The sequence below is a fragment of the Novosphingobium sp. FW305-C-111 genome, from assembly GCF_058783565.1.
The window spans coordinates 1-57671 of the sequence record NZ_JBYSYP010000009.1 but is presented as its reverse complement, the minus strand read 5'-3'; the positions used below and the strand labels follow the sequence as shown (position 1 = coordinate 57671).

The following is a 57671-nucleotide window of genomic DNA, read 5'->3' as shown; positions in this document are numbered from 1 at the left end:
CTTCAAGGCAAGCAGCACCGCCGCTGCGGGCGCGGAGAAGGCCGCGCCGCCCTCGCCCCTGCGGGCGAGTTCACCCTCGACCAGCCGCGTCGCGCTGTCGAGATCGGTCGCGGCCGGGAATCGCGCCTGGGCGGCGGCGAGGGCGGCTTGCTCCTGTGCGGTGGAATCCATGTTCCACTTCACGATCCAGACTGCCATGAACACCAGCGCGAGCAGCGCGGCGGTCGCGGCCATCCGGGCAAGCTGCGCCCAGTCCGGCAGCAGGTAGAACGCCACCCGGCGCGGGGCGTAGGCCCCCTGACGCAGGTTGAGCGGGGGTTCTGTGTGGACCAGCGCCAGCCGATCGAGCAGCGCATCGGCGTCTGCCTCGTCAACGTCCTGCCCCCCGGAAAGCGCCTCCACCAGCGACGGCTCACCAGCGAAGGCGGCTTGAGCGGAGCGGGCGAGATCTTCGCCGGCAAGACTGCCGACCCGCACGCCTTGCGACGCGGCAGGAAGCACCAGCGCCGCGGGCACCAGCGCCGCGGGCTCGAACCCAGCGGCGGCGCACTCGGCCAGCCACAGGTCCATGTCCGAACGGGCCACTGCGGCCGTCAGCATCGAATCGCCCTCGGCGGCGACGGCGACGTGCGCATCGGGCGAAGCCTGTGCCGCGCCCAGCCGCTCCGCCGCCAGCGCCTGCGCGACCGGCATGGCGGGCAGCGGCTTGATCCGCACCGGGGCGAGCGCGGCGGGGACCAGCGCGGTCAAGCGCGTTGCCGGTAGGTCGCCCCACGGCCGATCGTCGCCGGGTGCATATTGGCGTTCGTCTCCCGCGACGCCGCCCACGACCGGCCACCACGCCCACGGCGCACCGGCTGCGGCGGGCAGCAGGACAACGAGCCCGTCATCATTTTCCGGTCGAAGGTCGGCGGCCATAGGGTCGGCTTACTGCTGGTCGGAGTAGATGTCGGCGTTGAGATCGGTCCCGCCCGGCTGGCCGTCCGCGCCGAGCGAGAAGACTTCGAACGGCCGCCCGTTCCGGCCGGGCACCTGATACTGGTAGGGCCTGCCCCACGGGTCGTTCGGGATGTCTTTCACATAACCCCCGGCACGGTATCCGGCCGGGTTGGTGAGGCCCGCCGGGGCTGTCCTGAGCGCGGCCAGCCCTTCGCCCTGGCCAGGGTAAGCCGACTGGTCGAGCCGGTACATCTCCATCGCCTGGCTGAGCGTGGCGATGTCCGCCTTCGCTTTCACCACGCGCCCCTTGTCGCCCGCCGGGATCACGTTGATCGCGACCACGGCTGCCAGCAGGCCGATGATGAACAGGACCACCATCAGCTCGACCAGGCTGAAGCCGTTGCGGCGCTTGCCTTTGATCCGCTCGTCCTGAGCTTGTCGAAGGGCTGCACTTTCTTCGGACGATGCCAAGAAGGACGGTCCTTCGACAGGCTCAGGACGGACGGGATAAAACTGCTCGGTCATTTCAAAGTCCCGTTAGGTTCTGGAGCTGCAGGATCGGCAGCAGGATCGCAAGGATGATGGTCGCCACCATTCCGCCCATGACGATGATGATCGCCGGCTCGAGCAGCGCCATGGCGGCGGCGGTGAAGCTTTCGAACTCGCGTTCGAGATAGTCGGCGGCGCGTTCCAGCATGGTGCCGAGTTGCCCCGCAGCTTCGCCGCTGGCGGCCAGGTAGACCAGCAGAGGCGGGAACGTCCCCGCATCGCGCAGCGCCGATGACAGCGAGCCGCCGGCGCGGACCTTCTCGACGATCTCCTCGAGCGCGCGGCGCTGGACGGTGTTGGAAATCGTGCGGGTGGCCAGTCGCAGCCCGTCCACGAGCGGCAGCCGGCCTTCGATCATCGTCGCCAGCGTCCGGGCAAGGCCTGCCGCGTGGACGTCGCGCACCAGTCGGCCGATGAACGGCAGGCGCAGGATCGCGCTGTCCACCCGGTACCGGAAGGAAGGCTGCGACAGGCCGCGCACGAACAGCGCGATGCCGAGCGCCATGGCGGCAAGCACCGCCCACCACCACGCCGCGAGGAACTGCGACACGCCGATCACGATCCGGGTCAGCAGCGGCAGCTGCGCAGCGGCATTGTCGAACTGTTCGACCACGCGCGGCACGACCGAGACCATCAGCCCCGTCACCACCGCGATCGCCACGAACGACAACACCACCGGATAGGCGAGCGCGGCGAGGATCTTGCCGCGGACCTGGCCCTGCTTCTCGAGCAGGTCGGCCAGCCGGTTGGCGATCGTCGGCAGGCTGCCGGAATTCTCGCCTGCGGCGATCATCGCCCGGTAGACCGGCGGAAAGCTGGGCTCCTCGCGGCGCATCGCCTCGGCCAGCGGCAGACCTTCGACCAGCCCGGCGTGGACGGTCGAGAGAATCGCCCGGGCGCGCGGCTTCTCGGTCTGGCGGGAGATGGTCCGCAGCGCCTCTTCCAGGGGGCTGACCATCATCAGCGAGGCAAGCTGGCGGGTCAACAGCGCGAGCTGCTTCTTCGAAAGCTTCGGCGCGAACAGGGCAAGGCCGCTGGTGGTCACCGCGGCCCGGCGGGCGCTGGCGGCCGCGTCGGCCGAAAGGGTGAGCACGTGCCAGTCGCGCGCCGCGAGCTTTTCCGCCGCGCCGCGCTCGTCCGCCGCCTCGATCGCGCCGCGACGCTCGTTGCCCCTGGGATCGACCGCGAGATAGGCGAAGCGCGCCATCAGCTGTCCTCGCGCCGCAGGATGCGTGCGGCTTCCTCGGGGCTGGTCACCCCGTCCTTGACCATTCGGCGCACGGATTTTGCGAGGTTGGGCGTCTCGGCAAAGGCGTGGCGGGCGATGCCGGCCTCGTCGGCCGCGTCATGGATCTGCTGGCGGACGGTTTCGTCCACCCGCAGCGCCTCGAACACCCCGACCCGGCCGTCATAGCCGGTCTGGGCGCATTCGCCGCACCCCTTCGGACCCCAGACTTCGCGGCCGGCCTTGATTTTGAGCACCTCGGCCAGCCCGGCATCGAGCGGGCGCGGCGCACGGCAAAGCGGGCACAGCCGCCGCACCAGCCGCTGGGCGATCACCGCGCGCAACGTGGAAGCGAGCAGGAACGGCTCCACCCCCATGTCGCGCATCCGGGTAATCGCGCCGGGGGCGTCGTTGGTGTGGACGGTGGACAGCACGAGGTGTCCGGTGAGCGAGGCCTGCACGGCAATGTCGGCGGTCTCGCGGTCGCGGATTTCGCCGACCATGACCACATCGGGATCCTGTCGCAGGATCGCCCTGAGCCCCGCGGCGAAGGTCAGCCCGACCTTCGAATTGACCTGCGTCTGCCCGACCCCGTCGACCGCGTATTCGACCGGATCCTCGACCGTGAGGATATTGCGCTGCCCGTCATTGAGCCCGCGCAGCGCGGCATAGAGCGTGGTGGTCTTGCCCGAGCCGGTGGGCCCGGTGACGAGCACGATGCCGTTGGGCTCGGCCAGCGCGCGGCGCAGGATCGCCTCGCTGCGCGGATCCATGCCCAGTTGCGCGAGGTCGAGTCCGGCGTTCTCCTTGTCGAGCAGCCGCATCACCACCCGCTCGCCCGCCCGGCTCGGCAGGGTCGAAACGCGCACGTCGACCAGCTTGCCGGCCAGCGACAGGCTGATCCGACCGTCCTGCGGCACGCGGCGTTCGGCGATGTCGAGGCGGGCCATGACCTTGATCCGGCTGACCAGCACCGGAGCGACGTGCGGCGGCATCCGCAGCTTTTCGGCGAGCACGCCGTCCACCCGCATCCGCACGACCAGCGCCTGCTCGTAAGGTTCGACGTGGATGTCGGATACGCCCTGCCGCACCGCTTCGGCGATCAGGCCGTTGATCAGGCGGATCGCCGGAGCGTCGTCGGCGCTGTCGAGCAGGTCCTCAGCGGTGGGCAAGCCGATCGCGAGGGGATCGTCGCCGGCGATCCCCATGTCGCCGGAGATACCTGTCGCGCCATCGACGGCGTAGGCATCGCCCAGCACGCGTTCGAAGGTTGCGGCATCGACCCTTTCCAGCACCAGCGGCCGGCCGAGCATCCGGCGCAGGTCGAGCAGAACCAGCGGGTCCGCGCCTTCGCGCAGCGCGACGTTGAAGCCCGCCTCGGTCTCCGCGCCGACGACCACGCCGTTGTCGCGGGCGAAGGGATAGCCGACCGCCGGGGTGGCAGGCGCAAGCACGACTGACGCGGCATCGACCAGCGCGACGTCGTCGGCCAGCGGGATGTCTTCGCTCTGCGCCGCAGTGCTCATCGGCCTACTTGCCTGCGTCGCTCGGCGGGAGTTCGGCCGAAGGGATCGCCGCGGGAGCCTCGCGCGGGGCGATGATCGTGTCGCCCGGCTGGACCCCGCCCGCGACCGGCGCGACCGGCAGGGGCGCACCGATGTAGTCGAGGATCAGGTCGTCGATCGTCGGCTCGGCCTTGGGATCGAAGCCGACCTGCGCCTCGCGGATGATCCCATAGCGGCGCGCGGTGAGCGCCTGGCGATCGGCCTGGCTGCGCAGGATCGTCGGGCGGATGAAGACCATCAGGTTGGTTTTCACGTGGCTCTTGCCCCGCGACTTGAACAGTTCGCCCAGCACCGGAATGTCGCCGAGCAGCGGGATTTTCTGGATCGTCCGCCGCTCGTTGTCGTCGAGCAGGCCGCCCAGCACCACGATCTCGCCGCTCTTCACGGTCACCGTGGTCTTGATCTCGCGCTTGTTGATGATGAGCTCGGAAAAGTTCTTCGAAACCGGCCCCGCGATCGACGACACTTCCTGCCTGAGATCCAGCCGCACCTCGTCGCCGGCGTTGATCTGCGGCGTGACGTCGAGCTCGATGCCCACGTTCTGGCGCTGGATCGTGCGGAAGGCGTTGTCGAAGTTGCCCGACAGCGCCTCTCCGGTCGAGACCGGGATCTCCTGCCCGAACAGGATCGAGGCGGGGACATTGTTGTTCGTCGTGATGTGCGGGGTCGAAAGGATGTTCGAGTTCGAATCCGCCTGCACCGCGTTGATCAGCACGCCGAGGAAGCGGTTGTTGCCAAGGTCCGCAGCGAACCCGCCGAACCCGCCGCGGCTGGCGAGGATCGCCTGCGCCGCATTTTCGCGCAGGGTGTCTGACACACCGGAGTTGGTCGTGGTCGTGACCGTGCTGCCGTTGATGACGGTCGTCGTCTGGTCGAACTTGTCGGCAAGGATGCCGCCCGCGACGTCAAGGATGTTCGGGCTGATGTTGGAGAAGTTGGTCGCCGCGAACGGGATGTCCTTGCCGCCGAGCAGGAACTGGACGCCCAGCTCCTTGGCGACATTGTCGCTGATCTCGACGATGATCGCCTCGACCAGCACCTGGTCCTGGCGGATATCGAGCTGGCGGACGAGCTCGGTCAGGCGGCGCTGCTCGTCGGCCGGGGCGGCGATGATGATCGCGTTCGCGCCGGGATAGCGGGTGATGGTCGCCTTGCCGCGGCCGCCCGACAGTTCGATCGGGCCGGAGCCCATCCCGCCCTGCGGCGCGCTCGATGAAGCGGCGGCCGCGTTGGCGGCGGCCCCGGTCGTCGCGTTGCCTGAGGTGCCCGAACTGGTCCCGCCGGTTCCGCCCAGCGAGATCGGCGCGGGCGAGCCGGATGCGACCAGAGCCCCGCCCTGCCCGCCGACCAGCCGCTCCAGCACCGGAACGAGCTGTGCCGCGTCGGCATAATCGAGCCAGACGACCTTGATCTCCCCGCCCATCGCCGCGCGGGCATCGAGTTGGCGGGCCATCGCGGCGAGCTTGGCGATGGTCTCGCGGTCGCCGCGCATCAGCACGGCGTTCGAGCTGTCCACGGCGACGACCGAAGCGAGGTTGCGGCCGCCTTCCCCGCCCTGCGGCACGAGCTGCGACAGCGCGGTGGCGATCTCGCGCGCGCCGGCATGTTCGAGCATCACCGTCTGCGTCGAATCGCTCGTGCCGCGGTCGATCTGGACGAGCAGCTGGCGAATCCGCGCCATGTTGTCGGCGTAATCGACCACGACCAGCGAGTTGCCCGCCTTGTTGCCGGTGATCGAGCCTTCGCGGCTGACCAGCGGGCGCAGCGTTTCGACCGCCGAGGCCGCGTCAATGGTCTTGAGGCGGAATACCTCGGTGATCATCTGGTTGCGCGCCGCGCCCTTGCTGCCGATCCTGCTCGGCTGGGTCGCCGCGCCGTCGGCCGGCTGGATGCGGAACGCGCCGTTGCCGGTCGGCACCGCGACGAGGCCGTTGGCGCGCAAGGTCGAGAGAAACACCTCGAAATACTCGCTTCGGCTAAGCGGACGGTCGGAGACGACCGAGATCTTCCCCTGCACCCGGCCATCGACGATGAACGTCCGGCCCGTCACCTGTGCGGCATCGGCGACGAAGGCCCGCACATCGGCCTCGCGCACATTGAGCGTGTACTGCGCCATCGCGATGTCCGGCGCGACCAGCAGGAACGCCGAGAGCGCCAGGGTAAGGGATTTCATGCGGGGAGATTTCATCAGGGCGCCAGCGTAATCGCGAGGGGAAGGGTCTGGTCGCCGCGCTTGACGGTGACCGCGATGGAAGATCCGGGCCGCAGCTGGCTGGCCAGCGCGGCGCCGTCACCCGCTCCGGTCACCGGCTTGCCGCCGACCGTGACGATGACGTCGCCCGCCTGGAAGCCTGCTGCGCGGAAGGAATTGCCGTCGCCGGCCGGCTGGACCTCCAGCCCGCTGACCTTGCCGCCTTCGGCGCGCGGCGCGAACGAGATGCCGCTTCGCACAGCATCGACGGTGAGAGGCCCGGTCGGCGCACTGCCGCCGGCAGCGGGCGGCGCGGCCGCAACCAGGGCGCTCGCGCTCGGCGCAGCCTTGGACTGGTCGATATAGAGAAGCTCGCGCGCGCCGTTGCGCGACAGGGTGACGTGATCGAACGCGACCTCGGCAAGGGTCACGCCGGGCATGACCTCGGCCCCCACGAGCACCACGTTCTGCACGCCGTCCGCGCCCGCAATGATCGCGCTGCCCTGCCCGCCGGGGGTGGAACGCGTTCCGAACAACGTCAACGCGAGCGAAGTCACCGCCGCATTGCCCGAAGCCGCGGCAGGAATGCCGCCGGCCTGGCGGTTGAACGGGTCGAGCGAGGCAAACAAGGCAGCCCGTGCCGGCGCCGGCATCGTCCGCACCGAGGCCGGACGCCAGGCACCAAGCGGCGAGACCGGCGTCACCAAGGCCCAGAGGATTGCGGCGGCCAGACCCGTGATGGTCGCAGCCAGCGCCCACCACAGGACGGCGTGCAGAGACGGCACAGTCAAGCGCCTGTCTGCAAACGCAAAATTGCCTCGCGCGAATCGCACCCGGGCGCGCCCTCCTCCGGTCGAAAGCCATAGCGCGCCAGGCCGGAAACGCCAAAGGCCGCAGGGCTCCCCAAGCAGGGAAATGCTACCGAATTACGACAAGGCCGCGCGAACTATTTCTGGATGGAGGCGACGACCGCCGCCTCAAGCTCCTGGCAGGCGCCCCAGTCCTCGCCGAACTGCTCCTGGAAACCCGGGTTGTTCGCGGGATCGGCGAGCTTGAGGAAGAACCCGGTGGCCATCTCGGTGATGTCCTTGAGCACCGCCTCCTGGCCGCCTTCATGGCCATAGCTGGCCTGATTGAGCCACATGTCGGCGAAGGCGGACAGCGTGTCGGCGCGGTCCTGGTCCTCCTTGGACACGTTGCCCTCGTCAGACGTCAGGGCAATGGCGAGCGCGGTGTCGATCGACGCGCACTTTACCGCGTCGTCGTAAGTCACCTCGACCTTGCCGGCCACCGCGGGATCGGCGGCACCGGCGGTGCCGGGAACCGCCAGCAAGGCAAAGATGCCAGCTACGGACAGGAACGTCTTCATCTTGCTTCTCCCGTCGGCCAGTTCAGGATTCCGCCTGGAACAGGACGGCCTCGTAAGTCAGGCATTCGATCATGTCGGCTCCGATGATGCCCATGATCTCGTCTTCGCCCGAGGCGGAGGCCATCTTCGTCAGCAAGGTCGTGCCGCGCGTGGTGATGTCGTCAGCCACGGCGTTTTCGTCGCCGGGCGCCTGGGCCAGGGCGAGAATCGTCCACTTCTGGGCGTTGTCGTTCATTTCCTTGGCCGATGCCTTGTCTTCTTCCGACGGCGTGCCGTCCTCGAAGATCACCGCCATGACCGTATCGATCGCAGCGCACTTCGCCGACTGGTCATAGGTCGGAACGTCGGCATCGGCGGCCGCAGTCACTTGCGGAATGGCCACAAACGCGGCGGCGGCGGCAAGCAGTGATGCAATCTTCTTCATGGTCAGGTCCCAAACCCCGTCGATGCGGCACCCCTGCCGCGTTAGCCCCTCGAACGCCTTGTCTATGAAATGGAACGGCCTGTCGATGCCATTTGTCACAGTGGCAGTTCAGTCTGTGCGCCGGATTCGGTCATTTCCGGTCCGGGACCGGTGTCATCGAGCGCCGAGAGGGTCAGCCCCATCAAGCGCACCGGCTGCGGCAAGGGCAGCACCGAATCGAGCAAGTCCCTTCCGAGCCGCGCAAAAGTTGCCTTGTCTGCCACCGGCTGCGGCGATGACCGGGCCCGGGTGAGTGTCTGGAAGTCGTGGTAGCGCAGCTTGAGCGTAACGGTCCGCCCCTGCGCGCCCGAACGTTCGATCCGCTCCCAGACGATGTCGATGATCCGCTCGAGCGCATCGCGCAGCGCGGGACCGGTCGAGATATCCCGATCGAAGGTGCGCTCCCCGCCAACCGACTTGCGCGGACGGTCGGCGCGGACGCGGCGCAGGTCGATGCCGCGAGCCGCGCGATACAGGTAGTCGGCCATGCTCCCGAAATGGGCGCGCAGGAACGCGATGTCCTTTGCAGCCAGGTCCGCTCCCGTGTGGATGCCCAGCGCCGCCATCTTCTCCGCACCCCGCGGCCCTACCCCGTGAAAGCGCTTGACCGGCAGCGACTGGACAAACGCGGCGCCCTCCCCCGGCCTGATGAGGCACAGTCCGTCGGGCTTGTTCTGGTCGCTGGCCAGCTTGGCGAGAAGCTTGTTGTACGAAACCCCCGCGCTGGCAGTCAGGCCGGTCTCGGCACGGATCCGGGTGCGGATCAGTTCGGCGATGCGGGTTGCCGAACCGATTCCGCGGATGTCATCGGTCACGTCAAGATAGGCCTCGTCGAGCGACAGCGGCTCGACGTGGGGGGTGTAATCGAGGAAAATCGCGCGGATCTGCTGCGACACCGCCTTGTAGACGTCGAACCGCGGCTTGCGGAAAATGAGGTCGGGGCACAGCCGCACCGCCTTGGCAGACGCCATGGCCGAACGCACCCCGAACCGCCGCGCTTCGTAGCTGGCGGCCGCGACCACGCCACGTTCGGAAGAGCCGCCGACAGCGACCGGCCTTCCGCGGATCGCCGGATCGTCGCGCTGTTCCACGCTGGCGAAGAAGGCGTCCATGTCGACGTGGATGACCTTGCGCAGGCCATCGCCGCTCTCCTCGTCGTCCTGTTCGCCGTGCGGGGTTTCCATCGGGCCAGCAGTGCCTATATAGCTGTTTACCGCAGTGCAGCATGGACCTGCACCGATCCCGCCACCTTCGCGAAACGTTTTCGACAATGACTGCGCCTGCCGCTCCTGCCCAGCCCCATTTCGCCATGAGCCGGTTCGAGTTCGTGGCGATGATGGCGATGCTGATGGCGCTGCAGGCGCTGGCGATCGATTCCATGCTGCCGGCTCTGGGCGAGATTGCGCACGACCTCGGCGTGAGCGATCCGAATCATCGACAGCTTGTCGTCGGTCTTTACCTACTTGCCGCAGGCGTTTTTTCGCTTGTGCCGGGAACGCTCGCAGATCGCTTCGGACGGCGACCGATCGTTCTGGGCGGCCTGGCGATCTACGTGGTGTTTGCGCTCGCCTGCGCTTTCGCGCCGGGCTTCAAGGCGCTTCTGGCGATGCGAGTGCTGCAGGCGGTCGGCTCGTCTGCGCTGGCGGTGGTGCCGAGCGCGATCGTCCGCGACCGCTTCTCCGGCGATGCGATGGCCAAGCTCAACTCGACGGTCGCGATGATGTTCATGGTCGTCCCCGTGCTCGCGCCGACGATGGGCCAAGCGGTGCTCGGCGTGGCCGGCTGGCCGTGGATCTTCGCCGTCCTTGGAATCATGGGGACGCTGATGGCCGGCTGGGTCGGCCTGCGCCTGCCCGAGACCTTGACGCCGGACGCGCCGCGCAGCGCCGGCTTTGGCGAACTAGTCCGCAACATGGGGACTGCGCTGACCAACCGGGAATCGATTGGCTATGTCCTCGGCGGAGCGCTGGTGATGGGCGGTACCTTCAGCTTCATCAACAGCGCCGAGCAGCTGATCTCCGAGCATTTCGGCATGGGCGACGCGTTCCCGCTGGTCTTCGCCGCCTGCGCGGCGACGATGATCATTTCGAACCTCACCAATTCACATATCGTCGAGCGGTTCGGAGCGCGGCGGGTCTCGCACACTGCACTGCTCGCCTACATCGGCGTGGCGGCGCTGCAGGTCGTTTTCGCGCTCGATCCGCACCAGACGATCTGGCAGTTCCTGCCAGTCATGGCCGCGAACATGTGCCTGCTCGGATTCCTTGGCGCGAACTTCGGGTCGATCTCGCTCCAGCCATTCACCCGGATTGCCGGTGCCGCAGCATCGGTCCAGGCATTCCTGAAGATGGTGCTCAGTGCGCTTCTCGGGATGTTGGTGGGCCAGCTTTACGACGGAACGGCCCGTCCGCTGGCCTTTGCGTTGCTCACCTTCGCGGTTCTTTCGCTGGGCTGCGTGCTGTTTTCCGAGCGGGGCCGCCTGTTCCGCCGCGTCTGGCCGCGCGGGGTTCCGCGCCCCGCTCACTAGGGCAAGGTGCGCCAGGCGAGGTCTGCGAATTCGCAGAGCAGCTTGCGGGTGTCGCGCGGATCGATGATGTCCTCGATCCCGAAGCGCTCTGCGGTCCGAAACGGCGAGCGCACGCGGTTCAGCCGCTCGCGAATCCCGGCGAGGTGGGCGTCATAGTCCTCGGCGGCTTCCAGCTCCGACTTGTAGGCGACCTCGATCCCGCCCTCGATCGGCAGGCTGCCCCAGTCGCCCGAGGGCCAGGCGAAGCGGTACTGGAACGCGTCGGCGTTCGACATCGCACTCCCGGCGATGCCATAGGCGCGGCGGATGACGATCGAGGCAAGCGGCACAGTCGCCCGGTAGATCGCGTTCATCGCGTTGACGCCGTACCGGATCGTGCCGGACGCTTCGGCCGCGTGGCCGATCATGAAGCCCGGATTGTCGACGAGGTGGACGATCGGCAGGCGGAACTGGTCAGCGAGCTTGACGAACCGCTCCACCTTCTCGCTGGTCCGCGCCTCCCACGATCCGCCGAGGAAGCTGGGATCGCTGGCGAGCAGTGCCACCGGCCACCCGTCGAGCCGGGCGAACGCGGTGATCGCGGCGCGGCCCCACAGGCGGCCCATCTCGAACACCGAACCCTGATCGAACACGCCGTCGATGACCTTGCGCATCGAATAGACCCGCTTGGGGTCACGAGGGACGATCGAGACGAGGCCGTTTTCGCGCCGCTCCACCGGATCGCCGGCGAGCACCCGCGCTGCCGCTTCTCCGGCATGCGACGGCAAGTAGGACAGGAACCGCCGTGCGCGGGCAAAGGCCTCGAACTCGCTGGCGACCTCGTCGTCGACCACGCCGTTGCGGCAGTGGATCTCGGTTCCGCCGAGCCCTTCCTTGTCACGCTTCTCACCCAGCGCCTCGACGACCGCGGGCCCCGCCGCGAACAGCTGCGAGAGGCCCTTGACCATCACCGAGTAGTGGCTGGCGACGACCCGGGCGGCACCTAACCCGGCCGTAGGACCTAGAGAGAGCGCCACGACCGGGACCGTATCAAGGTTCCTGACGATATCGCCCCAGCCGTGGACCGCGGGAACATAGGTCGCGCCGATATCCTCGAGCGTCTTGACCGAACCGCCGCCGCCAGTGCCGTCGATCATCCGCAGCAGGGGCAGCTTGAAGGTGTGCGCCATCTGTTCGCACTGGACCATCTTGCGCCAGATCGAAGCATCCGCCGCGCCGCCGCGAACGGTGAAGTCGTCGGCGCTGGCAACCACCGGGCGGCCTTCGATGTTGGCGCGGCCGAAGATGAAGTTGGCCGGCGAGGCGTGGACGAGGTTGCCGTCCTCGTCATAGGTCCCCTTGCCCGCGATCTTGCCGATCTCGCGGAACGAGCCGGCATCGACCAGCCCGGCGATCCGGGCGCGGGCGTCCATCTTGCCGCGGCCATGCTGGCGGGCGACCTTCTCGGGCCCGCCCATTCCCTCGGCAAATTCCTGCCGCCGCCGCAGCTCCTCCAGTTCAGGCTCCCAGCTCACGCTTATTCTCCTCGGTATGACGCGAAGAGTGCCATGGTGGCGAAGCGCGGCAAGGAAATTCGTATTCGAGCCGTAACCAAGGAGGCGCAGCTATTGTCGCAGTGCAGCAAAACTGGTTTCGTGACGCTCATGCCTGCACGGAGTCCTGCCGAATGACCCAGTCGCTTCCGCCAGCTCCGAGCCGCGCCAAGATCGTCGATGTCCTGATGCACCGGATCGGCAAGGACGAGCTGACCGCGAAGCCGCACGACTGGTTTTCCGCGACCGCGCTCGCGGTCCGCGACCAGGTGATCGACCTGTGGATCGCCTCGACCCGCGCGACCCATGCGGCGGGCGCCAAGCGGGTCTATTACCTCAGCCTCGAGTTCCTCATCGGCCGCCTCCTGCGCGATGCGATCGCCAACCTCGGCATGGCCGAAGACCTTGGCGCTGCGCTGGCGGATATGGGCGTCGATCTTGCCGCCATCGAGGAAATCGAACCTGACGCCGCGCTGGGCAATGGCGGCCTGGGCCGCCTCGCCGCCTGCTTCATGGAGAGCCTCGCGACGCTCGGCATCCCCGCATACGGCTATGGCATCCGCTATGTGAACGGCATGTTCCGCCAGCGGATCGACGACGGCTGGCAGGTCGAGCTTCCCGAAACCTGGCTGTCCCACGGCAATCCGTGGGAATTCGAACGGCGCGAGAGCGCCTACATGATCGGCTTCGGCGGCGAGGTCGTCGGCGAGGCCGACGGTGCTGTGCGCTGGATCCCCGGCGAGACGGTCGAGGCGATGGCCTATGACACCCCGGTCGTCGGCTGGCGGGGCAAGCGGGTCAACACCCTGCGGCTGTGGACCGCGCGGGCGATCGATCCGATCCGGCTCGACGCGTTCAACGCCGGCGACCACGTCGGCGCGATGACCGACCAGCTTCGCGCCGAGGCGCTGGTCCGGGTGCTTTATCCGGCCGATTCCAATGCCGCCGGGCAGGAACTGCGGCTGCGGCAGGAGTACTTCTTCTCCTCCGCCTCGATCCAGGACATCGTCCGCCGCCATATCCAGTACCACGGTGACCTGCGCACGCTGCCCGAGAAGGTCGCGATCCAGCTCAACGATACCCACCCGGCGGTCTCGGTCGCAGAGCTGATGCGCCTGCTCATCGACCACCACGGCTTCGACTTCGACGAGGCGTGGACGATCACCCAGGGCACGGTCTCCTACACCAACCACACCTTGCTGCCCGAGGCGCTGGAGAGCTGGCCGCTGCCGCTGTTCGAACGGATGCTGCCGCGCCACATGCAGCTGATCTACGCGATCAACGCCCGGGTGCTGCGCGCCGCGCGCAAGGAGAAGGGACTGCCGGAAGAGTCCATCTCCGCGATCTCGCTGATCGACGAGGGCGGCGAGCGGCGGGTGCGGATGGCGAACCTTGCCTTCGCCGGATCGCATTCGGTCAACGGCGTAGCCGCGCTCCACACCGACCTGATGAAGGAAACGGTGTTCCGCGACCTGCACGCGATGTTCCCGGAGCGGATCAACAACAAGACGAACGGGGTGACCCCGCGGCGGTGGCTGCAGCAGTGCAATCCTGGCCTGACCGCTGCGATCCGCGAGGCGATCGGCGACGCCTTCCTCGACGATACCGACCGGCTGGCGGACCTCAACGCCCATGCCGACGACGCCGCGTTCGGAGAGACGATCGCCGGGGTGAAGCGCGCCAATAAGGCGGCGCTCAGCAATCACCTGCGCGACATCGTCGGGATCAAGCTCGATCCCGACGCGCTGTTCGACGTCCAGATCAAGCGCATCCATGAGTACAAGCGCCAGCTGCTCAACCTGGTCGAGACCGTTGCGCTCTATGACCAGATCCGCAGCCATCCGGAGCGTGACTGGGTGCCGCGGGTCAAGATCTTCGGCGGCAAGGCCGCGCCGAGCTATCACAATGCCAAGCTGGTCATCAAACTGGCCAACGACATTGCCCGGCGGATCAATTCCGACCCATCGGTCGGCGGCATGCTCAAGGTCGTGTTCGTACCGAACTACAACGTCAGCTTGGCCGAGCGGATCATTCCGGCGGCGGACCTGTCCGAGCAGATCTCGACGGCCGGCATGGAAGCATCCGGCACCGGCAACATGAAGTTCGCGCTTAACGGCGCGCTCACCATCGGCACGCTTGACGGGGCCAACATCGAAATCCGCGACCGGGTGGGGGCCGATAACTTCGTGATGTTCGGGCTGACCGCGGAAGAGGTCGCCGCGCGCCGCGCCGAAGGCTACGACCCGCGTGCCGTGATCGAGGGCAACCGCGAACTCCAGCAGGCCCTCGCCGCGATAGCCACCGGGGTGTTCTCCCCCGACGATCCGCAGCGTTATGCCGGGCTGATGGGCGGCATCTATGACCACGACTGGTTCATGCTCACCGCCGACTTCGAATCGTATTGCGCCGCCCAGCGCGACGTCGATGCGCGGTGGAGCGACCGCGCGGGGTGGAACGCCGCCGCGATCCGGAACATCGCCAACGTCGGCTGGTTCAGTTCGGACCGAACCATTCGCGAATACGCGCGAGATATCTGGAAGGTCGCGTGAAGCCGCCCGCATCCGCCATCGACGCCTTGCTGGACGGCACCCACGCCGATCCCTTCTCACTGCTCGGGCTACACCAAGGTCCGGGCGGGACCTATGCGCGCGCCATCGTCCACGGGGCGGAGAACGTCACTGTCGAAACGCTGGACGGCAAGCCACTGGGCGACCTTTTGATGGTCGATCCGCGCGGGCTGTTCGAAGGTCCGGTCGAGGGCGAACCGCAGCCGGTGCGCCACGTCGCGCGCGCGGGCAAGCATCAGTGGACCGTGGCCGATCCCTACAGCTTCGGCCCGGTGCTGGGCCCGGTCGATGACCTGCTGATCGCGCAGGGCTCGCACTACCGCCTGTTCGACAAGCTCGGCGCCCACCGCATCGAGCACGAGGGCGCAACGGGCGTCCACTTTGCCGTATGGGCCCCCAATGCGCGGCTGGTCTCGGTGGTCGGCGATTTCAACGACTGGGACGGCGCCCGCCATCCGATGCGCCGCCGCGCCGACATCGGCGTCTGGGAAATCTTCGTTCCGGATATCGGCGCGTGGCGGGCCTACAAGTTCCGCATTGTCGCGCAGGACGGTTCGGTTCTGCCGCTGAAAGCCGATCCATACGCCTTCGCCGCAGAGCTGCGCCCCTCGACCGCCTCGCTCGTCGCCGCACCGGGCAAGCCCGATCCCTGGCACGACGAGGCGCACCGCGAGTTCTGGCGCAAGGCCGACCCCCGCCGCCAGCCGATCTCGATCTACGAGGTACATCCCGGCTCGTGGCAGCGCGATGAAAGCGGCTGGTTTCTCGGCTGGGACGCGCTGGCCGAGCGGCTGATCCCCTACGTCGTCGACATGGGCTTCACCCATCTCGAATTCATGCCGGTTTCCGAGCATCCCTATGACCCGAGCTGGGGCTACCAGACGACGGGCCTGTATGCGCCTTCCTCGCGCTTCGGCGATCCGGCGGCCTTCGCGCGATTCGTGGACGGCGCACACCAGGCGGGAATCGGCGTGCTGATCGACTGGGTCCCCGCCCATTTCCCCACCGACGAGCATGGCCTCGCCCGGTTCGACGGCACCGCGCTGTATGAGCACGAGGATCCCAAGCTGGGCTTCCACCCGGACTGGAACACCGCGATCTACAATTTCGGGCGGCGCGAAGTGTCGAGCTTCCTGATCAACAACGCGCTGTTCTGGGCCGAGCTCTACCATGTCGACGGGCTGCGCGTGGATGCGGTCGCCTCGATGCTCTACCGCGACTATTCGCGCGAGGCGGGCGAGTGGATTCCCAATGCCGACGGCGGGCGCGAGAACTGGGAAGCGGTCGCGTTCCTGCGCGACATGAACCGCGCGCTTTACGGCACCCACCCCGGGATCATGACGATCGCCGAGGAATCGACTGCCTGGCCCGGTGTCTCGCAGCCGGTCCACGAAGGCGGACTAGGCTTCGGGTTCAAGTGGAACATGGGCTTCATGCACGACACGCTGACGTACATGAGCCGCGATGCGATTCACCGCCAGCATCACCACGACGACATCACCTTCGGCCTGACCTACGCCTTCAGCGAGAACTTCGTCCTGCCGCTCAGCCACGACGAGGTGGTCCACGGCAAGGGCTCGCTGATCGAGAAGATGAGCGGCGACGAATGGCAGAAGTTCGCCTCGCTGCGCGCCTACTATGCGATGATGTGGGGTTATCCCGGCAAGAAGCTGCTGTTCATGGGGCAGGAGTTCGGCCAGCGCCGCGAATGGAGCGAGGAGCGCAGCCTCGATTGGGACTGCCTGCTCGACGACCGCCATCGCGGCCTGCGCCACCTCGTGCAGGACCTGAACCGAGCCTACCGCGAACGTCCCGCGCTCCATGCGCGCGACTGCGAGGGCGAGGGCTTTGAATGGCTCGTGGTCGACGACAAGGCGCGCTCGGTGTTCGCCTGGCTGCGCAAGGCGCCGGGCGAGAAGCCGGTGGCCGTGGTCAGCAACATGACGCCCGTGCCGCACGAAACCTATCGCCTGCCGCTGCCCCATGACGGAGCGTGGCAGGAGATCGTCAATACCGACGCCGGCGAATACGGCGGGTCGGGGAAAGGCAACATGGGCGTGGTCGTCGCGGCGGATGGAGGGGCGAATCTGGTCCTGCCGCCACTCGCGACAATCATGCTCGAATACCAAGGGCCGCAATAAGGGGATAAAGGATGCGGGAGAGTTACAGCCAGCCGCTCGCGCGCGATGCGATGGCTTATGTCCTGGCCGGGGGCCGGGGCAGCCGCCTGAAGGAATTGACCGACAACCGCGCCAAGCCCGCGGTCTATTTCGGCGGCAAGGCGCGGATCATCGACTTCGCGCTGTCAAACGCGATCAATTCAGGCATCCGCCGGATCGGCGTCGCGACGCAGTACAAGGCGCACTCGCTGATCCGCCACATGCAGCGGGCGTGGAACTTCATGCGGCCCGAACGCAACGAGAGCTTCGACATCCTACCCGCTTCGCAGCGCGTTTCCGAACTGGCCTGGTATGAAGGCACCGCCGACGCGGTCTACCAGAACATCGACATCATCGAGAGCCATGCGCCGAAGTACATGGTCATCCTCGCAGGCGACCACATCTACAAGATGGACTACGAGCTGATGCTGCGCCAGCACGTCAGCTCTGGCGCGGACGTGACGATCGGCTGCCTCGTCGTGCCCCGCATGGAAGCGACCGGTTTCGGAGTCATGGCGGTCGACGGCACCGACACCATCACCTCGTTCATCGAAAAGCCCAAGGACCCGCCGGGCATCCCCGGCCAGCCCGACATGGCGCTCGCCTCGATGGGCATCTATGTGTTCGAGACGAAGTTCCTGTTCGAGCAGCTCCGCCGCGACGCCGCCGACCCGAACTCCAGCCGTGACTTCGGCGGAGACATCATCCCGTACATCGTCGGGCACGGCAAAGCCGTCGCCCACCGCTTCACCAACAGCTGCATCCGCGCCGCCGAGGAGATCGAGGAATACTGGCGCGACGTCGGCACCGTCGACGCCTATTTCGAGGCGAACCTCGACCTTACCGACGTGGTCCCCAAGCTCAACATGTACGACCGCGACTGGCCGATCTGGTCGGACCAGATCGTCGCCGCGCCCGCGAAGTTCGTGCATGACGAGGAAGGCCGCCGCGGCATGGCGATTTCCTCGCTGATCTCGAACGACTGCATCGTTTCCGGCGCGACCGCGCGGCGCAGCCTGCTGTTCACCGGGGTCAAGATGGGCAGCTTTTCAAGCGTCAACGAGGGCGTGATCCTCCCCTATTGCAACATCGGCCGGGGCGCCCGGCTCAACCGGGTCATCATCGACAGCGGCGTGCGCATCCCCGAAGGTCTCGTCGTCGGCGAGGATCCGGAGCTCGACGCCCGCCGGTTCAGCCGGAGCGAGAACGGGGTGTGCCTGATCACCAAACGGATGATCGAGCAGTTATGAGGGGTTACGCTCCACCCAGATCCTCCCCCATCGGGGGAGTTGCCGGAGCGGAGCGCAGGCGGAGGGGGGCTTTTGCGGCGTTCCCCCTCCGACTGCCCTTCGGGCAGCCACCTTCCCCGGTGGGGGAGGATCGCTCTTGACCATCTCCGTCCTCTCGGTCGCCTCGGAAGCCGTTCCGCTGGTCAAGACCGGCGGTCTCGCCGACGTTGCCGGGGCCCTGCCGGGCGCGGTCGCACCGCACGGGGCGGCGATGACGACGCTGCTGCCCGGCTATCCCGGCGTGCTCGCCGCAGCAGGCAAGCTGCGCAAGGTCCACGCCTGGACGTCACTGCTGGGCGCGCCGGCGCGGCTGCTCGCAGGCAAGATCGACGGCCACGACCTGCTGGTTCTCGACGCCCCGGGCCTCTACACACGCGAGGGTTCGCCCTATGCCGATCCCTCGGGTGCGGACTGGGGCGACAACTGGCGACGTTTCGCTGCGCTTGGCCGGGCGGCGGCGGACATTGCCGGGGGCGCGGTCAAGGGCCGGCGTTTCGACCTGCTCCACGCCCACGACTGGCAAGCCGGGATGGCCCCGGCCTACCTGCGCTTCGCCCCGTTCGCGGGAAGGTCCGTGCCTTCGGTCATGACCATCCACAACATGGCCTTCCAGGGCCAGTTCGCCGCCACCGTGTTCCCCTCGCTCGACCTGCCCCGGGAAGCGTGGTCGATGCACGGTGTCGAATACCACGGCGGCGTCAGCCTGCTGAAAGCGGGGCTCGAGGCGGCGAGCGCGATCACCACGGTCAGCCCCACATACGCCGCCGAGATCCGCTCGCCCGAGTTCGGTATGGGGCTGGAAGGGCTCATCGCCAGCCGGGGAACCCGCGTGTCGGGGATCGTCAACGGGATCGACACGGCGATCTGGAACCCCGCCACCGACCCCGCCCTGCCCGCCCGCTTCACCGCCCGGACCCTGGCCCGGCGAACGGAGAACAAGCGCGCGCTCGAAGCCGAATTCGGCCTCGAAGCCGAAGACGGGCCGCTGTTCATCGTCGTGAGCCGGCTGACCTGGCAGAAGGGCATGGACGTGCTCGCGGACTGCCTCGACCATCTCGTCGGCATCGGCGGGCGCCTCGCGTTGCTCGGCTCAGGCGACGCCGCGCTGGTCGACGGCTTTACTGCCGCAGCCGCCCGCCACCCCGGCCGCATCGGGGTGCGTATCGGCTACGACGAGGCCCTGTCGCACCGGATGCAGGGCGGCGGCGACGCGATCCTGGTCCCGAGCCGGTTCGAACCGTGCGGCCTGACCCAGCTCTATGGCCTCGCCTATGGCTGCGTGCCGGTCGTTGCCCGGACCGGAGGGCTTGCCGATACCGTGATCGACGCCAACCTCGCAGCTCTGGGCGCCGGTTCAGCGACCGGCGTCCAGTTCGTCGGCGTCACGCGCGACGGCCTGTCCCATGCCCTCGACCGCGCCGTCGCGCTCTATCGCCAACCCGCCGTGTGGAGCCAGATCCAGCGGAACGGGATGAAGGCCGACTTCACGTGGGGGCCGAGCGGCAAAGCCTATGCCGACCTATACCGCCGACTGCTGACGGAGACCGCATGATCCGCACTGTTCCGACCATGCCCTACGAGGGCCAGAAGCCGGGCACCTCCGGCCTGCGCAAGAAGGTGCGCGTTTTCCAGCAGCCGAACTATGCCGAGAATTTCGTCCAGTCCGTGTTCGACGTGGTCGAGCGCGCGCCCGGTTCGACGCTGGTGATCGGCGGCGACGGGCGGTATCACAACCGCACCGTCATCCAGCAGGCGATCCGCATGGCCGCGGCCAACGGCTATGGCCGGGTGCTCGTCGGTTGCGGCGGCATCCTCTCGACCCCGGCGGCGAGCAACGTGATCCGCCAATACGGTGCGAGCGGCGGTCTGATCCTTTCGGCCAGCCACAACCCCGGGGGGCCGGACGAGGACTTCGGGATCAAGTACAACATCGCCAACGGCGGCCCCGCGCCCGAAGCGGTGACCGAAGCGATCTACGCGCGGACGCAGACGATCGACAGGTGGCTGGCCGTCGATGCGCCCGATCTGGACCTCGACACTCCGGGGACCGCCGAAATCGGCGACATGACCGTCGAGGTGCTCGACCCGGTGGCCGACTATGCCGCGCTGATGGAGCGCTTGTTCGATTTCGCCGCGATCCGGCAGGCGGTCCAGAACGGACTGACGATGGCGTTCGACGCGATGCACGCCGTCACCGGACCCTATGCGCACGAGATCTTCGAAAGGCGACTGGGCTTCGCCCCGGGCACCGTGCGCAACGGCACCCCGCTCGAGGATTTTGGCGGTCACCACCCCGATCCCAACCTCGTCCATGCCAGGGTCCTGTACGACCTGATGATGGACCCGGAAATGGCGCCTGCGCTGGGTGCCGCATCCGACGGTGACGGCGACCGCAACCTCATAATCGGCAAGGGCCGCTTCATCACCCCCTCCGACAGCCTCGCGATGCTCGCCGCCAACGCCCATCTCGCGCCGGGCTACGCGTCCGGGCTCAAGGGCATTGCGCGCTCGATGCCGACCAGCGCCGCCGCCGACCGGGTGGCCGAGTCGCTCGGCCTGCCCTGCTTCGAAACGCCGACCGGGTGGAAGTTCTTCGGCAACCTGCTCGATGCAGGAATGGCGACGATCTGCGGCGAGGAGAGCGCTGGTACGGGAAGCGACCACGTTCGCGAGAAGGACGGGCTGTGGGCGGTGCTGCTGTGGCTCAACATCCTTGCGGTGCGCGGACAGTCGGTGGCCGAGATTGCCGACGAACACTGGGCGCGGTTCGGGCGGAACTACTATGCACGGCATGACTACGAGGGGATAGCGACGGCCAGCGCCGACGCGTTGATGGCGGAGTTGACGAAAAGGCTCACTGACCTTCCGGGCAAGGTGTTCGGCCCGCTGGTTGTCGAGACGGCGGACAGCTTCTCCTATCTCGATCCGGTCGATGGTTCGACCAGCCGCAACCAGGGCCTGCGCGTGCTGTTCGAAGGCGGGTCGCGGGTGGTGTTCCGCCTCTCCGGCACCGGAACCGAGGGCGCGACTGTGCGGGTCTATCTTGAGCGATACGAGCCTGCAGGCGGCATGCTCGACGCCGAAACGCCGGCAATGCTCGCCGACCTGATCGCTGCCGCAGACGCGATCGCCGGGATTGCGCGGCACACGGGGAGGGCTGACCCGGACGTCGTGACATGAGCTCCTCCCCCATGGGGAGGATCCTTTGATCACCGTCCGCGCTCCGGCGGCGGCGCTGGTCGAGCTTTGCGTTTTCGAGAGAGAGAGCGAAACCCGCCTGCCGATGCAGCGTGATGGCGACGAATGGAACCACCCCGCACTTGCTGCCGGCACCCGCTATGGCCTGCGTGCGCATGGGGAATGGGCTCCCGAGCGCGGTCTGTGGTTCGATTCCGCAAAACTGCTGGTCGATCCCCGCGCCGTCGAACTCGACGGCACCTTCACTCAAGATCCGCGACTGGCGCAGCCGGGCGTCGATACCGCCGCCATGATTCCAAAGGCGGTCGCGGGCGTTCATCCAAAGGTCGCCGCCGAACCGCCCCGCTTCCGTCGCGGCGGCCTGATTTACGAGCTCAACGTGCGCGGTTTCTCAATGCGCCATCCTGAGGTCCCCGACGACCAGCGCGGCACGGTCGCTGCCCTCTCCCATCCCGCAGTCATCGCCCATCTTCGTCGCCTGAACGTGACCGCGGTCGAACTCATGCCCATCGTCGCGTGGATCGACGAGCGCCACCTGCCCCCGCTGGGCCTCACCAATGCGTGGGGCTACAATCCGGTCGTGCCAATGGCGCTCGATCCGCGAGTGTGCCCCGGCGGGGTGGCTGAACTGCGCGACACGGTGGCGGCGCTGCACGAGGCCGGGATCGGCGTGATCCTCGACCTGGTGTTCAATCACACCGGCGAAAGCGACGTTTTCGGCGGGGTGCTCTCGCTGCGCGGGCTCGATGCGCGGGGGTATTACGCGCACGAGCCCGACGGGCGGCTGATCAACGACACCGGCTGCGGCAACACGCTCGACTTCGGGCAGCCGGCCGTGCGCGCACTGGCGCTCGACACGATGCGTCATTTCGTTCGCCATTGCGGAGTGGACGGCTTCCGCTTCGATCTCGCGCCGATCATGGCCCGCAGCCCGGCATTCGATCCCGCCGCGCCGATCTTCGCCGAGATCGCCGCCGATTCGCTGCTGGCCGACCGGGTGCTGATCGCCGAGCCATGGGACATCGGCCCCGGCGGCTACCAGCTGGGAAAATTTCCGGGCAACTGGCTCGAATGGAACGACCGCTTCCGTGACGACGTCCGCCGGTTCTGGCGCGGCGATGCGGGCGTGGGCGTGCTCGCCACCCGCCTCGCCGGCTCGTCCGACCTGTTCCCGGGCGATTGCCGCAGCGTCAACTTCCTGGCCGCGCATGACGGCTTCACCCTCGCCGACCTCGTTGCCTACGAGCACCGCCACAATCACGCCAATGGCGAGGACAATCGCGACGGCCACGGCGAGAATTTCAGCTGGAACAACGGCACCGAAGGGCCGAGTGACGACCCGGCCGTGATCGCTGCCCGCGCTGCCGACCTGCGCGCCCTGCTCGGCACGCTGTTTGCCTCTGCGGGCACGATCATGCTCACCGCCGGGGACGAGTTCGGCCGCTCCCAGCGCGGTAACAACAACGCCTATGCACAGGACAACGAGACGACGTGGATCGACTGGGCGGGCCGCGACCGCAGCCTCGAGCAGTTCGTCGCCGACCTGTCCGCACGCCGCGCAGCGCGTCTGGAGTACTTCGCGCGGTTCCCCGAGCCGGGAGCATGGCAGACCCTGTCAGGCGCAGCGATGACCGTGGCCGACTGGCAAAGTCCTGACACCCGCGGATTCACTTACACTGCAGAAGGCTTCTCGCTGGGCGTCGATCGGGCCGGGCGGAAGGCCTGGTTCGGCCGCTAGGCTGCCCGCGCCATCATTCCGAGCACGTCCTTCGCCGCGGTCGGACGGCAGAAATGGAACCCCTGCATCAGCCGCACGCCCAGCGCCCGCGCGGTTTCGGCCTGGCGTTCGTTCTCGATCCCCTCGGCCGTGCATTCCAGGCCCATCTGCCAGGCCAACCCGACGATGGTGCCGCCGATCGCGCGCGCGCCGGGATCCTCGACCAGCGCGCTCGACAAGGCACGGTCGATCTTGAGGCGGTCGAGCGGCAGGTCGCGCACGTTCGACAGGCTCGACCAGCCTACGCCGAAGTCGTCGAGGGCGATGCGGAAACCTTTCGACCGGAACCGCGCAAGTTGCTCGATCGCCCGGCGCGGATCAGCGTGGACCGCGCGCTCGGTGATTTCGAGCACGATCGATTCGGGCGGAGCGCCGGCGTCGCGGACGATTGCCGCGAACGCTTCGGGCGCGGCCTCGCGCATGACGTCGCGGGGGGAAAGGTTGATTGCCAGATCTCGGCCATGCTCCCATGCGGGGCATTCTGCCAGCGCCCGGGCCAGGACGAGGCGGGTCAGTTCGCCGGTCCGTCCGGTCGCCTGGGCAAGCGACAGGAAACTGCTCGGCGTCAACCACTCCTCGCCGTCCGGCGACCAGCGCGCGAAGGCCTCGAACCCGGTATAGGCGCCGGTATCGACATCGACGACCGGCTGGTAGACGAGCCGCAGGCGCTCTTCGAGCGAGCAATCGTTGAAGCGCCGGGTCGCGGCGCTGCGACGGGTGAGCTCCTGCTCGTCGTCGTCGGTGAAGCGGACGAGCCCGCCCTCGCCCTTTTCCTTGGCCTTGTAGAGCGCGGCGTCGCTGCGCTCGAGGCACTGGCTGACGTCGCCGGCATCGGCGGGGCAATAACCGATCGAGCCCGCGAGGCGCAGGGTGACCCCGTTGTGGTCGATCGGCTGGCGGATGGTTTCGCACAGCGTCTCGAGGACCCGGGCGATGTCCCCTTCTTCCCGCCGGCCGTCGAGGAGGATCGCGAATTCGTCGCCGCCGAGCCGGCCGAACGCGACGAGCTCGTCAAGTTCGGCAATTCGGGCACTGATCGCGCGCAGCACGCTGTCCCCGGCGGCATGCCCGTAGGTGTCGTTGACATGCTTGAACCCGTCGAGATCCAGCAGGGCCAGCCACGGCTGCGGTCCTGATTGCCCGAGTTCCGCTTCGAGCCGCGCCAGGATCGCGCGGCGGTTGAGCGCACCGGTCAGCGGGTCGACGGTCGCGTTGTAGTGATTGCTCTCGGCCAGCTTGGCGGCTTCGCGTTCGCGTCGGGAAATTTGCTGGCGCGACAGCTCAAGTCGAACAAAATCGCGATGATAGCCGTTCGTGACCGCCAGCAGCAGCCCGGTCACGACCGACTGGACGACGACGACCTGGAGGGCATTGGGATGGCTCTGGAGCAGGAAGAACAGCGTCGTCGGCAGCATCGTCGCCAGGCCCACGCTCAGCGCGGTCCGGGGCGAATGGCCAAGGCCGAGGATCGCGGCGTAACAGGAGACCGCGACAATGTACTGAACGAGGCTCTGCTGCTCGCGATCGCCCCACGGATAAAGCGCCAGCGCCCAGGCGACCGTCAACAGCGCAAATAGCCCCCCGAGCCTGCTCATCACGGCCAGGTCCCTGGCAACCCGCCGGCTGGTGCGGCGGGTCGTGAAGAAGGGCAGCCAGTAGATGCCCCGCCACAGGAACAGGCACGACAATGCCAGCGGTATCCAGAGCGTGAGGAGAGTCGGCGCCAGTCCGTCGAACCTGGTTGCGAGAACCGCCTGGTCGATGATGATGACGGAATAGATGAGCGGCAGGCGGTGGGAAAGATTGGCGGCATAGGCATGGACCAGGCCATCGTCGCGGTCCTGCGATCGCAGCGTACCCGGCCCCAGCATACTTCGCAGATCGCCGAGCCAGCGGGCCGCAAAGCCGCTCGCCTTGTTAAGTCCAGCCCTGAACCACCCCGATTGCATGGCCCGGGTCTAGGTGGTCATGTTTAAGCCATGGTTAGCGGCGCGGCAGGAAAAAGCCGCCGTTTTGACCCAAAATGGCGGATATCGGCGGTTCAGCCGGTAAGCTCTGCGACCAGCGCACGCACTTTCTTCTGTCGCCACTGCGGCAGAGGTGCGACCAGCCAATACCCACGGCGGCCCGATTCCGGCGGACCTTTCGCGACGACTGTCCCGGCCGCCAAGGATGCCTGGGCAAGGAGCAGCGGCACCCGCGCCTGCCCGAGACCCGCGGCGACCGCGGCTATCGCGAGCCCGGCGTCGCCGACGCTGAGGGCGGGTTCGGCCCCTTCGCCCTCGGGCTGCGGATCGCCCGGCCAGCCGATCCAGCTCTCCGCCGGATCGTCATGTCCGCAGACCGTGATCATCTGCGCTTCGTCGAGCGACACCCCTTCGAGTTCGCCCGGCCCTTCCGCCCACCGGACGGCTAGGTCCAGATTCGCTTCGGTAAAATCGACATCGCCATCGCCGCCGACAAAGGCGAATCGCAGCTGCGGATTGCCCGCGCGGAACGCGGTGATCCTCGGCCCAAGCCACGCGGCAAAGAAATCCCGCGGGCAGGCAATGGTGTAGACGTGGCTCGATTGTCCGGCCTGGATCGCCTGCACACCTTCTTCGAACCGGAGAAACCCTTCACGGATCGCGTCAAGGCCCGATGCCGCTTCGTCGGTCAGTTCGAGGCCCTTCGACGTCCGCCGGAACAGGACGACACCGAGCAAATCTTCCAGAGCGCGGATCTGCTGGCCCACAGCGGCCGGCGTCACCGCCAGCTCATCGGCCGCGCGCGTGAACGACAAGTGCCGGGCCGCCGCGTCAAGCACGCGCAGGCCGTTGAGCGGCAGATGTGTGCGCTTCATCCCCCCGGTGCTTTCGTCAGTTGGCCGGCGCGGGCGCGGCCAGCGGGAAGAACGGGATGGCCACCTCGAACCGCGAGCCGTCTGCGCGGCGCATGGTGTAGTGACCTTCCATGCTGCCGTGCGGGGTGCCGAGCGGACAGCCGGAGACATAATCGTGGCTCTGCCCGGGTCGAAGCAGCGGCTGTTCGCCGACCACGCCTTCACCGTCGACGAAGTTCACCATTCCGCGCCCGTCGGTGATCCGCCAGTGCCGGGTGACCAGCTGGACCGGCTCGGCAGAGTCGTTCTCGATCCGGATGTGATAGACCCAGAACCACTTGCCCGCCTCGATCCGCGACTGTTCCGGCAGGAAGTTCACCGCCACCCGGACGGTGATCCCATCGGTCATCGCAGCGTGCTGGAACAGTTCCTTCATGGGGAGCAAACTAACGCGAAACGGCCGCGGTTCCAAACATTGATTCGCCGTCCGGCTTGCTCCGGCGCCGGCTTGTCGCCAACACCGCAGACGATGCTGATCCGCGCCCCCGCCATCCTCTGCGCCAGCCGCGCCCATGGCGAACACGGCGCGGTGATCCGCCTGCTGACGGCAGACCACGGCCTCGTCGCCGCGTACCTCCCCGGGGCACGAGGGCGGCAGCTGCGCCCGCTGCTGGTTCCGGGGAACCTGCTGGAAGCCCAGATTCTCGCCCGGAGCGGCAGCCAGCTCCCCTCGGCGCGAGTCGAGCTGGTCGAAAGTCGGGGGCCGTGGCTGACCGAACCGCTTGCCGCCGCGGGCATCGACTGGGTCTGCGCCCTGACCGCCGCGTCGCTGCCCGAAGGCCATCCCTACCCGGCCCTTCACCAGGCTCTCGGCGCCACGCTCGACGCCATCTGCCACGCGCCGTCGGCGCGGGGCTGGGCCCTGGCGCTGGCCGCTTATGAGGCACTCCTCCTGCGCGAGCTGGGTTACGCGTTGTCCGAAGCCGGCAAGCCCGAGGTCATGGAGTGGCCCGCCTTGCTCGACCGCCTGCGCCGGACCGGGGCGGCGATCGAGAGCCGACTCCTTGCCGAACGCCGCCGCGATGTTATGGGGGCGCGCGCGATTCTGCTGGATCGGCTGAAGCGCATTTCGGGGGAAGGGAACCCATGAAGATCGCGGTACTGCCGGGCGACGGCATCGGTCCGGAAGTCACGGCGCAGGCCGTTCGCGTGCTTGAAGCGCTGTCCATCCCGGGCCTCGAACTGGGCGAGGCGCTGGTCGGCGGGGCTGCTTACAAGGCAGGCGGACATCCGCTCCCGGCCGAGACGCTGGCGCTGTGCCGCGAATCCGACGGCATCCTGTTCGGCGCGGTCGGCGATCCCGATTGCGACGCACTCGAACGGCACCTGCGGCCCGAACAGGCGATCCTCGGCCTGCGCAAGGAACTGACCCTGTTCGCCAACCTGCGCCCCGCGACGATGTTCAAGGGCCTGGAGGACATGTCGGGCCTCAAGCCCGAGATCGCCGGCCAGATCGACCTGCTGATCGTGCGCGAGCTCAACGGCGACGTCTATTTCGGCGAGAAGGGCATGCGCACGACTGCCGACGGACGGCGCGAAGGCTATGACATCATGTCCTACGCCGAAGACGAGGTGCGCCGCATCGCCCACGTCGGTTTCCGCGCCGCACAGGGCCGCAAGGGCAAACTGTGCTCGGTCGACAAGGCCAACGTGCTCGAAACCTCGCAGCTCTGGCGCGACGTGGTGATCGAGGTTTCGGCCGAATATCCCGACGTCGCGCTCAGCCACATGTACGTCGACAATGCGGCGATGCAGCTGGTGCGCAATCCCGGCCAGTTCGACGTCGTCGTCACCGGCAACCTGTTCGGCGACATCCTGTCCGACCAGGCGAGCATGTGCGTCGGTTCGATCGGCCTGCTCTCCTCGGCCTCGCTCGGTGAGCGGCAAACGCAGTTCGGCACTTTCGGCCTCTACGAGCCGATCCACGGCAGCGCGCCGGACATCGCCGGCAAGGGCCTTGCCAACCCGATGGCGACAATCCTGTCCGCTGCGATGTTGCTGCGCCACTCGCTCGGGCTTGCCGCAGAAGCCGACCGGATCGAGGCGGCGGTGGCGATGGCGTTGTCGGAAGGCGTGCGCGGGGGCGACCTTGGCGGCAGCGCGGGCACTGCGGAAATTGGTGACGCGGTGCTGGCAAGGCTGTAAAGGCCCCGCCCCATGGCCCAACCCGCCCCTCAGCTCCAGCTCGCGGTCGTGCTGCCGACGTACAACGAGCGCAAGAACATCGCGCCCATGGTGGCGAAACTCGACGCCGCGCTTGCCGGGATCGCCTGGGAGGCGATCTTCGTCGACGACAACAGCCCGGACGGAACCGCCGACGCCGCGCGCGAACTCGCCCGCACCGACCCGCGCGTCCGGGTGATCGAGCGGATCGGCCGCCGCGGCCTCGCCTCGGCCGCGATCGAGGGGATGTGCGCCACGGCCGCGCCTGTTGTCGCGGTGATGGATGCCGACCACCAGCATGACCCTGCCCTCCTCCCGCAGATGTACGCGGCGGTCACCGGCGAGGGCTTCGACATTGCCTATGCCAGCCGCTTCGCCGAAGGCGCGAGCACCGAGGCGTGGGGCCGGCCGGACCGGGTCAAGGCCTCTGGCCTCGCCAACCGCATCGCCAACAAGGTGACCGGGGTCGAGCTGACCGACCCGATGAGCGGCTATTTCATGCTTCGCGCCGAGACGCTGCGCGCCGACGCGCACCGCCTGTCGGGCGTCGGCTTCAAGATCCTCCTCGACATCCTCGCAACGGTCGACCGTCCGCTCAAGGTCAAGGAATTCCCCCTCAACTTCGCCGCGCGTGCCGAAGGCGAGAGCAAGCTGGACCAAACCGTCGTGTTCGAATTCCTCGTCGGTCTTTACGACAAGTGGCTGGGCCGGATCATCCCGACCCGGTTTGCCCTGTTCGGCACCGTCGGCGCACTCGGCGTCCTGGTACAGGTCGTGGCGCTCAAGCTGATCAAGCTGCTGCTGGGCCACGGCACGGCCACGCAGGCGCTGTCCGGCAACGAATACTTCGTGCTTGCGAACACCCTCGCCGCGGTCGTTGCGATGAGCTTCAACTTCGTGCTCAACAACGAGCTGACCTATTCCGACAAGCGCCTGCGCGGGTTCGTCCCGCTGATGCGGGGCTGGGCGCAATTCGCGCTAACCTGCTCGCTCGGCCTGCTTACCAACGTCGGTTCCGCGGCGGTGCTGAAGTCGATCGGCATCCCCGAGCTGATGGCAGTGATCGGCGGGATCTTCCTCGGCTCGGTGTGGAATTTCGCGCTGTCGTCGAAGTTCGTGTGGGGCAAGTATTGAGCGCGCGAGCGCACGCGATACCGCGCCGACAGGCACTCCTTCTCGCGCTGGTAGCGACTTGGGCGCTTGCCAGCCTGATCCATTCGCCGGTCCCGGAGCTAGCGCCGCTGCAGAACCTGCCCACCCTGGCGGTGGCTGCGGGGCTTGCGCTGGCCCTGCGGCGATGGCCGCTTCCGACTTCGGCGGTCGCGTGCCTGTGCGCTTTCCTGACCCTGCATACGTTGGGCGGACGCTATGCCTACTCCTATGTGCCGTATGACGACTGGGCTGCCGCGATCGGCCTGCCCCGTCCGGCCGACCTGTTCGGCTTTCATCGCAATCATTTTGACCGGCTGGTCCACTTCTCCTTCGGCGCCCTGCTGGTCCACCCGCTAAGCGAGGTGCTGAACCGGCACGGCAAGGTCGGTGCACGGCTGTCGCTCTATATCGCGGTCGAGTTCGTGTTCGCCGCCAGTGCGCTTTATGAGATCTTCGAATGTGCCCTGACGATGGTCCTGGCCGGCGCCGACGTCGAAACCTACAACGGCCAGCAGGGAGACGTCTGGGACGCGCAAAAGGACATGGCTCTGGCAGGTCTCGGCGCGATCCTTGCCGCTGCCGTGCTGAAGGTGCGCCGTCAGCGCCAGCTGTAGAGCCAGGTGTAGGTCGTGTAGCTGTCCTTGCGCGGCAGGGCATCAGCCGACAGGATCGGGAAGAACCAGAAGAAGAACAGCAGCGCGACCCCGCCGACGACCAGCGCGGGCCAGCGCACATCGCGGTCCCACCACTCGCCGACGACCAGCGCCAGCGCGCCCATCGCGATCCCCGCGGGCAGGAGGTAGTGGTAATAGAACTGCACCGGCTTGCCGTTGACCGCCCAGAACAGCACGCCGACCAGCCACAGCACCGCCACCGCGAGCTTGACCGAATCCCCCTTCACGCCCTTCCAACCGCACCAGCCGATCGCCGGGAGCGCGGCGAGCATCGTGAAGGGATTGCCCAGAAGCAGGACCCCGCGCTGCGCGCCGTCGACGTTTTCGTAAAGGTACCAGATCGGGCGGATGTTCAGGACCCACTGCCACCAGCGGCTCATGTAGGTGTGCGGCTTGACCACGCTGTCCTGCAGCGTGACCATCTTGTGCTGGAGTGCGAACAGGTCCCACACGGTGTCGAGCCGCCGGACCTCGAAGAAGTAATAGGGGATGAAGGTCGCCAGATAGACCATCGCGGGAACGAGGCCGAGCCACGCCCCCGCCTCGATGAGCGAAATGCCGGGCGCTGGCCCCTCGTCCCGCTCAAGCAGCAGGGACTTGACGCTCCGCCGCCCCTCCAGCGCTTTCCAGCGAAGCCACGCGAATGCCACCCCGGGCAAGACAAGCATCGGCGCGGCCGTCCACTTGGCCGACAGCGACAGCCCCAGGAACACGCCGCACAGCGCCAGGTGCCGCCGCGCCCGCGCCGGGTTCGCCCAGGCCGCCACGGCCTGCCACAGCGCCACTGCGAAACACATCGCCATCGCCATGTCGAGCATCGCGATCCGGCTCTGGATGAACCACGAGAAGTTGGTCGCGAGCAGCAGGCCGAACAGCGTCGTCGCCGCATCCGAACGGCTGGCCAGCCAGATCGTCCGCATCCCGGCGAACAGGCCGATCGTGCCCATGATCGCGCTGGGCAGACGCCAGCCCCACGGGTTGTCACCGAGCGCCCACATGCCCAGCGCGAGGATCTCCTTGCCCAGCATCGGGTGTTCGCGGTTCACCGCAGTGGACAGCGCAAGCAGGTTGCGCGCGGCGGGAAGGTAATGGACCTCGTCGAACATCGGCTTCGACGGGATCGCCAGCCGGATCAGGACGATCCCGAAGAAGCCCAGCGCGAACAGGAGGCTCCACCAGATCGGATCACGGCGGGCGGACGATAGCGGGGAGGCGGCGGTCATTGCCCCTGGCGATACCGCCGCCGTCGTCCCCGCGCAATCGCGACTCTCGCCACAGAGACCTCTCGACAGGCAGGCCAAGCTGGGCCAAGCGAACCGCGCACGGACGGGACCTCGTGCGGGGAGACAGATCGACCATGTTCAGCCTTTTGCTTGCCGCCGCCCTGATGGCCGATGGCGCCCCCGCTGCGGCGCCCGCAGCGACGACCGCGCCCGCTCCGCAGATGAAGATCAACATCCCCGATCTCGCCGGCTGCACCGCGCTCACCAAGGTTCTTGCCGAGGCGGCCGGAGGGCAGACCGAGCAAGCGCAGGTGCTCCAGGCTGTGGCGATCAACTGGGCACTGGCGTTCGATGCCGCCGCCGCCCAGACCAGCGCCGACCTGCGCGGTCCGTACGAAAAGGCGCTGGCGGACTACAAGACCCAGCTGACCAACAGCGCCAGCGACGAGGTGCTTTCGGGCGTTATGCTCGAGCAGATGCAGGTTCGCCTCGGCGAATGCGAGAACCTGCGCGCCGCCAACGCGGCGTTCTTCTCGTTCGTGGTCGACGACTATCTCGAACAGGCCAAGGCCCGCCAGGCCGCAGCGCCGGCACCGCAGCCGGCAAAGCCCTGAAGCCTCTCCCTTGCCCTCGCCGCGGCGGGGGCATAATGGGCAGGCCATGAAGCGTACAGCTGGCCAGGACCGCTCGATCACGTCGCAATGGCGTCCCGCAACCCGCGCGATCCGCGGTGGCACCTGGCGTTCGGAAATGGGCGAGACCAGCGAAGCGCTGTTCCTCACTTCGGGCTTCACTTACGACAACGCCGCCACCGTTGCCGCCCGGTTTGCCGGGGAAGACGACGGGATGACCTATTCCCGCCTCCAGAACCCGACCGTGCAGATGCTGGAGGAACGCATCGCCCTTCTCGAAGGGGCGGAGGCGTGCCGTGCACAGGCTTCGGGCATGGCGGCGATGACGACTGCGCTGCTCTGCCAGCTTTCGGCCGGCGATCACGTGGTCGCGGCGAAGGCGGCGTTCGGTTCGTGCCGCTGGCTGGTCGACAACCTCTTCCCCCGCTTCGGGATCGAGGGCACGACGATCCATGCCGGCGACAACGCCGCGTGGGAGGCGGCGATCCGGCCGAACACCAAGGTGTTCTTCTTCGAGACCCCGGCCAATCCGACAATGGACGTGGTCGACCTCGAATTCGTGTGCAAGCTGGCTCGCGATCGCGGGATCGTGACGGTGGTCGACAACGCGTTCGCCACCAGCGCGCTGCAGCGGCCGATGGAGTTTGGTGCGGACGTCGTCGCCTATTCGGCGACGAAGATGATGGACGGCCAGGGCCGCGTGCTCGCCGGGGCGGTCTGCGGATCGAAGGACTTCATCGACAACGTGCTCCTGCCCTTCCAGCGCAACACCGGTCCGAACTGCGCGCCGTTCAACGCGTGGGTGGTGCTCAAGGGGCTGGAGACGCTCGACCTGCGCATCCGCCGCCAGAGCGAGAACGCGATGAAGGTGGCCCAGTACATCGAAAGCCGCGGTGTGCGGACGCTCTATCCGGGGCTTGCAAGCCACCCCCAGCATGAACTTGCCGCCCGCCAGATGGATGCCTTCGGGCCGATCTTCGCTTTCGAGGTTCCCGGCGAGCGGGCCCGCGCCCATGCCGTGCTCGATGCCCTGCAACTCGTCGATATTTCGAACAACATCGGCGACTCGCGTTCGCTCATGTGCCACCCGGCATCGAGCACTCACCATGGCGTCGGTCCGGAAACGCGCGCCGACATGGGCGTCGGTGAAGGCATGCTGCGCCTGAACGTCGGCCTCGAGGATCCGGACGACGTGATCGACGACATTGGCCAGGCATTGACAAGGGCTGGCCTCTAAGCGGTTGCATTGCGCCACCCGTTGCCTCAAGGACTAACGGGGGTGGTCGCAACAGGAGCAATCTTTTTTGCTGGCCGCAGCGCATCTTACCGCGATCATTCAGTCTTCGGACGACGCCATCGTCAGCAAGGACCTGGCGGGACGGGTGATTTCGTGGAATCCGGCGGCCGAGCGTATCTTCGGTTATGCCGAGGACGAGATGGTCGGCCGTTCGATCCGTGTGCTGATTCCCGATGACCGCCAGGACGAGGAAGACGACATCCTCGGCCGCATCTCGAATGGCGAGCGGGTCCCTTCGTTCGAAACCTGGCGACGCCGCAAGGACGGCAGCCTGATCCGGGTCGCGGTGACCGTCAGCCCGATCCATGACGCTTCGGGCCGGGTCATCGGCGCGAGCAAGATCGCCCGCGATGTATCCGAGCGCCACGCCACCGAGCAGGCACTGCACGACACCGAGGTGCGTTTTCGAATCCTCGCCGACAATATTTCCCAGCTCGCGTGGATTGCCGGGCCCGATGGCGGGCTGACCTGGTACAACCAGCGCTGGTATGATTACACCGGCACCGACTTTGCCGAAATGGCCGGATGGGGCTGGCAGAAGGTCCACCACCCCGACCACGTCCACCGCGTGACCGAGCGTTTTTCCGCCGCGATCGCCTCGGGCAGCGAATGGGAGGACACGTTCCCGCTGCGCCGCGCCGACGGCCAGTACCGCTGGTTCCTCAGCCGGGCCAAGGCCATCCGCAACAGGAACGGTGCCATCGACGCGTGGTTCGGGACAAACACCGACATCACCGAGCTGCTCGAGAAAGAAGAGCAGATCCGCGTCCTGATGATGGAGGTGAACCATCGCTCCAAGAACATGCTGGCGGTGGTCCAGGCGCTCGCTCGGCGCTCGGCCCAGCACGATCCGGAATTCCTTCAGCGCTTCGAGAAGCGCATCGGCAGCCTCGCCGCCAACCAGGACCTGCTGATCCGGCGCGGCTGGCAGGAAATCCCGGTGGAGGAACTGGTCGAGGCCCAGCTGGCGTTCCTTGGCCGCGAGTCGCGCGATCAGGTGAGCCTCACAGGCGTCGATTTCGAGCTCAGCCCGCGCTGCGCCGAGATCATCGGCATGGCGCTTCACGAACTCGCCACCAATGCCCTGAAATACGGCGCACTGTCGGTCCGCGACGGTTCGGTCACGATATCATGGGGCGAGACGACAGCCGGGCGTTTTACGGTCGAATGGAAGGAGCGCAATGGACCCGCAGTGCTTCCGCCCGAACGACCGGGCTTCGGCTCCACCCTCGTCCGCGAGATCCCCTCGCGCAGCCTCAAGGCCGACGTCGCCCTCGAATTCGCCGATGCCGGTGTGCGCTGGCGGCTGGAATGCGACAGCGAAACGGCGCGGTCGCTGGTTTAGGACCGGGGACTCCTATCCTAGCGCGGAAGCGGGCATCGGCTCTTCGGCCGCATGGCCCTTGGCCTCTGCGATAAGCCGGTTTTCGGCGCGGCCCATCGTCCAGTTCTTGCCGAGCCGGACCTTGTTGTTGGGCGCGCACCAGATCTCGCCGGTTTCGTCGATGGCCGTAACCCAGATGAGGTTATGCTCCTGGCCATAGTCGATCATGCCGATCGCATAGCCATCGCCCTTGCCGAGGACGTGGAGGGGAATTGTCGGGTTGAGCTGCGTAAACATAGCCGGGATAACGGGCGACGCCGCATCCCGGTTCCTTGCCTTTCAGTCGGTTGCCTTGCCCGCACCGCCTTCGAGCGCGGCAATCCGCGCCTTGAGCGCCTCGACTTCCTCGCGTGCGGTCGCGGCCATCTGCTTGACCGCGTCGAATTCCTCGCGGCTGACGAAGTCCATCCCGCCGAACACTTCCTTCGCCTTCTCGCGAGCCTGATCGGCGGCTTCGCGGCCCATGCCGGCGACAGTCCCGGCCGCGCTGTTGAGCAGCTTGACGAAGTCGGCAATCATCGGGTTTTCGCTCTGCATGGCGGACAGTCCTGCGTTGGGGTTCGTGGCCGCTTAAATGGTCACGGGGCGGCGATCGCGCAAGACGCTAGAGACGGATATGCACCTCCGCGCCGCCGGCGTTCAGGCTCTCCGCATTGGGATTGAGGCGGTCGAATTCCCAGTTGAGCACTGCGGCAAAGCAGCACCAGGCCAGATAGGGGATCAGCAGGGCTCCGGCGAGTGGCCGGACACGCCAGAACAGCACGGCGGTAATCGCTACGGCCACGATCAGCACGATGATCAAGTAGAGTGCGCTGGTGATCTGGTGCGCGGCGAAGAACAGCGGGCTCCACGCGAGATTGAGGATGAGCTGCACCACGAACACCGCAATCGCCACCCCGCGCCCGGGCGCACCGCGTGCGGCGATGACCATGGCCAGCGCCACCCCCATCATGACATAGAGTATCGACCAGACGATCCCGAATGCGGCCGGCGGCGGGAAGATGTCCGGCTTGATCAGGGCATCGAACCACGGATTGCCCGGGCCGCTGCCTCCGGCACGTCCCGAGAGGAATCCCAGCGCGAGCACCGCCGGCACCGTGAACAGGCACCAGCGCAGGAAGCTGGCGCGCAATTGGGCGGGAGAGGCGAGATAGCGCATCGAAATCCTTCGTGGCTTTTACCGGGAAACCGATTCCCGCAGCGGATATTGGCCGCGACTTGTTCCCGGCGCAATTGCGCATCCCCAGAGGTTGTTCCGGGATGGAGCAACACGTCGGTCCATCCCGGATCAGTCTCTGGTCGCCGCGATCAGAAATTCGATGTTGCCCTCGGGCCCGGTGATCGGGCTTTCGACGATGCCATCGACGACCCAGTACTCGCTCTCGAGCCACGCGCGGACTTCTTCGCAGACCCGCGCATGGAGCGCCGGATCGCGCACGACCCCTCCTTTCCCCACCTCGGCACGGCCGACTTCGAACTGGGGCTTGATCAGCGCGACGAGCCGAGTGGGACGGCCTGCGAGGCTCAAGGGGACCTCCAGCACCTTGCGCAGACTGATGAAGCTCGCATCGCACACGACCCACGTCGCCGGCCTGTCGATGTGCGCCGGGGTGAGGATTCGTGCACTGGTCTGCTCGAGCACGGTCACCCGCGAATCCTGCCGCAGCTTCCACGCGAGCTGGTTGGTGCCGGAATCCACCGCAAACACGTGCGTTGCGCCGTTCTGCAGCAACACGTCGGTGAAGCCTCCGGTCGAGCTGCCAATGTCCATGGCGGTCACCCCGGCCGGATCGAGCCCGAAGTGCGCGATCGCGTGCGCAAGCTTGATCCCGCCGCGCGAGACCCAGGGGTGGTCGCGGCCCCGCACATCCAGCTTCGCATCGGCGCGAACCTGTTGGCCCGCCTTGAGAATCTTTTCTTCACCAACGAATACCAGCCCGGCGAGGATGAGCGCCTGCGCGCGCGAGCGGCTTTCGGCCAGTCCGCGGTCGACGAGCAGTTGATCGACGCGGGTTTTACCGACGGAAGGACTCTTGCGGGAGACGGGCGGGGTTGAGGTCACGCGCGCTTCCTTTCATACCTTGCCGATGAAGATCAACCGTCCGGTCGTGTGCGCCTCGCTGCTTGTCCTGCTTTCGGCGTGTAGCGCGGAACGCACGATGCCGCCGCGGCCGGCGCCTACCCAGTCCGCTCCCGCTCCTTCGCCCCGGCCCTCGCCTGCACCTGCGCCAATCCAGGCACCCGCAGACTGGCGGGATGCGCCGCTCACGCCCGGGACATGGCGTTACGCCGCCGAAGGCTCGGCCACGGCCGCCAGGTTCATCTCGCCGGAAGGCGCAACGCTGTTTGCGCTCGCCTGTCACCGCGAGCGAGGGTCGGTCCTTTTGACACGGGCCGGAAAGGCCCCTGGGCCCGTCCCGGCAAGTCTCGTCACCACTTATGGCGCGCGCCCGTTCAGCATGAGCCCGGTCTCGCCGACCGATCCGACGCTCGACCTGTCGCTGCCGGCGCGCGATCCCGCTCTCGACGAAATGGCGTTCAGTCGCGGACGGATCGCGATCGAAGTGAACGGATTGCCGACGCTGTACCTGCCTGCGTGGGCGGAAATCGGCCGGGTGATCGAGGATTGTCGCTGAACCGCTGAGTCCTCCCAAATCACCGGGATCGCGGCGCGAAGCATCGAGTTTGACAGCAATAATTCCAATTACAAGACTTGTTGTTACGCAGGAGATGAATCATCTTCCATTCCAAGGCCGGCGAAGGGTCTTCGCCTCACCGGTCCAGCCGTTGAAAGTACGGCACTTTGGCTCAACAGCGCGAAAGGAGGTGATCCGATGTCTCATGGTTCAGCAGAGAGGTCGGTACAGTTCCGCGCGAGGCATTATCGCTGACTTTCCAGCCAAGCGATAAAGGCTTCGTGGGCGGCACTTCCTGGCCGCTGACCATGCGAAGGGCCGCACCCGGCAAGCCCCGGTGCGGCCCTTCACATTTTTGCGCTCTTCACACTTTTGTTTCACGACGCTTGCAATTGACGCAATAATCGTTCACGGGGCGCGTTCACTCATCCCCGGAAGGATTCGCACGATGGCGCTCGCCGACACCACGCCCAGCATCACCCGCCTGCCGCACCCGGCACCGGTGGCTGTGGCGGAGCGCGGTGCGTTGCTCGCCGACCCGGGCTTCGGCAAGGTCTTCACCGATCACATGGTCTCGATCGAGTGGGACGAGGGCCGTGGCTGGCACGATGCCACGATCGGTCCACGCGGCCCGATCGCCCTCGATCCCGCCGCTGCCGTGCTGCACTATGCGCAGGAAATCTTCGAAGGCCTGAAGGCCTATCGCCTTCCCGACGGGTCGATGGCGATGTTCCGGCCTGAAGCGAACGCTGCCCGCTTCAATGCCTCGGCCCGCCGCCTCGCCATGCCCGAGCTGCCGGAAGAGCTGTTCGTCGAATCCTGCGCCGAACTCGTTCGCACCGATGCCGACTGGTTTCCGACGGTCGAAGGTGGCTCGCTCTACCTGCGCCCGTTCATGTTCGCGAGCGAGGCTTTCCTGGGTGTCCGTCCCGCCAAGCAGTATCGCTATCTCGTGATTGCCAGCCCGGCCGGCAATTACTTCAAGTCGGGCGCGCCAGCAGTTTCGATCTGGGTCTCGGACTACACCCGCGCCGCACCGGGCGGGACCGGAGCGGCCAAGTGCGGCGGCAACTATGCCGCGAGCCTCGTCCCCACCGCCGAGGCGTTCGAGCGCGGTCATGACCAGGTCCTGTTCCTCGACGCCGCCGAGCACAAGTGGATCGAGGAACTGGGGGGCATGAACCTCTATTTCGTGTTCGACGACGGCACGCTGGTCACGCCGCCGCTGACCGGCACGATCCTGCCCGGCATCACCCGCGAAAGCCTGTTCCAACTCGCCCGCGACGAGGGGCTGACGGTCCGCGAGGAACGCTACAGCCTCGACCAGTGGCGCGCGGATGCGCAGTCCGGCCGTCTTGTCGAGGCTTTTGCTTGCGGCACCGCGGCGGTTGTCACCCCGGTGGGCAAGGTCGCCGGCCGTGACGGTGAGTTCATGATCGGCTCCGGCGGACCGGGTCAGCTCACCCAAAAGCTGCGCAGCAAGCTCGTCGCCATCCAGCGCGGCGAGGCGTCCGATCCGCACGGCTGGGTCAAGCGGATCTGACCAGGGCGGTAGGATCAGACTACCCCGCCTTTAGCAGTTCCGCCGCGCCCGGCCCTTCTTCCAGCAGGCCGATCACGCCCCGCTCGTACCGCGTCAGCCAGCGCGTCTGGCGCGGAAGGCGCAGGCCCTTGCGCCACTTCTCCTGGCTATCGACCAGCGCGAGGACGCCAGGGTGGACATAGCTCTTGCGGGCGATCGCAGGGGTGTTGCCGAGCCGGTCCGACACTTCGGCCAGAAGCTCCTTCAGCTTCAATTGTCCCTCTGCGCAGGCGACGAGCTCGAACGCGAGCGCGCTACCGTGCCAGGTGCGAAAGTGCTTTGCAGTGAAGTCTTCGCCCATCGTTTCGCGCAGGTAATCGTTGACGTCCGTCGAGGTCACCGGACAGGCCTCGCCACTGTCATCGAGGTACTGAAACAGGTGTTGCCCGGGCAGGTCCTGCATCTTCTTGACGAAGCGGGCGAGGCTGCGGTCGGTGATCTTCATCTCGCGCAGCTTGCCGGACTTGGCCTTGAACCGCAGGTGGAGCGCCTTGCCCTTCACTTCAGCGTGCTTCATCCGCAGCGTGGTCGCGCCGAAGCTCTGGTTGGCCTTCGCATATGCCTCGTTCCCCACCCGGATGCCGCCACTGTCGAGCAAGCGGACAACCGAAGCGATGGCGCGTTCGCTGGACAACTTCGGACTGGCGAGATCATCTTCCACCCGCCGCCGCACCAGTGGCAGCAGCCGCCCGAACCTCGTCGTGCAATCAAACTTCTCGCTTTCGCGCCACGTGCGAAAATCGGGGTGATAGCGGTATTGTTTGCGCCCCTTGGCATCGACCCCGGTCGCGAGGATGTGGCCATCAGGTGAGGGACAGAACCACGCGTCTTCGTAGGCCGGAGGCAGGCCGATGGCATTGAGCCGGTCGATCTCCTCCCGGTCGGTTACCCGGTTTCCTGCATGATCCCAGTATCCCCAGCCCTTCCCGGCACGACGACGGGTCAGGCCGGGCAGCGAATCGTCGATGAAGGCGAGGCGCTTTTTGCCGGCGCGGATCACTGTCTTGCTGTCCATGGGAGGCGAACCAGCAAACGGGCCTTGCGGTTCCGCCGGTTGAGTCACATCTCTCGCATCGAACGGCGCAACGGAGAACGGTGATGAGCGAATACCAGCCCCCGAAGGTCTGGACCTGGGACAAGGCCAACGGCGGGCAGTTCGCCAGCATCAACCGGCCTATCGCCGGCCCGACGCATGACAAGGAGCTCGCGGTCGGCAAGCACCCGCTGCAGCTCTACTCGCTCGCCACGCCCAACGGCCAGAAGGCGGCGATCCTGCTTGAGGAGCTGCTCGCCGCCGGGCACGCCGGAGCCGAATATGACGCTTGGCTGATCAACATTCGCGAGGGCGACCAGTTCTCCAGCGGGTTCGTCGCCGCTAACCCCAATTCCAAGATCCCGGCGCTGGTCGACCGCAGCGGCCCCGAGCCGATCCGGGTGTTCGAAAGCGGTGCGATCCTGCTCTACCTTGCCGAGAAGTTCGGCGCATTCATCCCCGCCGACACCAAGGGCCGCGCCGAGACGCTGAACTGGCTGATGTGGCAGATGGGCAGCGCGCCGTTCATCGGCGGCGGGTTCGGCCACTTCTATGCCTACGCGCCGGTCAAGATCGAGTACGCGATCGACCGATACGCGATGGAAACCAAGCGCCTGTTCGACGTCGCCGACCGGCGGCTGGACGAGACGCGCTTTCTTGCGGGCGACCAATACACCATCGCCGACATGGCCGTATTCCCGTGGTTCGCGGCGCTTTATCAGGGCAAGGCATACAACGACGCGGCGACGTTTCTCGACATGCCGGGCTACACCAATGTGGGTCGCTGGGTCGAAGAGATTGCCGCGCGCCCGGCGGTGGTACGCGGCTGCATGGTCAACCGCGTGACTGGCCCGCTGGAAGGACAACTGCGCGAGCGGCACGACGCCAGCGACTTTGACCTGCGCACGCAGGACAAGCTGGAGGCTGCCGGGGGGTGAGAAGCCTGGCGCGATTTCCGTTTGAAATCGCACTAGGCAACAGCGAAACCCCGGCTATAAGCCGCCCCGCTGCTGGGGCGTCGCCAAGTGGTAAGGCACCGGTTTTTGGTACCGGCATTCGCAGGTTCGAATCCTGCCGCCCCAGCCAGTTTCCCTACATCCGCGAATTTTGCGAAGTTTGTTCGTGTTGCGCACGAATGGTTTGCGTGCGCACTCGCGCGGGCGGCAGAGGGGAATCGACGATTCGAAGGAGCGGCCGGGCGAAGATGACAGCGCGGGCCGGTGTAGGACAGCGGTTTCCCCGGTCCTCGTCTTTTCCAAGCCGGGACAACCGCTTGCGTACCAGGACGCGCTGCGCCTAAGCTGTGCGGCGAGGATTGCCCGGGGGTGACTGCCATGCGCCGCATCGGTTTTTCGCTGGCGCTTGGAACCGCCCTGTTCGCGGCGACGCCGGCGTCCGCGCAATTCGGCCTGCCGCCCGAACCGCCCGCCATCGCCGAGGCCCGGGCCAAGGTCGATGCCGCTCCCTATTCGCAGCGCGCCGCGGCAGAGGCGAAAGTGCTCGCGCTGGTCGGCAAGACCTACGGCGAGAGCAGCCCGGAATATGCCCGCGAGCTTGAGAGTTACGCAAACGCCCTGACCATCAGTGATCGCCACGCCGAGGCCCTGAAAGCCATGGGCGATGCGATTAACGTTTGGGTCAAGGTCGACCCAGATCCTAAGTCCCTGACCGTGGGGTATGCTCGAAAATCCTACTCTGGCTACCTTCTGGGGGGTGGACAAAGGGAGAGGGCGGCCGAACAGCTTGGCCTGTTCATCGATGCGCTGACCGAAGAGGTCTGGCGCTGCGGCATGCGGGAGACACTGCCGCGGACACCCGACCTGTCGCCAACCACGATCGTCCTCGGATGCAGCGAAAATGACCAGGCGCTGTCTGAATACCTCGCCAGTTATGTCAGACTGATGCGCGATGTCGGCAAAGGGGGCGAGGGCTTCGCCAGGTTCACCGCCGTCCGAAATCGCTTCGAGGAACGCTGGCAAGGCTGCGAGGGCGACAAATGGGCGACCCGCTGCGACAAGGCCGCTGAAAATCGCCGCAAATTCCTCTACAACTACGCATCCGTGCTGGCCGACGAAGGTCACAAGGATGAGGCTTGGGCGATCTACCGCGACAATATCGTCCCTCGCCTCGAGCAACGCGAGAAGGCCGGCGCGGCTGGGGACAAGACGGGGGATAGCGACGATTATTTCCTGTTCGGCGAATTCGAGAAACTTGACGATGCCGCTGGCACCCTCCGTCCTTCCCAAAGGGTCGAATTGCGCATGCGGTGGCTCCCGATGTTTGCGGAATTGCCGGGTTTCGAAAGAGGCAAGCAGCCGCAGGCCGACTATTGGGACAAATCACTTCGTGACAGTATCGAGGGATTTTTCGCCGCCGTCGCGAAGGAAGCTGCGACTTCCGAACAGCGTGATGACGCTCTCAAGCTCCTCGCAGCGGTCAAGAGAAGCGACCTGGTATCCGCCGCAGACGACGCCGCCGCTCGAAAGGCACGCTGGGATGCGCTAGACAAGGAATTGGAGGCCGCGCCCTACTGGGACCATGCTGTCCGCGCCGGGATTATGCGATCAAAGGCAGAAATTGTAGCGGCCGAGAGCGGTACTGGCTCAAGCGAGCACAACAGCGCCCTTCTCGATGTGGCGAACGAACTCGCGGAAGGCAATGACGATGAGGCCGCCGAGGCGGCTTACCGACACGCAGCCGACGTTGCGAAGCAGGCGAATGGGCGAAGCAGTTTCATCACGCTGCACTCGGTCTCGTACCTGACAAGGTGGCTGCGCGAAAAAGGTAAAGAAGACGCGGCCGTTTCTATTTTGCAGGACACGCTCTCCGATGCTGGCAACGATCGAATGGCAGTCTACACCGACCCTGAAAGGGCTCGCTATCTCGCGAACGGGTTTATCGGAATAATCGACAGCGACGGCACGCTGAATCGCTTGCACGCAGACCTTGCCGACCTGATGCTGGACAGGGGTAATGCTGCTGCCGCACTCCCACACGCGCGCCACGCCGCAATCGGCAAGCGCGCATGGTTCGCCTCGTTCGGGTTCAGCCACAGGGCAGAGGACGACCTCGCTTTTGTTACGAATGATACCTTGCTCGGTGACACAAAGGACTTGAAGCGCTTCTCGCTGCTTTCGGCAGATGCGCTGTGGGAATCTGGAAAACGTGGTGATGCGGCGGCCGCGGAAGCCTTCACCGCCCTCCAAACCGCCCAGATGGGCTCGACCAGCAACGCGGTTGCCCGCGCCGCGGCGGCCCGCTTCGCCGAGCAAAAAGGTGCGACCACGCTTCTAGCCGAGCGGGCGAAAATCGATGAGGAATCAAGGACAATTTCAGATGCAGCGTTGACGGCCGACGATGTTGCCAAAACGCGACTTTACGACAGCCTCCGCCGCCTCGAACTGCGCCACGAGGAAATCGACGCCGAACTGCGCCGACTGACCCCCGGCTATTTCGAACTGGTCCGCCCCCAGCCGCTGACCGTCGAGCAGGCCCGTGCGCTGATGGCCCCGGACGAGGCGGTGCTGCTGGTCGTCCCGACCGCGCGGGGGACCCATGTCGTACTGGTGACCCGCGACGCGGTGACCTGGCAGCGCTCCGAGCTGACCGAGGCGCAGGTCACCCGCCACGCCCGCCGCCTGCTGTGGGACGCGGGCGCCAATGTCAGCGTCACCGAAGAAGAAAAGGCGCAGTGGTCGGCGGAAGGACAAGGCCTGTTCCCGTTCGACCGGACGACCGCCTTCACGCTGTACCAGGCGCTGGTCGCGCCGTTCGAGGCCCAGCTGAAAGGGCGCAAGTTCCTGTTCGTCGCCGCCGACGGGGCGCTGTCGTCGCTGCCGTTCGACCTGCTGGTCGCGGCGAAGCCCGAAGGCGCGGACGGCGACGCCGAGGCGCTGCGCAAGACGCAGTGGCTGGCAGACCGGCATGTCATGCTGCAGCTGCCCTCGCTCCAGTCGCTGCAACTGCTGCGCGCGGTGCCGGCTCCCAAGGCAGCGGGCACGCGGCCGCTGAGCCTGCTCGGCTTTGGTGATCCGGTGCTAGACGGCGACGTGGTCCAGCGCGGGGTTCGCGGGCGGACGCGCGGCGCGGGCGGCAACGAACCGCCCCCGGCGCTGCTGTTCTCGTCGGCGGGCGACACGCGCCTCGCCGACCCGGCAGAGCTGCGCAAGCTCGGCAAGCTGCCCGGCACCCAGCGCGAGCTGACCGCGATGCAGGAGGTTGTCGGCAAGGGCAATGCGCGGCTGTTCCTGGGACCGAAAGCGACCGAGCGGAACTTCAAGGCCGCGGACCTCACCAATGCCTCGGTCGTGTTCCTCGCCACCCACGGCCTGCTCGCGGGCGAAATCGAGAGCGTGGGCGAGCCGGGCCTCGTCCTCACCCCACCCGACAAGGCCACGCCCCAGGACGACGGGCTCCTGTCGGCGTCCGAGGTCGTGCGGCTGAAGCTGCAGGCCGACTGGGTGATCCTTTCGGCCTGCAACACCGCCGGCGGTGACGGCAGCGAGGGCGCGCCGGGGCTGTCCGGTCTTGCCCGCGCGTTCTTCTTCGCCGGGGCGCGCAGCCTGCTGGCCTCGCACTGGCCGGTGCGCGACGATGTCGCCGAAGTGCTGACGGTGCGGATCTTCGCGCTCCAGCGCGAGCATCCCGAATGGTCGCGCGCCGAGGCGCTGCAGGCGGCGGTGCGCGAGGTGCGGTTGGACCCGCGCGCCGACGAAGACATCGCGACCTGGGCCCACCCCAGCGCCTGGGCGCCGTTCAGCCTGATCGGCGACGTCGACCGGCGTTAGGGCAAATTCACATACGTTGGGTCGTCATTGCGAGGGGCGAAGCCTCGCGGCAATCCAATCTCCCGCATGGATGGCCTGGATTGCTTCTCTTCGCTCGCAATGACGCAGTGGTTTCATGTAACGTCATCAGAGTTCGGGGCACGATCTAGGCCAGGAACGCCTCGAGCGAGCGGACCGTCTGGTCTTTGTGGCTGAGCATGAACAGGTGGCCGCCGCCCTTGAACACCTCGAGCCGGCTGTTCGGGATGAGCGCCTTGAGGAACTTGCCGTTGGCGAGCGGCACGATGCTGTCCTCGTCGCCCATCATGATCAGCGTGTCTTTTTTCATAAAGGGGAGCGCGGGCGCGCTGGTCCAGCCGAGCATCGCGCCGAGCTGGTAGAGGTAACCGCGCGGGCTCGGCGGCTTGAGGCGGGAAATGTGATCGCTCTTCTCGCCGACCATGCCGCCGTAGAGCGTGCGGAAGTGCTTCGCCATGAAGTCCGCATCGACATAGCGGCGCGGGTTGGCCATCTTGCTGAGCGCGCCGAGCTTGCCCGGGACCATCAGCATCCCCGCGCTGGTCGCGACCAGCACCAGCTTGCGGACGTGCTTGCCGTGCTGGAGCGCGAAGTGCTGGGCCATCGCCCCGCCCCACGATACGCCCATGACGTCCACGGTCTCCGCGCCGAAGCGCAGGATCAGCTCGCGCGCGGTCCACGCCATCAGCGCCGGATTGTAGGGCACGACCGGATCGGGGCTTTCGCCCACCCCCGGCATGTCGAAGGTGATGAAGCGGCGGCCCTCGAGCGCCTCGGCCAGCGGCGAGACCGCCTCGATGTTCGCGCCGATGCCGTTGAAGAACAGGATTGGCGGGTGCTCGGATGGTTCGTCCCAGCGCCAGCGCGCGACCCGCAGGCTGCGGCCGAAGACGGTCTCCATCGAGAAGTCGGGGTGGTTATCGCTCACGAAAATCCTTTCACGCGTCCGGCAGGACATAAAGGCCGGGCGCGGCTTCCATCGGCGGGTGCGCCTTGCTGCCAAGCGCCTTGGGCGCGGCCTTTTTCGGCCCGGAGCGGCTTTGCAGCCATTCGAGCCAGAACGGCCACCAACTGCCGGCGACCTCCTCGGTTCCCTTGAGCCAGTCGTCCACCTCGGCCGGAGGCAGACCCGCAGCCTTCTGCCTGTAGAACTTTGCCTTGGGATTGCCCGGCGGGTTGAGGATCGCCTGCATGTGGCCCGACTGGCTGAGCACGAAGGTCACGTCCTTCGACCCGAACAGCTGGGTCGAGCGGTAGCACGCCCGCCACGGGGTGATGTGATCGGTCACCCCGCCGAGGATGAACAGGTCGCTGGTCACCTTCGAGAGGTCGATGCCGTGGCCGGCCATTTCGACCTCGCCCCGCTTCGTGAAGGCTAGCGTTTCGAAAATGGTCAGGAAGTCGCCCATCAGCGAGGCGGAAAGGTTGGTCGCGTCGGCATTCCAGAACAGGACGTCGAACGCCGGCGGGTCGTCGCCGAGCAGGTAGTTGTTGATGACGTAGTTCCAGATGAGGTCGTTGGGCCGCAGCCACGCGAACCCGCGGGCGAGCGAGTGGCCCTCGATCACCCCCTTCTTCGCCGCGCGCTGCTTGGCGAGCCTGAGCCCGTTCTCGGTCATCAGCGAGCCGGCCTCGATGTCGTTCTGCTTGGGATGGAGGACGCAGACCATCAGGGTGAGCGCGTTGATGCGGTCATCGTTCTCCGCCGCGAGCTTGCTGGCGAACACGCTGGCGGTCTGCCCGCCCGAGCAGGCGGCGACGACGTTGACCTTCTTCGACTTCGTGATCTCGCACACCGCGTCGAGCGCGCGGCTGCAGGCGGCGACATAGTCGGCCATGCCCCAGTGGCCGTGGTCCTTCGTCGGGTTGCGCCAGCTCATCACGAACGTCTGGATGCCGCCGTCGACGAGGTACTTGACCACCGACTTCTCGGGCGAGAGGTCGTTGATGTACATCTTGTTGATCTGCGGCGGGATCGTCAGCTGCGGGATCGCATGGACCTCGGCCGTCGTGGGGCCATACTGGACCAGCTCCATGATCTCGTCGCGGTAAACCACCCGGCCGGGCGTGGTGGCGATGTTCTCGCCCAGCCTGAACGGCTTCTTGTCCACCTGGCTGACCATGCCCTTGTTGTGGACCATGTCGTTGTAGGCGTTCTTGAGCCCCTTGATCAGCGACAGCCCGCCGCTGTCGATCAGCCGCTTCTGCGCGGTGGGGTTGCCGGCGAGGCTGTTGGTCGGCGAAAGGCTGTCGATGATGATCTGCGAGATGAAGTTCGCCCGGTCGCGCTCCAGCTCGTCGAGTTCCAGCTCCTCCAGCCACCCGCGCATGCCCTTCTGGATGGCGAGGTAGTACTGCGCGCCCGCCCGGAAGAACGGGTTGTAGCGCCACGCCGGGTCCATGAAGCGCTTGTCCTTGGGGTCGGGCGAAAGCTCCGACTTGCCGGTGAGGATCTTGACCACGTCCTCGCCGAAGCCCCTGGCGTGGCGCATCGTGCGCTTCGGGTCGCTGGCGGTCTCGCGCAGCAGGAGGGCGATCGCCCCGGTGAAATCCTCGCGCGCGAGACCGACGAGCGGCCCCAGCGCGGTGGTGAACTGGGCGGCCTCGTTCTCCAGGCCCGGTTGCTTCTTGCTCACGGCGCTCTCCCCCTCGGCCGCGCAGGGTGCGGTTCGCCCGTCATCTGGCTCCGCGCGCCGGAGCCCGGAAGGTTGCATATCGTTTCAACGGCGACAACCTGCCGGAGACGGAAGCGGTTGACCTAGCGGAAGGTGGTGCCAACGGTGCCGGTGGTGCCGTCGGTCGCGCTTCCGCTCATCAGCGGGGACGGGCCGGTGTACGGTGCAATGTTTCCCGTGAACGCGGGGTCGGAAAGCTTCGCAAAAGCGTCGAGCGCAAAGGCGACCGCGGCGTCGTCGAAATTCGCCGGATCGATGACCTCGCCCCCGAAATAGAAAAGCATGTCCTTGTAGTGGATCGTCTGGAGCCCCGAGTTGTAGGCGTTGTATTCGATCTTTACCGGCTCGAGCGTCGGGGTCGCAGCGAACAGGGCCGCGACGTTGTAACCGCCGACCTGCGGGATGTAGGCCTTCGGGTTGGCCTGAAACTTCTTGCGGTTGGCATCGTCGGCGAAAAGCCAGGTCGTCTTTCCGGTTTCCGCCGCCTCGGCCGAAAGGCCCTCGCGCCCGATCAGGGTCTTGCCGCCCCCGATGCGCGCGACCTCTGCCACCACCTCGCCCCCGGCAGCCGCTCCGGCCAGGTTGACGCTCTCGCTGAGCCTGTCGGTCCCGTCCATCTCCAGTTCGCGGGCGAGTTCGACGGGGTCGAGCCCGGACAGGGCCACGCCGTGGTCGTCCACCTGCCCCTTCCAACCAGGGCTCCCGGCGGTTCGCGCCGAGACGAGCTGCGCGGAAAGACCCGCGTACGCCGCCTCCAACCCGTCGCATTCTCCGCCGGGTCCGATCAACTGGCAGACCTGGTCCGCCATCCGCCTCAGCCCGGCGCGGTTGCTGTTATAGAACAGGATCCCCGGCGCGACCCCGGCCACTTGCAGGAGTCGCTCCGCGTCGGCGGCGATTTTCGCGGTATCGCGCCCCTCCCCGGGAGGGGAAGCCGCGGCATACTGGGCCCGCCATGTGATCGACTGGGCCGCGACCTCGACCAGGTTGGCCAAGGCGGCGTCAAGCTCGGTCGATCGCTTCTGCAAGCCCCCAATATCCCGGGCCGGCCGCTGGTTCTGTCCGAGCTCGAACTTGCGTCGGACGGGTTGCGGGGTCGGCTTTTCCGCCGGGCCGCGGTCGTCGAGAACCGACTCGAGCGACGCGAGGTAGGCATCGGTCGCCGACGCAAGCTCGGTCGCGGTGAGCACGCGCACGTAGGGCAAGGTGCTCTGGGCCGCATCGCTCGAGCGCAGCGCCTCTTCCGCGCCGCGCAGCCAATCGACATGGAACCATGTCAGCTCGTCCGTTCCTGTGTTGGGCAGTTCGAGATCGACAACGTGCTCCCGGAATTCGGCCGGGGTATAGAGCAGCGTCGCCGCATGCAGCCCTTGCAGCGCGGCGGACGAGGAATACTTGCCCGGGCAGTCGCAGGACCGTTCGAGTGACGCGGGTAGCCCGAGCAGGCCAAGCGGAAGCTCGGACGTGATTGGATTGACGAATTCCGACGCGGTCAGCCCGGCCGCCATGATCGTGGAAACAGGTCCGCGCCCGCGACGCTTCTGGTTGGCCAGCAACGCCGCTCTTGCGGCCTGTGCCTCGTCCCGGCTCGAACCGGTTTCAGTGAACTTGTCTGCCACCTCGCGCCACGAGAAATCCCGTGCCGCCTCTGCCGACCTGCCCGCGAGCGAGGCATAAGTGTTGCACACGACGGCCGTCATGGCCCGGTCGTCATTCTTCACCGGATACGGGGCGAAAGCGAGGCGGCGCAGTTGCTCGTCGGTCATCTGATCCGACTTCGGATCGTCGATGACCGGGACGGCCGGGAAATCGGGGCAGACGAAGTTGTCTGGCAGTGCCCGCTTGCGCATCACGTCAAGGTCTGGCGGACGGCGGAAGGGCTCGCCCGAGGCCTTCCAGCTTCCGGCATCGACCGCAGCGGTGAGGATGTCCTCCCAATCGCGCCCGAGGCGAAGGCGCGCGCGCTGCCCGGCGATTTCAACATCCGTATCCCTGGGGACCCGCCCTTCTGCCTGCGGGATCTCGGAGGCGGCCTCGGCCAGATACGAATCTGCTGCCGCGAAGTCGCCGGACAGTGCGGCGGCCCGGCCACGCGCAAGTGCGGCGCTGAGCCGGGCAGCCGCGCCCCAGTCGGTCTGCCCCTCGTCCTTCGCAACGGAATCGAAGGACTGCGCGATCGACCTCAGTCCGTTAATGTCCAAATCGAGGTAGGCATTGCGCGCCCGCAGAACCTCGCGCTGGTACCGGATCCGTCGGTGAGCGACGGGATCGATCTCCGCCAGCGAAGGGATCATGCGATCAGCGAAATCCATGCCCTTTTCGCTGGAAGCAGGGGCCATTCGCCCCGCATCGTCAATCATGTTGCGAGACACGCCAAGGACGACGTTTGCCGATCGGGTCGCGGCCTCGGCGAGGCGCACACGCTGCTGCTCCGCGCTGCGGACCGCGGCTTCGGCAAGGGCCTTTTCGCGCCGGGCCTGTTCGGACGCCCGCTTGGCCACCAGAATTTCCTGTTGCGCCTGTGCCGCCTTGCGCTCTGCATCGGCCTTCTGCCGCTTGGCTGCATCGACGTCCCGGCGCGCCGCGCCGAGGCGCGCGCTGGCCTCCGCCTCCTTCTGATCGGACTGCAGCTTGACCTTTTCCGCTTCTGCACGAGCTGCGAGCGCCTGGTTCTGGGCCGATACCAGGAACAGCCCCGAGGCCACCGCCAGCGCAAATATCGCCGCCGTCCCGCCGAGCAGCATCGCCCTGCGCCGCTTCGCCCGCCGCTCGCTTCGCGCCAGGAAGGCCGCCGCGTCGTCGAAGCCGCCGCCGTACCGCTCGGCCCAGCCGGCCTGCGGGGCGTGGCGTTTCCACCAGGCTTGGCGGTCGAGCAGGTCGACGCCCTGAAGCACGCCGCGGCGCCCTTCCTCGGTCCGGCTGCGCAGCAGTTCCTGCCAGCCGCGTCCCGCGTCGGCCTCGTCGCGGATCCAGCCGCGCAGGAGGTCCCACTGGCGGATGATGCTTTCGTGGCTGATGTCGATTTCGGTCTGCGGGCCCAGCTCCTCTCCCGGATCCGGGGTGAGCATGGAGACGCCGTCCACGCGGAATCGGTCGATCACCGGCACGAGTGCGGCGACGTCCGTGCCAGCTTCGCGGGCGATTTCCTCCAGACGGCGCGGCCGGCGCACGGCTGAGGTCTCGGCAGAACCGCGGGCTACGCTGGGCTGGTCGGTGATCGCGCGGAACAGCCGTTCCGCGAGCAGCGCGTCATCGGGATCGTCGCCGAGCACTTCGTTGGCATGCTGCGTCAGCGCTCCGCGCAGGCCCCCGACCGCATGATAATCCTCAAGGGTCAGGATGACCGGCCCGCTTCCGCCAGCGTCTGCGCGGCGAACAACGGCCCGCGCCCACAGCCAGTTGAGCACATGCTGCATCAACGGCAGCTGGTCGGCGCGGCGGGCGATCAGGTCCGCCTGCCGCATGTCGGAGTCGGCCTGGGTCTCGGGGCCAGATGTCTCGTCTGCCGCGTTGTCGAATGCGGCCATCGAGTTCATGTCGTTGAGCAGGCTGTTGACCAGTCGCGGATCAAGCTCGAGTCCGGGCCGCCCGAACGCCGGGCCGGTGATCGCGATCTCGCATTCGGCCCGGGTCATCCGCGGGGTCAGGCTCAGCGAGCGGTTGATCGTTTCGGCGAACCCGTCGAACAGCGAGCAGCCGCCGAGGAATTCCGATCGCATGGTCAGGACCACGTAGATCGGTGCTTCGACGTTCGTGGCCGTCACCAGCAAGAGGTCGACGAAGGTCTCGACCTCGTCCCGCTCGCGCGGCGAGGAGTAGCCGAACAGCTCTTCGAACTGGTCGACCAGCAGAAGGAGGTTGTCGTCCGGGTGGCGCGGGCGCTCCTTCCACCACCGGGCGAGGCTCATCGGATCGCGGCGCAGTTCAGCCTCGCGTGCGGAGACCTGCTCGTCCGAGAACTCGATCAGCGTGTCCGAAGCATCCTCGTACCCGTCGAGGGCATGGCCGCTGCGCAGCGCTTCCTCCGCCAGCGTCGCCTTGGCGAGCGCGCGGTAGGGCCTGCACCGGGGGTGCTGGATGTCGATGAAGGTCCAGCGTGAGCCGGCCCTGCGGGCAAGCCCCGCCTCGAGATGCGGGAACAGGCCGGAGCGGACGAGCGACGACTTGCCGCTTCCGGAGGGGCCGAGAACGGCCAGGAACCGCTGGTTCTGAAGGGTTTCGGCCATGCCGTCGAGGCAGCGGTCGCGGCCGAAGAACAGCAGGGATTCATGCTTCTTGAACGGACGCAGCCCGGGATAGGGCGCGATCCCGTCGTCATCGTGCGGGAGGGTGAAGGCGGGGCCGGCCATCCCCTAACCCCCGCCGCGACAGACTACGGAACCGACCCACCGGGCGAAGGCTTCGGGGTCCCACTGCTGGCTGAGATCCAGCTCGGTCATGTTGGCACCGCCGACGAAACCGAGCCGCTTGGGCGGCGGCGGGGCATAGACCGCAACCTGGCCCATCAGCGGCTTGCCGTTGTTCGACGCGGCGCGCTCGCGGTGCGCCGCGCCGACCCGCGCCGTCAGCCAGCGTGGGCTGACCTGCCCCTGCACAAAGGCGATCGCGTCGGCATCCGCCCAGTTGGCGCGGGACTGCTCGTTGACCTCGCTGTCGTCCAGGATCGCCATGCAATCCAGCTCGTTGCAGGCGCGGACGAGGTCGGCGGCGAGTTCGAAATCTTCCGGATCGGCGTTGATCACGACCATCCCGCCGGCGCCGGCAGACTGTCGCGCGCTAGGGGTCGCCGGCGGCTTGACCTTGTCGATGATCGCCTTGGCCAGTTCGGGAACGGCACTGCCGTTGCGCGCCTGGAGCAGCATGTCGCGGTACGCCCCGTCCCCGATCCGCTGCGGGTCGAGCCAGTCGGGCAGCCACAGCAGCATCGGCTTGCCACTTTGCGAGGCGATCCGGAACTGGATGTCGGTCGGGCTCGCATCGAGGCTGCCGGGCTGGCACTTGCGGGGGCCGAGCAGGTGGACATAGACTTGCGCGGCGTCGAGCATCCGCGAAAACTCGGCAGCGAAGCCTTCCGTGTTGCTGGCCCGTATCGACGAGGCTGCGGCCACCGGCACGCCCTGGCTGCGCAAGTACGCCGCCACGGCATCGTGCTCTTCCGACACGTCGGGGTGGGACATGGCCATGACCACGCCGGCGGCGAGCGCGGAGCCTTCGGCAGCGGCTCCCGCCGGAGCCAACCGGTCGATTGCGGCACTTCGCAGCTGGATCAGCCTGTCGCGGATATCCTTGGCGAAGGACTTGAGCGTCAGGCGGAAGGCGGTCGAATTCTGCTCGAGCACCAGAGGCACTTCCTTGGGCCCATGAGTCTCGAAAAATTTCACCCGCAGGTTATCGGGGAGCGCGCGCGGAAAGCTGACCTCCCCGTCCGGCGGCTCGATTTCGGCGACGATGATCCGGGTCGGGTCGGTAAACCGCTTGAGGAATTCCTCCAGCTCGCGGTTGCACCACTCGCTCTTGGCCCAGTTGGGGGAAAGGACAATCACCAGGATGGCGCTGTCGCGGACTTCCTGGAGAATGCATTCGATCGTGTTGAAGGCCTTCTGTTCGACCTGGTCGAAGAACACATGCAGCTTGCCGAGGATGCCGCTTTCGACTTCGTGAACGAGCTTCTGCTTGAACTGGTTGATCCAGCCGTCGTCGAGGTATTTCGCGTCGTGATGCGAATAGCTGACGAACAGGTCCCACTTGTAGCCGGGCAAATACCCCATTGCCGTTCCCCAGGGGGATCGGATCGTTCCGTCGCCCAGCCCCCCGGTGTGGATTAGCGATCAGCCGAGCCGCCGTGTCAACACCTTATGGCGGCCGCTTGCTGCGGTTTCCGTAGCGGAATCGAAAGACCCGCCGCGCGAGGGGATCGCGCGGCGGGTCAGGCTTTCCTCCCCAGGAAAGTCGGTTCGACCGTCAGCGCCCCATGGCGCTGCCGAGCCGGTGATAGAGGTTCGAGAACTTCACCGATTCCGGCGAATCCTCGTGGGCCTTGAGGTAATAGACCACGGCCTCGCGGATCAGCTTGAAGTCCTCGTTGGAGAGGACTGCGCGGGCGCGGGCCGGTTCGGCTCCCTTGGCTTCAGTCATGGTAGTCTCCTTTCCTCGGTCTTCGGGGCGTGATGCCGCGAAACTGGGTGCTGCCGCCGCCGTCAGGCCGCGAACTGGTTCATCGTGTTGTGCGCGCCGCCCGCCTTGAGCGCGGCCTCGCCGGCGAAGTATTCCTTGTGATCGTCGCCGATGTCGGAGCCGGCCATGTTCTGGTGCTTCACGCAGGCGATGCCCTGGCGGATCTCCTCGCGCTGGACTTGCTTGACGTAGCCGAGCATCCCCTCTTCGCCGAAGTAGCGCTTGGCGAGGTTGTCGGTCGAAAGCGCCGCGGTGTGGTAGGTCGGCAGCGTGATGAGGTGGTGGAAGATCCCCGCCTCGCGCGCCGCATCGCGCTGGAACGTGCGGATGCGCTCGTCGGCCTCCACGCCCAGCTCGGTGCCGTCGTAGTCAACGCTCATCAGCTTCGCGCGGTCATAGGCCGAAAGGTCGCGCCCTTCCGCTTCCCAGGCGTCGTAAACCTGCTGGCGGAAGTTCAGCGTCCAGTTGAAGCTGGGCGAGTTGTTGTAGACGAGCTTGGCGTTCGGGATGACCTCGCGGATGCGGCTGACCATGCCGCCGATCTGGCCGATGTGCGGCTTTTCGGTTTCGATCCACAGCAAGTCCGCGCCGTTCTGGAGCGCATGGATGCAATCGAGCACGCAGCGGTCCTCGCCGGTTCCGGGGCGGAACTGGTAGAGGTTGCTGGGCAGGCGCTTCGGGCGCAGCAGCTTGCCGTCGCGGCTGATCAGGACTTCGCCGTGGCCGACTTCGGTCACTTCCTCGCAGTCGAGGAAGCTGTTGTACTGGTCGCCGATGTCGCCCGCCTCGCGGGTATAGGCGATCTGCTTGGTCAGCCCCGCGCCCAGCGAGTCGGTGCGGGCGACGATCACGCCGTCGTCGACGCCGAGCTCCATGAAGGCATAGCGGACCGCGCGGATCTTCGCGATGAAGTCCTCGTGCGGCACGGTGACCTTGCCGTCCTGGTGGCCGCACTGCTTTTCGTCGGAGACCTGGTTCTCGATCTGGATGCAGCACGCGCCCGCCTCGATGAACTTCTTGGCGAGGAGGTAGGTCGCCTCGGCATTGCCGAAGCCGGCGTCGATGTCGGCGACGATCGGCACGACGTGAGTCTGGAACTCGTCGATCTGGTGGAGCAGGCGGTGGGTGTTGACCGCGTCCCCGGCCGCCTTCGCCGCGTCGAGCTCGCGGAACAGCCCGCCGAGTTCACGCGCATCGGCCTGGCGCAGGAAGGTGTAGAGCTCCTCGATCAGCGCCGGGACGCTGGTCTTCTCGTGCATCGACTGGTCGGGCAGCGGGCCGAACTCGCTGCGCAGCGCCGCGACCATCCAGCCGGAGAGGTAAAGGTAGCGGCCCTTGGTCGAGCCGAAGTGCTTCTTGATCGAGATCATCTTCTGCTGGCCGATGAAGCCGTGCCAGCAGCCGAGCGACTGGGTGTAGTTCGCCGGGTCGAGGTCGTACGCGGCCATGTCGGCGCGCATGATCTTCGCGGTGTACTTGGCGATGTCGAGCCCGGTCTTGAAGCGGTTCTGCAGGCGCATGCGGGCGACCGACTCGGCGTCGATCCCGTCCCAGTTCCGCTCCTGGGCGATCGTGCCCTGCGCTTCGGTGATGGTCTGCGAGTAGGTCATTGCCTGAGTCCCTGAAAGGTTGTTTCGTGGAACCGCAAATGCCCCCGTTGGTGCCCGCCGGAAACCGCCCGCGAGGTCGTGCTGTAAAACTTTACAGAAAATGCTTGTAAAGTTGTACAGGTGTGACAGGACACGGCCATGAAGGCCCCCCGCCCCCTCTACCTCGGCCCGCGCCTGCGCCGGCTGCGCCGCGAACTGGGGCTGACCCAGCAGGCGATGGCGGCCGACCTTGCGGTCTCGCCCAGCTATGTCGCGCTGCTCGAACGCAACCAGCGCCCGCTCACCGCCGACCTGCTGCTGCGCCTCGCGCGGACTTACAAGCTCGACATCGCCGACCTCGCGGCGGACGATTCCGAAAGCTACGCCAAGCGGCTCGGCGACGTGCTGCGCGATCCGATCTTCGCCGATATCGACCTCCCCGCGCTCGAGGTGTCGGACCTCGCCACCAGCTTTCCGGGGGTAAGCGAGGCGCTGCTCCGCCTCCACGGCGCCTATGTGCGCGAGCAGCAGGCGCTCGCCGAGCGCAGCGAGGGCGGCGACGAGGGGCCGAGCGATCCCGTCGCCGAGGCCCGCCGCTTCGTCGCCCGCGCCCGCAACCACTTCCCCGAACTGGAGGCCGCGGCCGAGCGGATCGGCGCGGAGATCGCCGAGCGGGGGAGCCCGGTCCAGTGGCTGAACGCGCGCGGCACCAAGGTCCGCTTCATGCCGGCGGACGTGCTGATGGGCTCGATGCGGCGGTACGACCGGCACAACGAGCAGGTGCTGATCGACGACACGCTGAACGCCGAAAGCCGCGCCTACCAGGTCGCGCTGCAGATCGCCTACATCGCCTTCCGCAGCCAGATCTCCTCGCTGATCCGCGGTGCCGGGCTATCGAGCCAGACCGCGGTCGAGCTCGTCCGCCGCGCCCTCGCCGCCTATGGCGCGGCGGCGCTGCTGATGCCCTACGACCGCTTCGCCCGCGCGGTGGAGAGCCGGCACTACGACATCGAGGCGCTTGGCCGCCTGTTCGGCACCAGCTTCGAGCAGACCGCCCACCGCCTGACCACGCTCGGCCGCCCGGGGCAGGAGCGCATTCCGTTCTTCTTCATCCGCGTCGACCAGGCCGGCAACGTCTCCAAGCGGCTCGACGGCGCGGGCTTCCCCTTCGCCGCGCACGGCGGTGGCTGCCCGCTGTGGAGCGTCCACACCGTGTTTCGCAATCCGCGGCAGGTGACGACGCAGTGGCTGGAGCTACCCGACGGCCAGCGCTTCTTCTCGATCGCCCGCACGGTGAGCGCGGGCGGCGGCGGCTGGGGCCGGCCCAAGGTCCTGCGCGCCGTGGCGCTCGCCTGCGCCGCCGAGCACGCGCCCAACACGATCTACGCCCGCGGGATCGACCCGGCCACCGTCGAGGCCACCCCCATCGGCGTCACCTGCCGCCTCTGCCACCGCGCCCAATGCACCGCCCGCGCCGTGCCGCCGATCGGGCGCGAGATTCTGCCGGATGATTACAGGCGGAGCGCGGAGCCGTTTGCGTTTGATGAGGGGTGAGTGACCCTAAACCGCTCGTGCTGAGCAAACGCTGCTTCGCGGAAAACTAATCTGATATTAGCAAGCACATTTCGGACCCATAGCCTCCATTCGAGCTGGCAAAGATGGACAGGAAGAGAACTTTCGTCATTTCGGCTGTTATGGCGCTTTCCTTGGTGAGCTGCGGCGTAGATAGCCGCGAACATCAAGCATCCCCGTCGCAGGATGCAGCGCTTGTTGAAAAGATCGAGCAGCAAGTGTTTACCCGCAAGGCTGATCTCGATTTGCGGCGCTATGTCCGCCTTTACAGTCATGATGGCCCTGACAACGTCAATGGGACCTATTTTTACGAAGGGATCGGCGGATTGCCGTCGAAGTGGAGAAGTGGGAAGCGCTACTGGGTTGAGCCGAACGCAATCCCGATAGTGTCTGATGGCGGCTGCGCAGTGATTAACGTGCTATATAATATCCCGAGCGAAACGCTTGTATTCGTATCTTGCAATGGTGATGCATAGTCGTTGCGGTCGCTCCAGAAATACTCCCGGATCACCACCCCCTCGCTGGTCCTCCGAACAGGAGCGGACTCACGCCCAAACCGCCCGTGCTGAGCCTGTCGAAGCACAGTCTTTTTCGCGGGCGCGGCGGAAGGGGAAGTACGGTCCTTCGACAGGCTCAGGACGAACGGGGTTGGGTTGGCCTTTTTTTAAGTGCCGCTCGCCGGAATGGCTCCTTCGAGCCGGATTTGGCCGACACCGGTCTTTCCGGATACGCCAACATTGCGGACATTAGGAACGCCGCTACCGTACAGCACTGTCAATCGGCGTGCAAACGGGACCCCCTATCGGCGCGCAAAAGGGACCCCCTTTCACGATGGCGCAAGGTTGATCG

Annotated in this window: 45 protein-coding genes and 1 tRNA gene (1 of these 46 running past the window's edge); 21 read left to right on the top strand and 25 right to left on the bottom strand. The window is 66.9% G+C overall.

From position 1 onward, the window contains the following. From gspL to dinB, 9 genes are all read right to left on the bottom strand, one after another. Positions 1–918: the 5' portion of a type II secretion system protein GspL gene (gene gspL, locus AC3WLD_RS11725; RefSeq protein WP_492557145.1), read on the bottom strand. It extends 204 nt beyond the left edge of the window; the window shows 918 of its 1122 coding nt (coding positions 1–918); the start codon lies at positions 916–918; the stop codon falls past the left edge of the window. Positions 919–927: 9 nt separating this feature from the next. Then, complete coding sequence (gene gspG / locus AC3WLD_RS11720) at positions 928–1410, bottom strand: type II secretion system major pseudopilin GspG (protein ID WP_492557144.1); 483 nt, start codon at positions 1408–1410, stop codon at positions 928–930. Between the two features lie 55 nt (positions 1411–1465). Next, a complete protein-coding gene (gene gspF, locus AC3WLD_RS11715) occupies positions 1466–2695 on the bottom strand; it encodes a type II secretion system inner membrane protein GspF (RefSeq protein WP_492557143.1) in 1230 nt (409 codons plus the stop codon). After that, positions 2695–4239: a GspE/PulE family protein gene (locus tag AC3WLD_RS11710; protein ID WP_492557142.1), complete on the bottom strand. Its 1545-nt coding sequence runs from the start codon at positions 4237–4239 to the stop codon at positions 2695–2697. Before AC3WLD_RS11710 ends, gspF begins: the two co-directional genes overlap by 1 nt. 4 nt (positions 4240–4243) lie before the next feature. After that, entirely contained in the window at positions 4244–6451 is a 2208-nt protein-coding gene (gene gspD / locus AC3WLD_RS11705) for a type II secretion system secretin GspD (protein WP_492557141.1), read from the bottom strand. Between the two features lie 14 nt (positions 6452–6465). Continuing rightward, positions 6466–7254: a type II secretion system protein N gene (locus AC3WLD_RS11700; RefSeq protein ID WP_492557140.1), complete on the bottom strand. Its 789-nt coding sequence runs from the start codon at positions 7252–7254 to the stop codon at positions 6466–6468. A gap of 161 nt (positions 7255–7415) precedes the next feature. Then, complete coding sequence (locus AC3WLD_RS11695) at positions 7416–7838, bottom strand: hypothetical protein (RefSeq protein ID WP_492557139.1); 423 nt, start codon at positions 7836–7838, stop codon at positions 7416–7418. Positions 7839–7860: 22 nt separating this feature from the next. Beyond that, a complete protein-coding gene (locus AC3WLD_RS11690) occupies positions 7861–8262 on the bottom strand; it encodes a hypothetical protein (RefSeq protein ID WP_492557138.1) in 402 nt (133 codons plus the stop codon). 95 nt (positions 8263–8357) lie between these two features. Next, complete coding sequence (gene dinB / locus AC3WLD_RS11685) at positions 8358–9485, bottom strand: DNA polymerase IV (RefSeq protein ID WP_492557137.1); 1128 nt, start codon at positions 9483–9485, stop codon at positions 8358–8360. Positions 9486–9571: 86 nt separating this feature from the next. On the opposite strand from dinB, the gene AC3WLD_RS11680 reads away from it, so the two are divergent. Beyond that, entirely contained in the window at positions 9572–10828 is a 1257-nt protein-coding gene (locus tag AC3WLD_RS11680; RefSeq protein WP_492557136.1) for a multidrug effflux MFS transporter, read from the top strand. Here AC3WLD_RS11680 and AC3WLD_RS11675 read toward each other — a convergent pair. Then, positions 10825–12342 (bottom strand): acyl-CoA carboxylase subunit beta, encoded by a 1518-nt coding sequence (locus AC3WLD_RS11675; RefSeq protein ID WP_492557135.1) that lies wholly within the window; start codon positions 12340–12342, stop codon positions 10825–10827. The two genes, AC3WLD_RS11680 and AC3WLD_RS11675, sit on opposite strands and share 4 nt — an antisense overlap. A 152-nt stretch (positions 12343–12494) precedes the next feature. Here AC3WLD_RS11675 and AC3WLD_RS11670 point away from each other — a divergent pair, with 152 nt between their 5' ends. From AC3WLD_RS11670 to glgX, 6 genes are all read left to right on the top strand, one after another. Continuing rightward, positions 12495–14909, top strand: coding sequence for a glycogen/starch/alpha-glucan phosphorylase (locus AC3WLD_RS11670; RefSeq protein WP_492557134.1), 2415 nt, complete (start codon positions 12495–12497; stop codon positions 14907–14909). Then, positions 14906–17068, top strand: a complete 2163-nt coding sequence (glgB, locus tag AC3WLD_RS11665; RefSeq protein ID WP_492557133.1) for a 1,4-alpha-glucan branching protein GlgB — start codon at positions 14906–14908, stop codon at positions 17066–17068. Before AC3WLD_RS11670 ends, glgB begins: the two co-directional genes overlap by 4 nt. A gap of 11 nt (positions 17069–17079) precedes the next feature. Further along, positions 17080–18336, top strand: a complete 1257-nt coding sequence (glgC, locus tag AC3WLD_RS11660; protein ID WP_492557132.1) for a glucose-1-phosphate adenylyltransferase — start codon at positions 17080–17082, stop codon at positions 18334–18336. 136 nt (positions 18337–18472) lie between these two features. Further along, the gene (gene glgA / locus AC3WLD_RS11655; RefSeq protein WP_492557131.1) at positions 18473–19927 is read left to right on the top strand and encodes a glycogen synthase GlgA; all 1455 of its coding nucleotides are present in this window, start codon (positions 18473–18475) and stop codon (positions 19925–19927) included. Further along, positions 19924–21555 carry an alpha-D-glucose phosphate-specific phosphoglucomutase gene (locus AC3WLD_RS11650; protein ID WP_492557130.1) on the top strand — a complete coding sequence of 544 codons (1632 nt, stop codon included), beginning with the start codon at positions 19924–19926 and terminating at the stop codon, positions 21553–21555. Before glgA ends, AC3WLD_RS11650 begins: the two co-directional genes overlap by 4 nt. A gap of 25 nt (positions 21556–21580) precedes the next feature. Continuing rightward, the gene (glgX, locus tag AC3WLD_RS11645) at positions 21581–23311 is read left to right on the top strand and encodes a glycogen debranching protein GlgX (protein WP_492557129.1); all 1731 of its coding nucleotides are present in this window, start codon (positions 21581–21583) and stop codon (positions 23309–23311) included. On the opposite strand, the gene AC3WLD_RS11640 is transcribed toward glgX, so the two are convergent. The 3 genes from AC3WLD_RS11640 to apaG all read right to left on the bottom strand — a co-directional run bounded on the left by AC3WLD_RS11640 (position 23308) and on the right by apaG (position 26607). Beyond that, on the bottom strand, positions 23308–25221 hold the full coding sequence (locus AC3WLD_RS11640; RefSeq protein ID WP_492557128.1) for a putative bifunctional diguanylate cyclase/phosphodiesterase: 1914 nt from the start codon (positions 25219–25221) through the stop codon (positions 23308–23310). The genes glgX and AC3WLD_RS11640 overlap by 4 nt on opposite strands. A 170-nt stretch (positions 25222–25391) precedes the next feature. Beyond that, positions 25392–26192 carry a LysR family transcriptional regulator gene (locus AC3WLD_RS11635; protein WP_492557127.1) on the bottom strand — a complete coding sequence of 267 codons (801 nt, stop codon included), beginning with the start codon at positions 26190–26192 and terminating at the stop codon, positions 25392–25394. Positions 26193–26208: 16 nt separating this feature from the next. After that, the gene (gene apaG / locus AC3WLD_RS11630; protein WP_492557126.1) at positions 26209–26607 is read right to left on the bottom strand and encodes a Co2+/Mg2+ efflux protein ApaG; all 399 of its coding nucleotides are present in this window, start codon (positions 26605–26607) and stop codon (positions 26209–26211) included. A 93-nt stretch (positions 26608–26700) separates the two neighbouring features. On the opposite strand from apaG, the gene recO reads away from it, so the two are divergent. The 4 genes from recO to AC3WLD_RS11610 are packed head-to-tail and all read left to right on the top strand — an operon-like array spanning position 26701 to position 30160. After that, complete coding sequence (gene recO, locus AC3WLD_RS11625; RefSeq protein WP_492557125.1) at positions 26701–27321, top strand: DNA repair protein RecO; 621 nt, start codon at positions 26701–26703, stop codon at positions 27319–27321. After that, positions 27318–28376, top strand: a complete 1059-nt coding sequence (gene leuB, locus AC3WLD_RS11620) for a 3-isopropylmalate dehydrogenase (protein WP_492557124.1) — start codon at positions 27318–27320, stop codon at positions 28374–28376. The genes recO and leuB overlap by 4 nt, the downstream gene beginning before the upstream one ends. Before the next feature lie 12 nt (positions 28377–28388). Next, positions 28389–29528 carry a glycosyltransferase gene (locus AC3WLD_RS11615; protein ID WP_492557123.1) on the top strand — a complete coding sequence of 380 codons (1140 nt, stop codon included), beginning with the start codon at positions 28389–28391 and terminating at the stop codon, positions 29526–29528. After that, a complete protein-coding gene (locus tag AC3WLD_RS11610) occupies positions 29525–30160 on the top strand; it encodes a DUF2238 domain-containing protein (protein WP_492557122.1) in 636 nt (211 codons plus the stop codon). The genes AC3WLD_RS11615 and AC3WLD_RS11610 overlap by 4 nt, the downstream gene beginning before the upstream one ends. On the opposite strand, the gene AC3WLD_RS11605 is transcribed toward AC3WLD_RS11610, so the two are convergent. After that, positions 30145–31443: a phospholipid carrier-dependent glycosyltransferase gene (locus AC3WLD_RS11605; protein ID WP_492557121.1), complete on the bottom strand. Its 1299-nt coding sequence runs from the start codon at positions 31441–31443 to the stop codon at positions 30145–30147. The two genes, AC3WLD_RS11610 and AC3WLD_RS11605, sit on opposite strands and share 16 nt — an antisense overlap. Positions 31444–31577: 134 nt before the next feature. On the opposite strand from AC3WLD_RS11605, the gene AC3WLD_RS11600 reads away from it, so the two are divergent. The 3 genes from AC3WLD_RS11600 (at position 31578) to AC3WLD_RS11590 (ending at position 34717) form a co-directional block, all read left to right on the top strand. Beyond that, a complete protein-coding gene (locus AC3WLD_RS11600; protein ID WP_492557120.1) occupies positions 31578–32057 on the top strand; it encodes a hypothetical protein in 480 nt (159 codons plus the stop codon). Between the two features lie 46 nt (positions 32058–32103). Continuing rightward, positions 32104–33312: a trans-sulfuration enzyme family protein gene (locus tag AC3WLD_RS11595; RefSeq protein ID WP_492557119.1), complete on the top strand. Its 1209-nt coding sequence runs from the start codon at positions 32104–32106 to the stop codon at positions 33310–33312. Between the two features lie 67 nt (positions 33313–33379). Next, positions 33380–34717 (top strand): PAS domain S-box protein, encoded by a 1338-nt coding sequence (locus tag AC3WLD_RS11590; RefSeq protein ID WP_492557118.1) that lies wholly within the window; start codon positions 33380–33382, stop codon positions 34715–34717. A 12-nt stretch (positions 34718–34729) separates the two neighbouring features. Here AC3WLD_RS11590 and AC3WLD_RS11585 read toward each other — a convergent pair whose 3' ends face one another. From AC3WLD_RS11585 to AC3WLD_RS11570, 4 genes are all read right to left on the bottom strand, one after another. Further along, positions 34730–34993 carry a hypothetical protein gene (locus tag AC3WLD_RS11585; RefSeq protein ID WP_492557117.1) on the bottom strand — a complete coding sequence of 88 codons (264 nt, stop codon included), beginning with the start codon at positions 34991–34993 and terminating at the stop codon, positions 34730–34732. A gap of 42 nt (positions 34994–35035) precedes the next feature. Beyond that, positions 35036–35293, bottom strand: coding sequence for an accessory factor UbiK family protein (locus tag AC3WLD_RS11580; RefSeq protein ID WP_492557116.1), 258 nt, complete (start codon positions 35291–35293; stop codon positions 35036–35038). A 67-nt stretch (positions 35294–35360) separates the two neighbouring features. Beyond that, positions 35361–35915 carry a TspO/MBR family protein gene (locus AC3WLD_RS11575; protein ID WP_492557115.1) on the bottom strand — a complete coding sequence of 185 codons (555 nt, stop codon included), beginning with the start codon at positions 35913–35915 and terminating at the stop codon, positions 35361–35363. A 129-nt stretch (positions 35916–36044) separates the two neighbouring features. Beyond that, positions 36045–36818 carry a TlyA family RNA methyltransferase gene (locus AC3WLD_RS11570; RefSeq protein ID WP_492557114.1) on the bottom strand — a complete coding sequence of 258 codons (774 nt, stop codon included), beginning with the start codon at positions 36816–36818 and terminating at the stop codon, positions 36045–36047. A gap of 25 nt (positions 36819–36843) precedes the next feature. On the opposite strand from AC3WLD_RS11570, the gene AC3WLD_RS11565 reads away from it, so the two are divergent. Then, positions 36844–37392, top strand: a complete 549-nt coding sequence (locus AC3WLD_RS11565; RefSeq protein WP_492557113.1) for a hypothetical protein — start codon at positions 36844–36846, stop codon at positions 37390–37392. A gap of 448 nt (positions 37393–37840) precedes the next feature. Then, on the top strand, positions 37841–38935 hold the full coding sequence (locus tag AC3WLD_RS11560) for a branched-chain amino acid aminotransferase (protein ID WP_492557112.1): 1095 nt from the start codon (positions 37841–37843) through the stop codon (positions 38933–38935). A 19-nt stretch (positions 38936–38954) separates the two neighbouring features. Here the strand turns inward: AC3WLD_RS11560 and AC3WLD_RS11555 are convergent, their stop codons facing one another. Next, on the bottom strand, positions 38955–39989 hold the full coding sequence (locus AC3WLD_RS11555; RefSeq protein ID WP_492557111.1) for a DNA topoisomerase IB: 1035 nt from the start codon (positions 39987–39989) through the stop codon (positions 38955–38957). Between the two features lie 83 nt (positions 39990–40072). Between AC3WLD_RS11555 and yghU the strand changes: the two genes are divergently transcribed. The 3 genes from yghU to AC3WLD_RS11540 all read left to right on the top strand — a co-directional run bounded on the left by yghU (position 40073) and on the right by AC3WLD_RS11540 (position 44794). Beyond that, the gene (gene yghU / locus AC3WLD_RS11550; protein ID WP_492557110.1) at positions 40073–40945 is read left to right on the top strand and encodes a glutathione-dependent disulfide-bond oxidoreductase; all 873 of its coding nucleotides are present in this window, start codon (positions 40073–40075) and stop codon (positions 40943–40945) included. A 73-nt stretch (positions 40946–41018) separates the two neighbouring features. Continuing rightward, positions 41019–41093: transfer RNA gene (locus AC3WLD_RS11545), tRNA-Gln, on the top strand. Between the two features lie 248 nt (positions 41094–41341). Beyond that, positions 41342–44794: a CHAT domain-containing protein gene (locus AC3WLD_RS11540; RefSeq protein WP_492557253.1), complete on the top strand. Its 3453-nt coding sequence runs from the start codon at positions 41342–41344 to the stop codon at positions 44792–44794. 145 nt (positions 44795–44939) lie between these two features. Here AC3WLD_RS11540 and AC3WLD_RS11535 read toward each other — a convergent pair whose 3' ends face one another. From AC3WLD_RS11535 to AC3WLD_RS11510, 6 genes are all read right to left on the bottom strand, one after another. Then, complete coding sequence (locus tag AC3WLD_RS11535) at positions 44940–45740, bottom strand: alpha/beta fold hydrolase (RefSeq protein WP_492557109.1); 801 nt, start codon at positions 45738–45740, stop codon at positions 44940–44942. 10 nt (positions 45741–45750) lie between these two features. After that, positions 45751–47448, bottom strand: a complete 1698-nt coding sequence (locus tag AC3WLD_RS11530; RefSeq protein WP_492557108.1) for a PHA/PHB synthase family protein — start codon at positions 47446–47448, stop codon at positions 45751–45753. 122 nt (positions 47449–47570) lie between these two features. Beyond that, the gene (locus AC3WLD_RS11525; RefSeq protein ID WP_492557107.1) at positions 47571–51836 is read right to left on the bottom strand and encodes an nSTAND1 domain-containing NTPase; all 4266 of its coding nucleotides are present in this window, start codon (positions 51834–51836) and stop codon (positions 47571–47573) included. 3 nt (positions 51837–51839) lie between these two features. Next, complete coding sequence (locus tag AC3WLD_RS11520) at positions 51840–53255, bottom strand: TIR domain-containing protein (protein WP_492557106.1); 1416 nt, start codon at positions 53253–53255, stop codon at positions 51840–51842. 193 nt (positions 53256–53448) lie between these two features. Then, positions 53449–53622 (bottom strand): hypothetical protein, encoded by a 174-nt coding sequence (locus tag AC3WLD_RS11515; protein ID WP_492557105.1) that lies wholly within the window; start codon positions 53620–53622, stop codon positions 53449–53451. 62 nt (positions 53623–53684) lie between these two features. After that, positions 53685–55271 carry an isocitrate lyase gene (locus AC3WLD_RS11510; RefSeq protein ID WP_492557104.1) on the bottom strand — a complete coding sequence of 529 codons (1587 nt, stop codon included), beginning with the start codon at positions 55269–55271 and terminating at the stop codon, positions 53685–53687. A gap of 138 nt (positions 55272–55409) precedes the next feature. Here AC3WLD_RS11510 and AC3WLD_RS11505 point away from each other — a divergent pair, with 138 nt between their 5' ends. Further along, positions 55410–56804, top strand: a complete 1395-nt coding sequence (locus tag AC3WLD_RS11505) for a helix-turn-helix domain-containing protein (RefSeq protein ID WP_492557103.1) — start codon at positions 55410–55412, stop codon at positions 56802–56804. A 104-nt stretch (positions 56805–56908) separates the two neighbouring features. Beyond that, positions 56909–57298, top strand: a complete 390-nt coding sequence (locus AC3WLD_RS11500) for a hypothetical protein (RefSeq protein ID WP_492557102.1) — start codon at positions 56909–56911, stop codon at positions 57296–57298. The last annotated feature ends 373 nt before the right edge of the window (positions 57299–57671 follow it).

Bases quoted from the DNA above. Each gene is read 5' to 3' on its own strand.
- AC3WLD_RS11690 (WP_492557138.1), bottom strand. From the start codon at position 8,262: ATGAAGAAGATTGCATCACTGCTTGCCGCCGCCGCCGCGTTTGTGGCC.
- AC3WLD_RS11575 (WP_492557115.1), bottom strand. From the start codon at position 35,915: ATGCGCTATCTCGCCTCTCCCGCCCAATTGCGCGCCAGCTTCCTGCGC.
- AC3WLD_RS11505 (WP_492557103.1), top strand. From the start codon at position 55,410: ATGAAGGCCCCCCGCCCCCTCTACCTCGGCCCGCGCCTGCGCCGGCTG.
- AC3WLD_RS11605 (WP_492557121.1), bottom strand. From the start codon at position 31,443: ATGACCGCCGCCTCCCCGCTATCGTCCGCCCGCCGTGATCCGATCTGG.
- AC3WLD_RS11680 (WP_492557136.1), top strand. From the start codon at position 9,572: ATGACTGCGCCTGCCGCTCCTGCCCAGCCCCATTTCGCCATGAGCCGG.
- apaG (WP_492557126.1), bottom strand. From the start codon at position 26,607: ATGAAGGAACTGTTCCAGCACGCTGCGATGACCGATGGGATCACCGTC.
- AC3WLD_RS11520 (WP_492557106.1), bottom strand. From the start codon at position 53,255: ATGGGGTATTTGCCCGGCTACAAGTGGGACCTGTTCGTCAGCTATTCG.
- AC3WLD_RS11600 (WP_492557120.1), top strand. From the start codon at position 31,578: ATGTTCAGCCTTTTGCTTGCCGCCGCCCTGATGGCCGATGGCGCCCCC.
- AC3WLD_RS11540 (WP_492557253.1), top strand. From the start codon at position 41,342: ATGCGCCGCATCGGTTTTTCGCTGGCGCTTGGAACCGCCCTGTTCGCG.
- AC3WLD_RS11695 (WP_492557139.1), bottom strand. From the start codon at position 7,838: ATGAAGACGTTCCTGTCCGTAGCTGGCATCTTTGCCTTGCTGGCGGTT.
- yghU (WP_492557110.1), top strand. From the start codon at position 40,073: ATGAGCGAATACCAGCCCCCGAAGGTCTGGACCTGGGACAAGGCCAAC.
- AC3WLD_RS11525 (WP_492557107.1), bottom strand. From the start codon at position 51,836: ATGGCCGGCCCCGCCTTCACCCTCCCGCACGATGACGACGGGATCGCG.
- AC3WLD_RS11710 (WP_492557142.1), bottom strand. From the start codon at position 4,239: ATGAGCACTGCGGCGCAGAGCGAAGACATCCCGCTGGCCGACGACGTC.
- gspD (WP_492557141.1), bottom strand. From the start codon at position 6,451: ATGAAATCCCTTACCCTGGCGCTCTCGGCGTTCCTGCTGGTCGCGCCG.
- AC3WLD_RS11560 (WP_492557112.1), top strand. From the start codon at position 37,841: ATGGCGCTCGCCGACACCACGCCCAGCATCACCCGCCTGCCGCACCCG.
- gspF (WP_492557143.1), bottom strand. From the start codon at position 2,695: ATGGCGCGCTTCGCCTATCTCGCGGTCGATCCCAGGGGCAACGAGCGT.
- AC3WLD_RS11635 (WP_492557127.1), bottom strand. From the start codon at position 26,192: ATGAAGCGCACACATCTGCCGCTCAACGGCCTGCGCGTGCTTGACGCG.
- AC3WLD_RS11555 (WP_492557111.1), bottom strand. From the start codon at position 39,989: ATGGACAGCAAGACAGTGATCCGCGCCGGCAAAAAGCGCCTCGCCTTC.
- AC3WLD_RS11515 (WP_492557105.1), bottom strand. From the start codon at position 53,622: ATGACTGAAGCCAAGGGAGCCGAACCGGCCCGCGCCCGCGCAGTCCTC.
- leuB (WP_492557124.1), top strand. From the start codon at position 27,318: ATGAAGATCGCGGTACTGCCGGGCGACGGCATCGGTCCGGAAGTCACG.
- AC3WLD_RS11650 (WP_492557130.1), top strand. From the start codon at position 19,924: ATGATCCGCACTGTTCCGACCATGCCCTACGAGGGCCAGAAGCCGGGC.
- AC3WLD_RS11510 (WP_492557104.1), bottom strand. From the start codon at position 55,271: ATGACCTACTCGCAGACCATCACCGAAGCGCAGGGCACGATCGCCCAG.
- AC3WLD_RS11615 (WP_492557123.1), top strand. From the start codon at position 28,389: ATGGCCCAACCCGCCCCTCAGCTCCAGCTCGCGGTCGTGCTGCCGACG.
- AC3WLD_RS11670 (WP_492557134.1), top strand. From the start codon at position 12,495: ATGACCCAGTCGCTTCCGCCAGCTCCGAGCCGCGCCAAGATCGTCGAT.
- AC3WLD_RS11565 (WP_492557113.1), top strand. From the start codon at position 36,844: ATGAAGATCAACCGTCCGGTCGTGTGCGCCTCGCTGCTTGTCCTGCTT.
- AC3WLD_RS11585 (WP_492557117.1), bottom strand. From the start codon at position 34,993: ATGTTTACGCAGCTCAACCCGACAATTCCCCTCCACGTCCTCGGCAAG.
- dinB (WP_492557137.1), bottom strand. From the start codon at position 9,485: ATGGAAACCCCGCACGGCGAACAGGACGACGAGGAGAGCGGCGATGGC.
- AC3WLD_RS11595 (WP_492557119.1), top strand. From the start codon at position 32,104: ATGAAGCGTACAGCTGGCCAGGACCGCTCGATCACGTCGCAATGGCGT.
- recO (WP_492557125.1), top strand. From the start codon at position 26,701: ATGCTGATCCGCGCCCCCGCCATCCTCTGCGCCAGCCGCGCCCATGGC.
- AC3WLD_RS11500 (WP_492557102.1), top strand. From the start codon at position 56,909: ATGGACAGGAAGAGAACTTTCGTCATTTCGGCTGTTATGGCGCTTTCC.
- AC3WLD_RS11580 (WP_492557116.1), bottom strand. From the start codon at position 35,293: ATGCAGAGCGAAAACCCGATGATTGCCGACTTCGTCAAGCTGCTCAAC.
- AC3WLD_RS11640 (WP_492557128.1), bottom strand. From the start codon at position 25,221: ATGCTGGGGCCGGGTACGCTGCGATCGCAGGACCGCGACGATGGCCTG.
- glgC (WP_492557132.1), top strand. From the start codon at position 17,080: ATGCGGGAGAGTTACAGCCAGCCGCTCGCGCGCGATGCGATGGCTTAT.